The sequence below is a fragment of the Natrarchaeobaculum aegyptiacum genome (assembly GCF_002156705.1).
GTDB classification, from domain to species: domain Archaea; phylum Halobacteriota; class Halobacteria; order Halobacteriales; family Natrialbaceae; genus Natrarchaeobaculum; species Natrarchaeobaculum aegyptiacum.
In genome coordinates, this window is the sequence record NZ_CP019893.1 from 2,033,365 (window position 1) to 2,089,373 (window position 56,009).

Consider the following 56,009-nt stretch of genomic DNA (forward strand, 5'->3'; position numbering starts at 1 on the left):
AGGTCGACCTCGCGTCGGCGGCCGCTGGTTCGATGTCCGAGGAGGACGACGAACCGATCGCGCTGCCTGATCCGAGCGGACTCGGCGTCCGTATCGGCGGCGGTGACGGCGGCGACGGTGCCGAGGTCGACGTCGACGACGGGATAGGGAGCGACGATGGGATGGATTCGGTGACCGACGATGCGGACGGTTCGGGAGCCGACGGCACAGATTCGGACGACGCGGATGACACGGACGCCGCTGACGAGCCAACGATGTTCCAGTTTGACGAGGGAGCCGACGACCGATAGGGCACCGAACCGTCACCTACTTTTTTACCCTCTCCTAAAGCCCGGTAATGGAACTTCTGGAGCGCCGTCGGGCGCTGATCGAGGATCGACTCGTCGACGTCGTCGACGGGATCGAACCCGGGACGCTCAGGTCGGAAGTTCGCCACGCGACGCTGTCGGGGGGAAAGCGGGTCAGGCCGATGGTGACGGTTCTCTCGTGTGAGACCGTCGGCGGGGGTGCCGAGGACGCCGTCGACTTCGGTGTCGGCATCGAGCTCGTCCACACCGCGTCACTCGTCGTCGACGACATCATCGACCGCTCGGCGCTCCGCCGTGGCACCCAGAGCGCCTGGGCCGAGTTCGGCTACGGGCCGGCGATCGTGACGAGTGACGGCCTGCTGGGTGAGGCGTTCGCCCTCTTCTCGGCGGATCCGGACGCTACCCGTGTCGTCGCCGAGGCGATGGTCGAACTCGGAATCGGCGAGGCCACCGAACTCTCTGCGACTCCGACCAACGAAGACGAGTACATGACTCTCGCCCGGCGAAAGACGGGCGCACTCTTCCGGGCGGCGGCCGAACTCGGCGCGATTGCCGCCGACTCCGACGGCGTCACCGTCGAGGCCCTCGGTGAGTACGCAGAACGGGTCGGCATCGCCTTCCAGATCAGAGACGACGTCCTCGACGCCGTCGCCGACGCCGACGACCTCGGAAAACCGACCGGCCACGACGCCGCCCTAGAACGCCCGTCACTCGTTCAGGTGACCGAACTCACCCCCGAGGAGGCCAACGCCCGCGCCCGGGCGGAAGCCGACCGGGCCATCGACGCCCTCGAGCGGGTCGAGGTGGCCGATCCGGAGGCAGAAGCCTACCTGCTCGAGCTGGCGGAGTTCGTGGTCGAGCGCGATCGCTGAGCGGTCGCTGTGTCTATTTCAGGGTTCGCTGACCCGCAACACCGGCTTGATCGTCTCGCCGCTCTCCGAATCCTCGACGGCGGATTCGATCTCCTCGAAGTCGTAGTAGGTGACGAGTTCGTCGAACGGGAACGTGCCCTGGCGGTAGAGGTCGACGAGGTCGGGGATGAACTCCTGTGGATTCGAGTCACCTTCGACGATACCGGTGATCGACCGGCCGTTGAGAATGAGATCGTTGACGTCGTAGCTCGCCCGCGTCCCGAGGGCCGGTGCGCCGATGACCCCGAGGGTGCCGCGCTGGGTGAGTACGTCGACGGCCTGTTCTGCGACTTCTGGGACCCCGGTCGTCTCGAGAGCGTAGTCGACGCCGCCACTGGTCAGATCCGTGATGGTTTCGACGACGTCGTCGACGTTTTCGGGGTTCACCGTCTCTGTCGCACCGAGCTCTGCGGCCTTCTCGAGGCGGTTCTCCTCGAGGTCGATCGAGAGGACCTCCGTACAGCCGACGACGTCGGCGGCCATCACGGCCGAGAGACCGACCGAGCCGGCGCCGAAGACGGCGATCGACGAGCCGGCGGTGGGCGCGAGCGTGTTGATGACGCCGCCGGCGCCGGTCTGGATGCCACAGCCGAGCGGGCCCAGCAACTCGAGGGGGACGTCGTCATCGTTCTCGACGGGAACGACGTTTCGTTCGGTGGCGATGGCGTGGGTGGCGAACGACGACTGGCCGAAGAAGCGGCCGCTGACCCGGTCGCCGTCGGCAGCGAGCGGTGAGGTGCCGTCTTCGGGCCGTGCGCCAGCGAAGTTGTGTTCGAAGAACGACGCGCAGTAGGCGGGATGGCCGGCCTGACAGCTCGGACACTCGTCGTCGTAGTCGAAGCTCAGCACCACGTGGTCGCCGGGTTCGACGGTGGTGACGTTTGCGCCGACGTCCTCGACGACGCCGGAGCCTTCGTGGCCCAGGACGGCCGGCAGCGGCGTCGGATACAACTGATCACGAACGATCAGGTCGGTGTGGCAGACGCCAACGCCGACGATCCGGACGAGTACCTCCGCTGCCCGAGGCTCCTCGAGGTCGACGGTCTCGATGTCGAACGATCCACCCTCTTCGGAAACGACTGCGGCTTCGATTTCCATGGTGGTCCCTACCACAGCAGTCGGTAAGAGGTTGGCCGTTGGTATCACGAAACACGACTGATGCCGACCGCGACGGGTCGACGCGGTCGTCGACGATCCGCGGGACGGAGCAGCCGAACTCAGTCGGCGCGATCGACTCGCGTTGCCTCTGCGTCGGTTTCACCGTCGCCGCCCGACTCGCCATCTACGTACCACGATTCGAGGACGGCGAACGCGAGCGTGCTGACGATGCCGAGGAGGGTGCCGACGGTCAGCGCCGCCGCGAGGTAGCTGATTCCGACCAGACCGAGGAAGAAGGCGCTCACCGCGTGGAGGACGATGGCGATCGAGACCACGTAGAACGGGGCGTTGAGGTAACGCCACTCGAGGTTCCCGGCGATGTACTCGTCGGTGATCTGTCCGAGACTGGTCGTGACGCCCGCTGCGGCGAGCCACTGGATCGAGCCGTAGACGAGCGCCGCGAGCATCGTCGGAATCTCGAGGTCGCCGTGGACCGCCTCCGTCTGTTCCAGGGTATTCATCCCGCTGACGCCACCGAGGACGAACAGGGTGGCGGCGACGACGTATGCCAGCAGCGTCGTTCGACCGGCGTACAGCGACCGGCGCGCCCGTTCGACGGCCACGTCCAGTCGATCGCCGAGACCGAGGCCCCGCGAGATGAGGTAAAGCCCCAGCAGGGCCGACGTGGTACCGAGGACGAACCCCGGCCACTCCATCGCGCTGCCGATCAGCGCGAGCGGGTAGATGAGCAGCAAGATTCCGAGCGGGATGAGCACGGTTCCGCGCGTTTCGGGGTCGTCGAGCACCTGCTTGATCGTGTAGTACATCGACTCGAGGTTCTGGGCCTGCCGGACGACGACCCGGCGGACGCCGTCGATGGGAACCCGCGAGCGGATGACCGGGATGACCGACTCGTCCTGCGCGCCGTCGGTGATCACGAGCGCGGTGACGTCTTCGGCGGTCGCGATGTTCGCGAGAACAGTGTCGACCTCGCGACCGACCTGCCGGTTCGCCTCCACGTCGCTGCCCTCGGTGCCGGTGACGACCGCGACCTCGACGCTCTCGTCGCGTCCCGCGAGGTCGTCGTAGATCGACAGCCCCTGAAAGATCACGTTGACGTCGGAGTCTTCGGGGTCTGCGGTCGCGAGCGCGACGGCCGCCTCTTCGACCGGCTCGCGGCCGATGACCGGCGTCGAGAAGCCGGTCTTTCGCCCGAGGTCGTCGTCGAGGTCGACACACAGCACCAGCAACATCGAGTTCTCGTTGGCCGTCGCGGTACTTCCCTCTTCTGGGGTTGACACGTCTGTGAGCAGCAACCTTCCACCTTCGCTCCGTCACCGTTCGACGGTCAGTTACTCGAGAAAGGTCACGTCCCGAACGTCGAACCGTGCGCCCCCGTCGGCGCTCTCGGCAGCGTCGATCGACCAGCCGTGGGCCTCGACGATCTCCGCGACGATCGCCAGCCCCAGCCCGGTTCCGTCCTCGCGTGTCGTGTACCCGAACTCGAAGATCGACTCGTCGTCCGGGAGGCCGGGACCGTCGTCGGCGACGTACCAGCCTGACGGGGTGTCTGCACCGTCGTTCGATGCCGTTCCCATCAGCCCCACGGATAACGTCAGCCGGCCATCGGTGCCGTCGCTATGGTCTCCCGCGTGCTCGACCGAATTCCGGAAGAGATTCTCGAACAACTCCCGAACGCGCCCTTCGTCGGCGACGATGGTTCCCTCGACGTCGGCCTCGAGACGGGCGTCACCCGTCTCGACGTTCTGCCAGGCGTCCCGGACGAGCGCCCGGAGCGAGACCGCGTTCGTCTCGCCGACCGTATCCCCCTCGCGCGCCAGTGAGAGTAGCTCCTCGATCAACTCGCCCATCCGCTCGTGAGACCGACGGACGGGGTCGAGGTCTGCCGCGTCGGCACAGGACTCGGCGTGTAACTCGAGGTGGCCCTCGGCGACGTTCAGCGGGTTTCGGAGGTCGTGAGAGACGATGCTCGCGAACTGCTCGAGGCGTTCGTTCTGTCGCTCGAGCTGGCGCTGGGAGCGGTGTCGACGCGTGACGTCGCGGATCGCGTGAATCGTGCCCGAAAACTGGCCGTTCTCGAGCGGGAGCAATTCGGTGTGGACGTCGTGAATTCTCGTGTCGCCGTTCGACAGGTAAAACTCGACCTGATAGATCGCTCGCTCGCGGTCGTTCGACGAGGAGAGTAACTGCCTGACGTGTGTTGCGTACCGGTCGATCACGGCCTCGTCGTAGTATCCGCGGTCGACGAGGTCGGGGAACGACGTTCCGCGAAGTTCGTCGGCGTCCTCCTCGTATGACGCGACGAATTCGTCGTTGAACCAGGTGATGACACCGTTTTCGTCGAGGATAAACAGCGCCGTCGGTGCCAGTTCGACCACGCGCTCGTAGCGCTCGAGCGTCCGTTCCCGCATGGTCCGGTCGGTGACGTCCCGGATGACGTTCGCCGAACCGGCGTACGCACCGTCGTCGTCGGTCAGTCTGGCGATGTGGACCTCGCCGATCCGAACGTCCTCGCCACCGTCTTCGTCACTCCGGTCGACGGCAAACTCGATTTTCGTCCGCCGTTTCCCCGTCTCCTGGAGCGCTGCGAGCGCCGCCGCTCCCTCCTCGTAGGCGTCGTCGTCGACGAATTTCCGTAACTCCTCGCCGACCAGGTCCGCCGGGTCCTGATCGACGAACTCTCCCAGCGCTTCGTTTGCGATCAGACACCGGCCATGCTCGTCGAGGACGTACATCGGGTCTCCGGCGGTCTCGACGAGCGTCCGGTACCGCTCGAGGTCTCGCGTGTGTTCCCGACGGGCACGTTCGGCTCGCCGTCGCTCGACTGCGTGTTCGATCCGGTTTGCGAGCACGGCGTACTGTCCGGTACCCGCCCCTTTCCTGAGGTAATCCGTCGCACCGGCCTCGATCGCCTCCCGGGCGACCGCGTCCGGATCCCGACCGGTGAAGAGCACGAACGGCACGTCCGGCTCGCGCGCTCGAACCCCCTCGAGAAATTCGAGGCCGTCCATCCCCGGCATCTCGTAGTCGCTGACGATGCACTCGACGTCACCGACCTCGAGACGCTCGAGCCCGTCGGCCCCAGACCGGGCCGTGATCACGTCGATCGCGTCGCTCGCCCGCTCGAGCATAGTCGCCGTCAACTCGAGGTGATCCGGGTCGTCGTCGACACAGAGTACGGTCGTCCCGGATTGCATTGACCAAACGACAGGGTACAGATCTACATAATTGTTCTTGCTGGAACGACTGTCACTCGATCCGGGTCGGTCCGTTTCGTGCGGCTTTTGTGACCCGGCCGTCTAGAGACGCTCGAATGATCTCTCGGGGCTGTGAGCAGTGCGCGAAAGGTGGGAAGATGGTGCTGTTCGTCTACGGTTACTGCGACCAGCGTGACTGCTTTTACTGCCCCCTCGGTGAGAACCGCAAGAACGTCACCGACGTCTACGCGAACGAACGCCTCGTCGAAGACGACGCAGACGTCCTCGAGGAGGCTCACCGGATGGATGCCCTCGGGACGTCGATCACCGGTGGCGAACCCCAGGAAGCGCTCGACCGCACCTGTCACTACCTTTCACTGCTCAAAGACGAGTTCGGCGAGGACCACCACACCCACCTCTACACGGGGATCACGGGCGGCCGCGAGAACATGCGTCGGCTCTCGGAGGCGGGACTCGACGAGATTCGGTTCCACCCGCCACTCGAGCAGTGGGGCGACCTCCACGGGACCGAGTGGGAAGATATCCTCTATATCGCTCGCGAAGAGGGGCTCACTCCTTCGTTCGAGATCCCCGGCATTCGCCCCGAACCGGAGTTCCTCGAGTTTCTGGACGAGGGTGCCGCCGAGTTCTGCAACGTCAACGAATTCGAGATGTCCCACGGCAACTTCCGCCGGATGCAAGAGCAGGGCTTCGAACTCAAGGAAGGCCACATGAGCGCCGTCGAGGGTGGCCGCGAGGAGATCCTCGAGGTGATGGGCGACCACCCGCGGGTCTACTTCTGCACCTCGGTGTTCAAAGACGCTGCCCAGCACCGCCGCCGTCTCAAGCGGATGGCCCGCAACGTCCGCCGTGACTTCGACGATGTGACCGACGACGGCACCCTCGTCTACGGGAAGACCTACACCGACCCCGCTCGCTTCGAGGAACTCGGCGTCCCCGAGGAGTTCTACACCGTCAAATCGAACCACGTCGAGGTCGCCTGGTGGTTACTCGAGGAGATGATCGAGGAGGGCGACCTCGAGGACGGCGAAATCGTCGAGCAGTATCCGAGTTACGACGGGCAGGTAGTCGAGCGGACGCCGCTGGCGTAATCGTACCCTTCGCCTCTCGCGTTCAGTCGACCTCGGTCGGGTCGACTTCGGGTAACGTGATCAGGTTCTCTCGACCGATTCGGAGCTTCTCGATTTCGCCGTCGTCGTCCATCTTCGAGAGCAACTGGGAGACCTTGGCGTTCGACCAGCCGGTCTCTTTGACGATGTTGGCCTGTTTCATTCGGCCACCGTTTTGCCTGAGCAACCGGTGGACGCGCTCTTCGTCGCTCAACAGCTCGAGGTCGACGTCGTCGTCCAGATCCTCGTCGTATTCGATCCGGGTGCCGGTCGATGCGTCGGCTGCGCTGGAGTGGGCTGGTTCCGCGTCGGGGTCGCGACGGTCGTCCGGTCTACTGGCGGCCCGGTGGTCGTCGGTCCCTGCCTCGTCGCTGGTCGTAGCGGGAGGATTCGACTCTCGATCGAGAATTCCCGGAAGCAGACCGTTCGGGAGGTCGATCCCGCTGCGCTCGCGGACATAGCGCAGGAGGACGTATCCACCAGCGCCGAGAAGGATGCCGACGACACCGGCGGCGATCCACCACGATCCAACCGCCGAGGAGACGCCGGCACTCGGGACGAAGACGATCTCGAGGTCGCCGGGTTCGAACTGGTGGGGCCCGTTCCAGGTGAGGCCCGTCGCGGTGTCCAGCGCGTAGCCCGGCGGGCGTTCGATCTCGAGGCGCTGGCCGTCGACCAGTGCGGGGAACCAGGTCTCCTCGCTGCCGGGGGTCTGGAACGCGTCGCCGAAGTGGATCTGGTCGTCCTCGACGGCGGCGAAGTTCGTCCACGTGAACGAGTACGAAACGACGCCGACCTGCACGTCGTCGTCTTCGGCGTCGTCCTCGAGGTCGTCTGCGGGTGCCTCGAGACGGGGCTGATCCCAGCCGGCGTTCTGGATCGCCATCTCGCGACCCGTCGCTGCCGACGCGAGTTCGACGTTGGCGTCGAAGAGTTCGGGCTCGAAGACGCTCTCGCGTTCGCCCTCGACGACCGCGGTCGCGTACTCGTCGAACAGTCTCTCGTCCTCGTCGTCGGTCACGAGAAACCGGCTCTCGATCGTCCAGTGGGCGTCGCCAGTTTCGTCGACTTCGATCCGGATCACCTGTCGGGGATCGGCCGGCTCGAGCGGTGCCCCGTCGCTCGAGGCGGTCGTTTGCAGGTGGGCGTCCGTCGACTGGCTGGCGAGCGGTGTCGCCGTCGACTCGTGCTGGGGGGAGGTGTGGGTAGTCAGTTCGTACCGCTGATCGGACTCGTGTTCCATGACCGGCTGGGCGGCGATACCGGTCGCGGGTGCTGCAGCCGCCACCGACCCCAGAAGTGACGTGACGAGGAGGGCTGTCAGGGCGAGCGTAACGGTGGAGGGGACCCGCATGCCTACCAACGGGTGGTTCCCCGGGGGAAAAAACACTTTCCATCCGAAAATAAAACGTTATTGACGGTCCTGAAGGGTCTCGACCGTCCAGATTCCGTCGTTTCCATCGACGATCGGGCGGGGAACCACTCCTTGTATCGGGGAAACTGGCGTTACGACCACCTTTTATATCAGGAGGCCGTACGGTGAGTCGATGACCAACGCGACGGCTCCCCTCCTCGCGTTACTGCTCGTCCTGTCGGTCCCGGCGGTGACGCTGGCCGCGGCCGACCCGGGCGGGAGTCACGCCGACGCTGACCCCGTCGCCCTCTCCAGCCCTGGAGATGGGCCTGCCCTCCACCCCTCGCTGACCGAGGCGAGTGAAACGACCAACCGGCTGTCGCTGGTCGAGCCGGTCGAGACGTCCTACGCGTCCCACGGCGCCGACCTCGGATCGACGCTCGCGGGTTCTGATAGTGCGCTCCGGGCCGACCACGCCCAGTTCACGCTCGCCGACCGCGAGTTCGACGAGGCCACCGAGACCGAGCGAGCCGCGATGCTCGAGTCGCTCGAGGCCGACCTCGACGACCGTATCGACGACCTCGAGTCCCGCGAGCGAACGGCGGTTCGCGAACACGCCGAGGGCGAGCGATCGGATGCAGAACTCCTCCAGGTCCTCGTGCAAAACTACCACGAAGCTATCGCGTTACACGACGTCCTCAGGACGCTCGAAGAGCGGAGCGACGAGGTCGCTGACTACTCGATGAGCAGCGGACAACAGCGCGAATACAGCAGGGTGCTCGAGTTCCACCAGTCGTCGATACAGTCCGACCTCGCCATGCGCAGCGCTGCCGTCGACAGTACTGAACCGTTCGACGTAACGATCCACACCTCACAGGACGGCTATCGTCTGTCAACGATCGACGACTCGACGTATCGACTCGAGACGACGCGATTCGACAACTGGGGGTCTGACAGCTCTGATTACTTCGCCAGTATAAATCAGTCTGCCGCAGATTACGCGGCCGACCGCTACCCGTGGGCTGCTAGCTTGACCACTGGTGGTGAGCCGACCCACCAGGTCAGCGCCGGATCCGTCCAGGATGTCAGGTTCGACCTCGACGAACTCTACCTGCAGGCGTACATCGACTCGGGCACTGGCGAGATCCACCGGGAACATCAGGAACTCGACGTCGACGCGCTCCCGACAGCAGAACGCGAATCCTGGACCGGCGACGGCCTCGAACTGGCCATCGAAGCCACACCAGCAGACGGTCCAGTCGAAGTGACCGTCACCGACGCAGACACGGGCGACCCGGTAGCGGCGACGATCACGATCGACGGCCAGGAGGTCGGTGAAACGGACGCAGAGGGAACGCATCTGTTCGTTCCGCCGATCGGTGAGTACGAACTGGCCGCAGAGACCGACGACGGGAGCGTTGGCGCGACGATCGACCTGTAGCGTTTTCGGCAGCCGACTCAGCACCTCACTACCTTGCCGCCGTCACCGACCAGATCTCCTGGGCCAGCTGCGTCGACCACGACGATCGAAACGATTTGGGTGCGAGTTTATCCCTCGAGTGGCGGCCACGTCGGGGTGTGTTCCCCGACTCGATCCTGCGAACGGATTGCTGCCACGCCGAAGCCCCGGATTCGGACGGGCGAGCGATCAGTCCCGTTCTCGGCGTCGTGCTCTTGCTCGCGATCACCGTCTGTCTCGCAGGGGTTCTCGCCGTCGCGCTGACGTCGGTGTCTGTCGGGACGGCACCCGCTACTGCGACGTTCGACCTCGAGGCCGACGGCGAGACGGACGAGATTCGACTCGAACACGTCTCTGGTGACGAGATCGACGTCCGCGACCTGTCGATCGTCGTCGCGGTCGACGGAACCGACCTTACCCATCAGCCGCCGGTTCCCTTCGTCGGGGCCGATGGATTCGACGGCGCGCCGAGCGGGGCGTTCAACGAGGAAGCAGACCCGGTCTGGCGAAGCGGCGAACGGGTCGCGTTCGTGCTCGCGAGTACGAACGATCCTGTCCTCGAGTCCGGCGACCGGGTGAGGGTGTCGCTGGCCGTCGACGGACAGCAGGTGGCGAGACTCGAGACGACGGCGGTGTGAAAACGAGGTTCAGTTCTCGGGTGCGCGAGCGATCGTCGTGATCGCTACTTCGGGTTCGTAGGACGGCCCCTGGAACATGTGTTTGACGTCCTCGAAACCGGCGCGCTTGAACATCCGGTCGGCCTCGTACTCGTCGTAGAAGAGCATGATCGCGTCGGCCAGCGCCTGCGTGACCGGGTTGTCGGGGTAGTTCGGCCCGACGACGAGCACCTGTCCGCCGGGTTTCAGGACGCGGTTGAACTCCCGGAGCGCGAGCACGGGGTTCGGCCAGTACTCGATCGACCCGGACGACCAGACGACGTCGAACGTGTCGGTCGCGAACGGCAGGCGCTCTGCGTCGCCGCGGTGGAAGTGCACCGGCGGTGCCCGCTTACCGAACTTCGCGTAGGCGCGCTCGAGCTGGTGTTCGCTCTGGTCGACGGCGTACACCTCGTCGACGTGCTCGAGGAGTCCCTCGGTCGCGAACCCGGTGCCACAGCCGACGTCGAGGACGGTCATGTCGTCCTCGAGGTCGAGCAGTTCGAGAGCCTCGGTGCGCATCTCCTCGTTCCAGATGAAGGGGTTGATCTCGTCGTACACCTTCGAGAGGTACCTGTAGAACAGCCGTGCCCGGCCCTTGTTCTCGAGAATTCCCATTGGTCGGTGATTTTCGCTCGAGGGGGATATGTCTACTGTTCCGATCGGTTCGTCGGTGGCCAGTGGATCAGCACCCTCTCGTCGGTCTCGATGTCGCGGGGTTCGAATGCCGTGAAATTGGTCCTGAACGCGCTGTGGCCGAAACCGCCTTTCGAGGCTCGATGTCGGCTCCTGCGGGCTCGCGCGGGAGCGATGACTTTCGCAACTACCATATACGCGCTCTCACAACCGTTTGACTGCTTAGAGTATGCCGAGGCCAGAGGTTCTCGAACGAATACAGTCGGCGGAGGAAGAGGCCGACGAGATCGTCGCAGAGGCTGAAGACGACCGCGACGAGCGAATAGCCGAGGCCCGGGAACGTGCCGAGGAGATTCGTTCGGAAGCGGCACAGGAGGCGCGCGATCTCAAAGAACAACGACTCGAGGAGGCGCGCGAGGAGATCGACGCCGAGTGCGAACGCGTCCTCGAGGAGGGCGAGGCCGAGCGAGAAGCGCTCGCCGAGCGCGCCCGGGAGCGGGTCGACGAGGTGACCGATCACGTCGTATCCCTGTTCCAGGAGGACGTCCATGCTCAGACCTGAGCAGATGAGCAAGGTCTCGGTGACCGGTTCCAAGGGCGTCATGCCCACGGTCATCGAGACGATCCACGAGCTGAACCTGGTCCACCTGTCGGACTACGACGGCTCCTGGGACGGATTCGACAACGGAAACCCGATCGAGGGGGCCGAAGACGCCTCCGAGACGCTGGTGACCGTTCGCGCACTCGAGAGTACGCTCGGAATCTCCGAGGAGGAGATGGCTCCCGGTCGACTTCCCGAGGACTGGGAGTCCCGGCTCGAAGAGATTCGCACGCAGATCAACGACCTCGACGACCAGCGCAACGAGGTCCGCGAGCAACTGCGACAGGTCGACGATCGGATCGATCGTGTCGCCCCGTTCGCCGACCTCGGGATCGACCTCGACTTGCTGTCGGGGTACGACTCCGTCGACGTTCTCGTCGGCGAGGGTTCCGTCTCCGAGGTCGAGGACGCACTCGAGGAGGCAGAGAACGTCCGGGCGTTCGACACGTTCACCGGCGGTGACGTCGTGGCCATCGTGGCCGCGCCGGCCGACGGCAAACCGGCGGGAACGATCGACGACGCCCTCGTCGGCGTCGAGTTCTCCCGTCACGAGATCCCCGAGACCGACCGCGGCCCGCGGGCCTACGTTGGCGAACTCGAGGACGAACGCCGCAAGCTCGAGACGCGCATCGACGAGATCGACGCCGAACTCGAGCGACTCAAACACGACGAGGGACCGTTCCTGCGGGCGCTCGAAGAGGAACTGAGTATCGAGGTCCAGCGCGCGGAAGCGCCGTTGCTGTTCGCGACGACCGACCGTGCGTTCATCTCCGAGGGCTGGATCCCGACCGAACAGGTCGCCGACCTCGAGTCTGCCCTTCGGGATGCCGTCGGCGACAGCGTCGAGTTCGAGGAACTCGAGCGCGCCGACTACGACGGGCACGGACACGCCCACGAGCACGGCGACGAGGGTGACGGTGGCCACGGCGAGGACGAAGCCGAGGCACCGACCGAGTCGCCCGCAACGAAACAGCAGGCGGCAACCGACGGCGGGACGACCGCTGCCGGTGGCGCTGGCGGCGCGTCAGGTGCGGTGACGATGGACGACGAGCCACCGGTCAGGCTCGACAACATCACGCCCGCGAAGCCGTTCGAGCTGATGGTGAAGATGGTCAGCCAGCCCAAGTACAGCGAACTCGATCCGACGCTGTTCATCTTCCTCACCTACCCGTTCGCGTTCGGCTTTATGATCGGTGACATCGGCTACGGTATCCTGTACATGCTGATGGGCTGGGGTGCCTGGAAAGTGTTCGATTCCGACGCCGGGAAGGCCCTGGGTACGATCGGTATCTGGGCCGGTGTGTTCACGGTCGTCTTTGGCTATCTGTACGACGACATCTTCGGCGTGCACATGAGCGATATCGGCATCCACCTGCCGCTCGCCGGGACGCTCACCAAGGGCCTGCAAACGACCGAATGGGCAATGCTGTGGATCCTGCTGAGCCTCGTGTTCGGTCTGATCCACCTCAACCTCGGCCTGATCGCCGGATTCGTCAACGAGCTCAGCCACGGGCTCAAGGCCGCCATCTACGAGCGGTTCTCGTGGATCCTCGCGATGAACGGCCTGTTCATCTGGATCTTCACGCACAACGAAGCTGGCTCGGCCGGCCTGCCCATCGACACGACCGCATCGGAGACGAAGCCAGACTTCCTCGTGGGGACGCATCCCGACGCCGTCCTCTACGAGTTCTTCGGTTTCGCTGGCCTCCCCGAGATCGTCGGTGTCGTCGGCCTCGCGATGCTCTTCGTGGGCATCGTGCTCGTCGGCATCGGTGAAGGGGTCGCCGGACTGCTCGAGTCGCCGGCGTGGGCGTTCGGTCACGCGCTCTCGTACCTCCGGATGGTCGCGGTCCTGCTCGCGAAAGGTGGGATGGCGTTCGTGGTCAACCTCCTGGTGTTCGGTGCCTGGGAGACCGAAGAAGGCTACATGAGCTTCTCGTTCTTCCAGCCGCCAGCGGCCCACGACGAAGCCGCCGACATCACCTTCGAGGGGCTCGTCTGGATCGGGCTCGAGGGCAGTGTGCTCGTGATGATCCTCGCCCTGCTGGCTGCACTCCTCGTGTTCGTCCTCGGCCACATCGTGGTCCTCCTGCTGGGGATCACCGCCGCAGGGATCCAGATGCTGCGTCTGGAGTACGTGGAGTTCTTCCAGAAGTTCTACGAGGGCGGCGGCGAAGAGTACGAACCGTTCGGTCAGGAATCTGGGCCACAGCAGGCTCAGCAGGCCGACTGACGCCGCCTTCCTGATTCGACGACAGTCGCCTCGGCGCGTTCTCTCGAGTTTCGTCTCTCACGGTACTGTTCTCGTCGTGACGCTGATTCGTTCCCCGTCTGAAGCACGGGTACTGTCACCACTTATCATTCGACTCGTCACCGGGCGAGGACGGTGTTTTCGCGGGATTGTTTCGAGAGCTTTATAGGGTGTGCAGAGACAGATACGCCTGTTCGGAGCCAATCGAACCTACAGAGGGATTTAATAAATCATGATCGAAGCACTCGAACCCGTCGCCGAGACCGTATTGCAGAATGGAGACGTTACTGAAGCGCCGTTCCTCGAGAACGAGGGCGCTGCTGCCATCGCCGTCGGCCTCTCGGCTATCGCTGCTGGCTACGCAGAGCGTGGTATCGGTGCCGCTGCGATCGGAGCAATCGCTGAAGACGACGACCTCTTCGTCCCGGGCCTCATCATGACGGTCCTGCCCGAGACGCTGGTGATCTTCGCGCTCGTCGTCGTCTTCATCATCTAAGCGACCACCCCCTTCTCTCACCAATGAGTTTGGACACAGTCGTCGAAGACATCAGAGACGAAGCCCACGCGCGTGCGGAGAACATCCGCGACGACGGTGAGTCTCGCGCCGACGAGATCGTCTCGGCCGCCGAAGAGGACGCCGACGAGCTCCTCGAGGACGCCGAGGCCGACGTCGAACGCGAGATCGACCAGTTGCGTGAACAGCGACTCTCCAGTGCGAAACTGGAGGCGAAACAAACACGCCTGGAGGCACGCCGTGACGTCCTCGGCGAGGTCCGCGAACAGGTCGAAGCCGAACTCGCCGGCATCGAGGGCGGCGACCGGGAAGAACTGACCCGGGCGCTGCTCGAGTCCTCGAGCGACGAGTTCGACGAGGGCGACGACGTCCGCGTCTACGGTCGCGCTGACGACGACGAACTGCTCGAGTCGATCCTCGACGACGAGGAGTTCGACGACTACGAGTACGCCGGCGAGTACGACTGTCTCGGCGGCGTCGTCGTCGAGAGCGACCAGTCCCGCGTTCGCGTCAACAACACCTTCGACTCGGTGCTCGAGGACGTCTGGGAGGACAACCTCCGGGAGATCAGCAACCGACTCTTCGAGCAATGATGCGAGGTGCCTCGAACACGGAATACGTCAGTGCTCGCGTTCGAGCACGGCGAGCGGCGCTGTTCGCCGACGAGGATTACCGCAAACTCGTCCGGATGGGACCGAGCGGCATCGCTCGGTTCATGGAAGAGTCGGAGTACGAACGCGAGATCAACGAACTCGGGGCACGCTTTTCGGGAGTCGATCTGATCGAGTACGCGCTGAACCGAAATCTCGCGAAACACTTCGGAGACCTCCTCGAGTGGTCCGAGGGTCGGATCTACGACCTGATCGCCCGATACCTGCGGAAGTTCGACGTCTGGAACGTCAAGACGATCATCCGCGGGATCTACACCGAAACCGATCCCGAGGAAATCCGGACGGACCTGATCCGCGCTGGCGAACTCGAGGACGCGACGCTCGACCAGCTGGTCGAGGTCGACACCATCGAGGACGTCATCGAGGTCCTCGACGGGACGACCTATCACGACCCGCTCGAGGCGGCCTACAGCGAGTACGAGGAGTCGGGCACGCTCGTGCCGCTCGAGAACGCACTCGACCGTGAGTTCTACGAGCACTTGCTCGACGACCTCGGTCGCCCCAACGAGGGGCCAGCGGCCAACTACGTCGAGTTCCTGCAGGCCGAGATCGACTTCCGGAACGCCCGGAACGCGCTACGGCTCGCTCGCAGTGGCGCCGACGTCGACCCGGCGAGCTACTACATCGAGGGTGGCGTGCTGTTCGACGAGGGCGAGCTTCGCAGGCTCGTCACCGATACCGACGAACTCGTCGATCACATCGCCGAGAACAAGCGCTACGGCAAGCGTCTCTCGGACGCCCTCTCGCGGATGCGGGAGGCCGACAGCCTGATCCAGTTCGAACACGCCCTCGACGCAGCCTTGCTCCAGTACGCCGACACGCTCTCGAGCATCTATCCGGTCTCGGTCTCGTCGGTCATCTCGTACATCCTCGCCAAGGAGCGCGAGGTCGAGAACATCCGCGCCATCGCGCGCGGTCGCGAGGTCGGGCTCTCCGAGAGTGAGATCGAAGAGGAGCTGGTGATCCTATGAGCCAGGAAATCGCAGTCGTCGGCAGTCCGGAGTTCACGACCGGCTTTCGCCTCGCTGGCGTCCGCCGGTTCGAGAACGTCCCGGACGACGAGAAAGGCACAGACTTAGACGACGCCGTCACGAACGTTTTAGACGACGAGGACGTCGGCATCGTCGTGATGCACGACGACGACCTCGAGTACCTCTCGCGGAACGTCCGTCAGACCGTCGAAACGAGCGTCGAACCAGTCGTCGTCACCATCGGGAGCGGCACCGGCGGTGGCGGGCTGCGCGACCAGATCAAGCGGGCGATCGGTATCGACCTGATGGAGGAGGACGAACAATAAACCATGAGCCAGGCAGAAGACACACAGACCGTCGACGAAGACGGTGTAATCGAACGCGTGAGCGGTCCTGTCGTGACCGCCGCGGACCTCGACGCCCGGATGAACGACGTCGTCTACGTCGGTGACGAAGGGCTAATGGGCGAGGTCATCGAGATCGAAGGGAACCTGACCACCATTCAGGTATACGAGGAGACCTCGGGCGTCGGCCCCGGCGAACCCGTCGAGAACACGGGCGAGCCACTGAGCGTCGACCTCGGGCCGGGCATGCTGAACGCCATCTACGACGGCGTCCAGCGTCCACTCGACGAACTCGAGGAGAAGATGGACTCGGCGTTCCTCGACCGTGGGGTCGACGCGCCGGGAATCGACTTCGAGAAAGAGTGGGAGTTCGAACCCACCGTCTCGGAGGGTGACGTCGTCGAGCCGGGCGACGTCGTCGGCGAAGTGCCCGAGACCGCGAGTATCACCCACAAGGTGATGGTGCCGCCGGACTACGAGGGCGGCGAAATTTCCTCGATCGAAGAGGGCGAGTTCACCGTCGACGAGGTCGTCGCGGAACTCGACTCCGGCGAGGAGATCACGATGCACCAGGAGTGGCCGGTTCGAAAGGCCCGCCCCGCAGAAGAGAAGGAGACGCCGACGATCCCGCTCGTCTCGGGACAGCGGATCCTCGACGGGCTCTTCCCGATCGCCAAGGGTGGGACGGCCGCGATTCCCGGTCCGTTCGGCTCCGGGAAGACCGTCACCCAGCACCAGCTCGCGAAGTGGGCCGACGCCGACATCGTCGTCTACGTCGGCTGTGGCGAGCGCGGCAACGAGATGACCGAGGTCATCGAGGACTTCCCGGAACTCGAGGACCCGAAGACGGGCAAGCCGCTCATGTCCCGGACGTGTCTCATCGCGAACACGTCCAACATGCCTGTGGCAGCCCGTGAATCCTGCATCTACACCGGCATCACCATCGCGGAGTACTTCCGCGACATGGGCTACGACGTCGCGCTGATGGCCGACTCCACCTCCCGGTGGGCAGAGGCCATGCGTGAAATCTCGAGCCGACTCGAGGAGATGCCCGGTGAGGAGGGGTATCCCGCCTACCTCGCCGCGTCGCTCTCTGAGTTCTACGAGCGTGCCGGCCTGTTCCAGAACATCAACGGCACGCAGGGGTCGGTGTCGGTTATCGGTGCAGTCAGCCCGCCGGGCGGTGACTTCTCCGAGCCGGTCACCCAGAACACCCTGCGGATCGTCAAGACGTTCTGGGCGCTCGACGCCGACCTCGCGGAACGACGGCACTTCCCGTCGATCAACTGGAACGAGTCCTACTCGCTCTATCGCCAGCAGTTAGACCCCTGGTTCCGCGACAACGTCGCCGAGGACTGGCCGGAACGGCGCCAGTGGGCCGTCGACGTGTTAGACGAGGAGGACGAACTGCAAGAAATCGTCCAGCTCGTCGGCAAGGACGCCCTGCCGGAGGACCAGCAGCTGACCCTCGAGGTCGCTCGCTACCTCCGTGAAGCGTGGCTCCAGCAGAACGCGTTCCACGACGTCGACACCTACTGCGAACCGGAGAAGACCTACCGGATGCTCGGTGCGATCAAGACGTTCAACGACGAAGCGTTCGAGGCGCTCGAGGCGGGCGTCCCGGTCGAGGAGATCGCAGACGTCGACGCCGCACCGCGGCTCAACCGCATGGGCACCGCCGAGGAGTACGACGAGTTCATCAACGAACTCGAATCGGACCTCGAAGAACAGATTCGGAGTCTGTACTGAACCATGAAAGAGTACCAAACCATCACGGAAGTCAGCGGCCCGCTGGTGTTCGCCGAGGTCGACGAACCCGTCGGATACGACGAGATCGTCGAGATCGAGACGCCGGCCGGCGAGACCCTGCGCGGGCAGGTGCTCGAGTCGAGCGACGGGCTCGTCTCGATCCAGGTCTTCGAGGGGACGGGCGGTATCGACCGCAACGCCTCCGTTCGGTTCCTGGGCGAGACGATGAAGATGCCGGTCACCGAGGACCTGCTCGGGCGCGTGCTCGACGGCTCCGGCCGACCGATCGACGGCGGACCGGAGATCGTCCCCGACGACCGCATCGACATCGTCGGCGAAGCGATCAACCCCTACTCGCGAGAGTACCCCGAGGAGTTCATCCAGACTGGCGTGAGTACCATCGACGGCATGAACACGCTGGTTCGCGGTCAGAAGCTGCCGATCTTCTCGGCGTCGGGACTTCCCCACAACGATCTCGCTCTGCAGATCGCCCGTCAGGCGACGGTGCCGGAAGAAGAAGGCGGCGACGACGAGGACGGCTCTGAGTTCGCAGTCATCTTCGGTGCGATGGGGATCACGCAGGAAGAGGCAAACGAGTTCATGGAGGACTTCGAACGGACGGGCGCACTCGAGCGCTCGGTCGTCTTCATGAACCTCGCGGACGACCCCGCAGTCGAGCGGACGGTCACGCCGCGACTCGCCCTGACCACCGCGGAGTACCTCGCCTTCGAGAAGGATTACCACGTGCTGGTCATCCTGACCGACATCACGAACTACTGTGAGGCACTGCGTGAGATCGGTGCTGCACGTGAGGAGGTTCCGGGTCGGCGTGGCTACCCCGGATACATGTACACCGACCTGGCCCAGCTCTACGAGCGGGCGGGTCGTATCGAGGGCCGTGAGGGCTCTGTCACTCAGATTCCGATCCTCACGATGCCCGGTGACGACGACACCCACCCGATCCCCGACCTGACGGGGTACATCACGGAAGGCCAGATCGTGATGGACCGCGACCTGAACAGTCAGGGGATCGAGCCGCCGATCAACGTCTTGCCGAGCCTCTCGCGGCTCATGGACGACGGGATCGGCGAGGGCCTGACCCGTGCAGACCACGCGGACGTCTCCGACCAGATGTACGCCGCGTATGCAGAGGGTGAGGACCTGCGCGACCTCGTGAACATCGTCGGCCGCGAAGCGCTCAGCGAGCGGGACAACAAGTTCCTCGACTTCGCCGACCGCTTCGAGGCCGAGTTCGCCCAGCAGGGGTACGACACCAACCGATCGATCGAGGAAACCCTCGAGATCGGCTGGGACCTGCTCAGCATGCTCCCCAAGGAGGAACTCAACCGCGTCGACGAGGACCTCATCGAGGAGCACTACCGCGAAGACGCCGCCGAGGAAGCGGCCGTTCAGGCCGACTGATCCGGCTGTTTCCGCGCGATCTACTCTTTCGATTTTCACGTCCCTGAGAGCGTTCTGTCGTCGCCTCCAGTGACTTCACACTCGAGAGGTCGTCCAACCTCGAGTTCGAGTCCCGTCAGTGCCGATCGATCAGTGGGTCTGGTCGAAGTGGATATACAACGCATCACTTTCCGGCTCGGGTCGAATCTCGACTCGTTCGTTTTCCGGCTGCCGGTATCACTGTTGAGATCTGGATCGGCCGTCGCGACTCGAGTGTCGAGTTCCGAACCCAGTTTCACGCCAGCCGATCAGACTGTCAGCTCGAGTAGGGTAGAAAAACCGCCATACGGCGGGTCAGTGAGCTGTTGGTGTGCTGACCCAACGTGGTCGCAATCGAAACTAACTTAATTATCGTTAATGTCCTTTAATATGTATGCACAAACCACTGCTCGTGACCGACTTTCTCGACCGGGCGCGACGGCACTACGCCGACGAGGAGGCGGTCGTTGCAACGACCGGGGAACGGTTTACCTACGCTGAACTTGGCGAGCGTGCCGATCGATTCTCGGCCGCCCTCGAGCAGCGAGGTATCGAGAAGGGCGACCGGGTCGCGGTGCTCGATCCGAACACTCACTACCACCTCGAGGCAGCCTACGGGATCATGCAGCTGGGGGCGATTCACGCGCCGCTTAACTATCGGCTAACCCCCGACGACTACGTCTATCTGCTCAACGATGCCGGCGTGAAGGCGATCTACGCAGACTACGAGTATGCAGACAAGATCGAGGAAGTTCGTGATGAGGTCCCAACCGAGACGTTCATCACGAACGATCCCGACGCCGTTTCCGGCGACTGGGAAGATTTCGAGGAGGTGCTGGCCGACAGCGACCCCGACGCGTACGAGCGCCCCGAGATGAGCGAAGACGAGATCATCACGATCAATTACACCTCGGGGACGACGGGTGACCCGAAAGGCGTCTGTCGAACGCACCGAACCGAGGCGCTCCACGCTCAACTCGTGACGATCCACCACGAGATCAGCGACGACGACGTCTACCTCTGGACGTTGCCGATGTTCCACGTCAACGGCTGGGGCCACATCTACGCGATCACCGGTATGGGTGCCAAACACGTCTGTACCCGCGGTGTCGACGTCGAGCAGATTTACGGGGCGATCAACGAGGAAGACGTCTCGTTCCTCTGCTGTGCGCCGACAGTCCTCAGCATGCTCGGTGATTACCGCGACGAAAACGACGTCTCCACGACGGGCGACAACCCGATGCGCGTCACTGCCGCGGGTGCCGCCCCGCCGGAAGCCGTCATCCAGATGGTCGAGGAGGACTTCGGCTGGCACTTCCGCCAGCTCTACGGCGCGACCGAAACCGGTCCACTCATCAGCACTTCGGCGACCCGTCGCCTGATCGACGAGGATAGTCAGGACCGGTTCTCGCTCAAGAAACGCCAGGGCATCTCGCCGCTGGCAACCGAGGTCGACGTCGTCGACGAGGAGGGCAACTCCGTTCCGTGGGACGACGAGACGATCGGCGAAATCGTCGTCCGCGGCAACCAGGTCATGGACAGCTACTGGGAGAAACCCGACGAAACCGAGGAGGCCTTCAGCGGCCGCCGCGACGGCTGGTACCACACCGGTGACCTCGCCGTCGTCAACGAGGTCGGCATGGTCTCCATCCAGGACCGCGATAAGGACATCATCATCTCCGGCGGGGAGAACATCTCGAGCATCGAACTCGAGGACACGCTGTTCGAGCACGAGGCGGTCTCGGAGGTGGCGGTCATTCCGGCCCCGAGCGAGGAGTGGGGGGAGACGCCGAAGGCCTTCATCGTGCCCCAGAACGGTGATCCGGACGAGCCGGGCGTGACGGTCGACGAACTCGTCGAGTTCTCCCGAGAGAACCTCGCGAACTACAAGACTGTCAGACGAATCGAGTTCGTCGACGAGTTACCGACGACGGCGACCGGCAAGGTCCAGAAGTTCGAACTCCGCGAGGAAGAGTGGGAAGACGAAGACCAGATGGTTGGGCAGGGCTGAATCCCCTCTCGTCGGTTCGCACGTCCTGTTTGCACGTCTCACGCGGAGGATTGACGCGCTATGCGTACGCCCCGTCGCTGCCTGAAGACGGCAGTCTGTGCTATCGGCCACTGTCAGGCTGCGTTCGGTTTTCGGTTTCGCCCGTATCGTCCTCGACCGGCACACTGATACGGTCTGCTGTAGCTCATTCCCGGAGCAACCGCGACCCGTCCTGCGATTGTTCCGGTACATCGGTACAGTAAACCGTATGACGTGGTGTGGCTCCTCTGGCCGCTACCAGTTTGGTCAGGCTGTGATGCTGTCTCCTTCGAATCGTCGAAACCCAAGTGACGTGTCTGTCACCGACCTAAACCGTCCAATTGTCGTGTGGTAATCGAAATGAACTTACCTCTCGTTGGCGCTACGGTGATACATATGCACAAGTCACTGCTCGTGACCGACTTTCTCGACCGGGCGCGGAGACACTACGCCGACGAGGAAGCGATCGTCGCGACGACCGGTGAACGATACACGTACGAAGAGTTCGGTGACCGAGCCGACCGTTTCTCTGCAGCGTTACAGAAGCGTGGTATCGAGAAGGGCGACCGGGTCGCGGTGCTCGATCCGAACACCCACTACCACCTCGAGGCGGCGTACGGATCGATGCAACTCGGGGCGATTCACACGCCGCTGAACTATCGGTTGACGTCGGACGACTTCGCGTACATTCTCGAGGATGCGGGGGTCGATGCGATTTACGCCGATTACGAGTACGCCGGGAAGATCGAAGCGGTTCGCGACGACGTGCCGACGGAGACGTTCATCACGAACGACGTCGACGAGGTCGACGGTGACTGGGAGGCGTTCGACGACGTGCTCGAGGAGGCGGGTACGGAGTACGAGCGCCCGGAGATGGCCGAAGACGACATTATTACGATCAACTACACCTCGGGGACGACGGGTGACCCGAAAGGCGTCTGTCGAACGCACCGCGCCGAGACGATCCACGCCTACAGCACGAGCGTCCATCAGGAGATCAGCGACGACGACGTCTACCTCTGGACGTTGCCGATGTTCCACGTCAACGGCTGGGGCCACATCTACGCGATCACCGGCATGGGGGCCAAGCACGTCTGCACTCGCGGCGTCGACGCCGCTGGCATCTTCGAGGCGGTCCGAACCGAGGACGTCTCGTACATGTGTGGCGCTCCCACGGTGTTGAACATGCTGATCGACTACTACGAGGAGAACGACCCCGAGACCACCGGCACGAACGACGTTCGGATCGCGACTGCAGGAAGCGCGCCGCCGGAAGCGACCATCCGAACGGTCGAAGACGAGTTCGGGTGGTACCTCAAACACGTCTACGGTGCGACCGAGACTGGCCCGCTCATTACGACCTCAGACGCCCGTCGGCACTTCGACGACGACAGTCGCGACCGGTTCGCGATCAAGAAACGACAGGGGCTCTCGTTCCTCGGCACCGAGGTCCGCGTCGTCGACGAGGACGGCAACGACGTCCCGCGGGACAACTCGACGATCGGCGAGATCGTCGTCCGCGGCAACTCGGTCATGGAGAAGTACTGGAACAAACCGGAAGAGACCGAGGAGGCCTTCTCCGACCGGATCGAGGGCTACTACCACATGGGAGACCTCGCCGTCGTCGACGAGAACGGCATGATCTCCATTCAGGACCGCAAGAAAGACATCATCATTTCCGGCGGCGAGAACATCTCGAGCATCGAACTCGAGGACACGCTGTTCGAGCACGAGGCGGTCTCGGAGGTGGCGGTCATTCCGGCCCCGAGCGAGGAGTGGGGGGAGACGCCGAAGGCCTTCATCGTGCCCCAGAACGGCGATCCGGACGATCCGGGCGTGACGGTCGACGAACTCGTCGACTTCACCCGCGACAACCTCGCGAGCTACAAGGCGGTCAAGCGCGTCGAGTTCGTCGACGAGTTGCCGACGACGGCGACCGGCAAGGTCCAGAAGTACGAACTCCGCGAGGAAGAGTGGGAAGACGAAGACCAGATGGTCGGCCAGGGCTAGCCGGTCGCTGCCACGTTTACCAGCGCGCCAGTCGGCCGGGAGCGTGCCACCGCGCGAACTGCGTGGTGGCGTGTGACCCAGCAGAAGAGCACGCTCTTCCGAGCATCCGAACACTCCTGTCCTTCCTGTGGCTTCACGGCGGACAGAGACTGGAACGCGACCTACAACATCTTGGTGCGCGGACTGAAGCAAGTAGGGACGGGCTGTCCCGAATCAACGTCCTCAGAATCGCACAGCGATTCTGATGGGCTGTGAAAATCGCTCAGCGATTTTCGAACGCCTGCGGAGACTGCGCTCCCTGCGGGGACCGATTCGGTTCCTGCAAAGCGCGTTCGTGAGATAACATCTCACGGGCTGTCAGACGTAGTCTGACAACGTCGTGGAAACAGGAAGCCCCATCTGCTCACGGGCGCAAAGCGTCCGTTCGCGTGGTCCGTGAGACCTTCGGTCTCACGCTACCCTCGAGGAGCGAGCGGCGCAAGCCGTGAGCGAGTAGGGTGGGGAGGAAGTCACTGTTGCTTTCTCAACATGGCACGTGGATTGATCAAATCGATCTTGAGAGAATACTGGTCAGGTCTCGTAGTCGGGGCACTGCCTCTCGAGTGGCGACTCCTTTTCGGAAGCGATCACGAAGCGCTCGAGCGTCGATGCCGTTTCGTCGGGGTCGTCGAGGACCGACCTCGAACAGCGTAGCGAGCGGTGGCCGTGCCGGTCGATGACGAGTTGCGTCGACTCGAGTCGGACGTCGGTGACGTCGTCCCAGGCGACGAACTGCTGTCCGATCGGCCCTGGTGCGACGAGGCCGGTTTCGTACACCTCGAGGGTCGGTGTTCCCCAGTTGCTGTCGGATCCGGGGGTGGCCGAGTACCGCGAGCCGTACACCTTTTTCCCGGGCTCTCGCGGGCGAACTTTCTCGAGCAGCGACTTCTCACCGGTGGCTTCTGATCGAGCGGCGAGGCCGGATAAGACGAGGACGACGCCGACGATCATCGCGACGAGTGCGACGCTTCCGGACGCCTGAATCAACCACGGCCCGATTTCGGTCCCTGCGAGGCCACCACCGATGAACGTCCCCACGGCGAGGACGATCGACGCGATTCCAAGCCCGACGGATGCGCGAGCGTGTACTGGATCGAGCCACGGAATCGTCGCCACCGGCTCGTCGGGGGTGACGGCTCGAGCGTAGCGCGTTCGAGCCATCGCGGCGAACGAGAGTGCCGCGACGCCGCTCGCGACCGCGCCGAACCCCGTTCCGACGGCCGCGATCGTCTCGATGGCAGGAACTGCGACTACGACGGCAGTGCCGACGCCGAGGCCCAGCGGTGGGACAAAGAGGAGTGCCAGTGATCGGCGTCGACGCCCGAGTCTGGCCGCGGGCCCGTCGATGCGACGTGCGAGGATGGAACCGACGACGACGCCGACCGTCGCTACCGTCGAAACGATGCCCACGGTGGTCGCGACCGACCCGCCGAGCGCGAGGCTGACGCTGATCGCGACCGCCACGAAACAGACGGCGACGTACGCGCCGACGGCAGCGACGACGCCGACGTCGGGGGATTCGAGCGTGTCCGGGAGGGGATGGACCGTCGGTGCCACGAGTGGCCGATACTACGTCGGCTGTCGTCATATACGTTCACTCGCTGTCAGCTCCGTAGAGTGCGTGACGGCGACGAAGACTCGTGGAAGTACACGGTGGGTGCGTGTGAACGTCACTCGGCTGGAGAGACCGACGCGGAGGAAACTGTAAACAGTTATCCGACTGGGGGCGCAAACTCCCCTCAAGATGGCCAAGGACGTCAAGCCCACCCGCAAGAACCTCATGGAGATCGAGGATCGGATCGAACTCTCCGAGCGGGGGCACGGGACCTTAGAAAAGAAACGGGACGGGCTGATCATGGAGTTCATGGACATCCTGGACAAGGCCCAGGACGTCCGTGGCGACCTCGCCGACGATTACGAGCAAGCCCAGAAGAAGATCAACATGGCTCGCGCCATGGAAGGTGACGTCGCCGTTCGCGGTGCCGCGGCGGCCCTGCAGGAACATCCCGAGATCACCACCGAGTCGAAAAATATCATGGGCGTCGTCGTCCCACAGATCGAATCCTCGCGCGTCTCGAAGAGCCTGGACGAGCGTGGCTACGGGATTATGGGCACCTCCGCTCGTATCGACGAAGCCGCAGAGGCCTACGAGGACCTCCTCGAGAGCATTATCCTCGCCGCCGAGGTCGAGACGGCGATGAAGAAGATGCTGCGCGAAATCGAGACTACCAAGCGCCGCGTCAACGCCCTCGAGTTCAAACTCCTGCCGGAACTCTACGAGAACCAGGAGTACATCGAGCAGAAACTCGAAGAACAGGAACGCGAGGAGACCTTCCGCCTGAAGAAGATCAAAGAGAAGAAAGAAGCCGAGGAGAAAGCAGAACGCGAAGCTGCAGACGCCGACGACGAGGTCGGGAGCGCCGACGAACCGGCCGCCGCAGCGGGTGCGGTAACTCAGGACTGAACTGGGCTCGCGTTCGCCCTCGCGTTCGATCGTTCATACGCTCTGATGGCCACTTCGTGTCCAGAATGCGGAACCGCCGCATCACCGATCGTCTTTTCGGTCCCGTCAGCCGCCCGTCTACATCTCGAGGCCGACACTGCCGCGTTCTGCCCTCACTGTCTGCACCTCAGGTGCTCGCGTGACGGCGCTCGCGAAGCGTTCGCGGACGCTGTCGAAGACGACGCAGAACCTGATTTCTCCCGCGTTAGCGACGGCTTTCCCGATCACGACGAGGCGGCGATTCCCCTCGCACTCGCACTCGGGCTCTGTTCGTCGCTCGCGACGAACCGGCAGGCGATCGACGCTCTCCTTCGGGAGGTCGAACGCGCCGGCACGGACCCCTTGCTCGCGATCGACCGGCTCCTCGCAGATCCGGACGTCGAGCCGGCGATCGACCTCGAGCGGCGGGCTCACCAGCTCGAGCAGTTGCTGTACTGAGCCGATAGCGCCCGTCCCGCCGTCTCCGGTCGCAACTGACGTGGCCACCCACACGCACTTGCTCGACGGCGTCGAACGTGGTTTCGTGACATCCTCCCCGTCGTAAACAGTAGACGCCGAACCTAATTTGTGCCGTTGCTGGTAGGGATGCTATGGTCGAAACGACCGAAGCAAAACAGGTCTGTCGCGCCGCTTCTACCGTCGTGTATCCAGCGCTCGACTTTGGCATCAAGCCCTGTGGGAGCTACACGAGAGAGGACTTCGAGAAGCTCCTCTCTCGTGTCGCCTTCGAACAGGAATTTGCCAACACAGCTGGGAAAACGTGCCAACTCGATGACGGCGAGCCCGTCGACGTCACGTCGACGGCTCGCAACGGACTCGCAAAATCGTTCCTCTACCACCTCCGGAACATGGAGGCGGACGCCATCGACGGCCAGTTCGATGGCGTCCGCGACGACCTCTTCGAGATCATCCGGAAACGACGGCTGTTACCCGAGTATGTCGATGTTGCGATCGATCTCCACGAGTGGCGGTTTTACGGCGATGCAGACACTGACTACGTCTTGATTACCTATCCCGACCAGGGGACCAATCGAACGTACTGTTTTGCGACCATCTGTATCGTCGCACCGGGAACACGATTTACACTCGACGTGCTGGCGCTGGAGGCGAACGGCTTTCGCGAAAAGCGCGAAGCCGTTCGCTCGCTGCTCGAAACCGCACGAGAGCACGTCTCGATCAGCCACGTCTACCTCGACAGAGGGTTCTACCAGGTCCACGTCGTTGCGGAACTCGAGCAGCACGATGTCGACTATATCGTCCGTGCACGTCCGAGTAAGGGGATGAAAGCCCGTCTCAGCGCCGGCGCTGAGACGGTTGTCGACGACTATCTCATGCAGCGAAAACGTAAGCCGACCGCTTCGGTTGCAGTGACTGTGTTTGCTGTGCCCCATCGGTCAAGCGAAGACGAGCACGTCTGGTTCGTTACGAATCTCGATCTTGAACCTGAGGCAGCGAGAGCGTACGCGGCGGCGTTCCGCCGCCGCTGGGGAATTGAAACCTCCTATCGCCAAATCGGAGACTTTCTCCCGAGAACGTCGTCGCCGACGTTCTCGGTGCGACTGTTCTACTTTCTGTTCGCAGTTGCGCTGTACAATCTCTGGGTTCTGGCGAACGTTCTCGTCACAGAGGGAACGATTCCTGGGAACCCACCGATCTCGACGAAGATTTTCCGTGAATTCGTGCTCGTGACTGACTACGGCTAGACCACTCTCTGCACCGACCGAGAAGATCGGTCAAGAAAAAGCAAAGTGAGTGACAACGCTTCGGAGCGCCGCTGTACGGCGCTCCTTCGCTTCCTTGATCGTGCCGCTCCAGCTATCGTACGCTAGTGCCACCAACTACGGTAACGAATCAAAGAGTTTCAGGAAGTTTGGTCCGTTGTTTCGGCAACTACTGTGAAGGCCGGGATTCCCTCCTCGAAGGAAGATGGGAAATGACACCGACGAGACCGACACCGGCGACGCCGATCCGGACGGAACCCGGGTGTGGCTCGTCGAGCGAACGTACTCCGACGACGAGCAGAACCTGATCATCCTCGTCTACGCGACCCCTGACGGACGCCAGTACTTCAGGAAAGAGCGCGCACTGCCGTCGCTCGAGGCAGCGCGCGAGACGACCGCCGCAGTGACCGCGGCTCCGGAGAACCTCGGATCGGTCGACGACCCCGACCTGCGAGAGCGCTACGCGACCGAGGCAACGCGAATGGCAGCCGAACACGAACCTGACGACGTCCTCTGAGGTCGTCCCGCTGCCGTCGGCGGGTCAGCCACGACCCGAGTGGCGGTTCGGTTCGACACCGTCGACACTAGCCTGTGCCGAGCGCTCGCTCACGATGGCTCACTTACTTTCCAGTTGGCCTGATCCCGTCGCCGAGAGCCTGTTTCATCTGGAGGGCAGCGCTGGCGGCGAGTCCGCGGGCGACTTCGGTGCGTTCGTCGTCGCTGATCAGTTCGGTGCCGTCGCTTTCGCCGTCGGCCACGTCGTCGACGTTCGGCGTGAAGCCGGCGCTGACCGCGTGTCCGACCGGCGGCCGGACGGCGACGGTGACCCGTGGCCCGGAGATGCCGGTCGAGACGTCGGCGTCGACGACGTACTCGTCGGGCAGGAACTCCCGGGTGCGGTTGGCGATCCGGGAGACGTCGCGGTGAAGCAGTCGTTTCTGGGTCGCAGAGAGGGTTGGAACGTCCGCCGCGGTTCGCTGACCCGCGTTCGTCTGCCCGGGAAGTCCGGCGTACGGCGTATTTCCATTCATGAGAAGGCGTACCCCGGATTTGGGTACCGGTGAGTATAAACGATTCGACTCGAGGCACTCGTTACCACGGAACGCGCTTGCTCGAGGAGTGTCGCCTGCAGGGTGGTGCCCCGTCCGATCACCGGTCGTCGGCTGCAGCGAGCGGCACTGTGAACGAGACCGTCGTTCCCTCACCTGGTTCGGATTCGACCCACATCCTGCCGCCGTGGCGCTCGACGATCCGTCGGCACATCGCCAGCCCGATGCCGATTCCGGCGTGCTCGTCGTGCCCGTGTAACCGCTGGAATACCTCGAAAATCCGTTCCTGATCGACCTCGGCGATTCCGATTCCTTCGTCGCGTACCGAGATGACCGCGTCAGGTCCAGCGTTCTCGGCGGCCTCATCGCGTCGTTTCGAGGCGCGTGGCGCGTCGCGTCGCTCGGCACTGACGTGGACGCGTGGCGGTTCGTCCCCGCTGTAAGTGATGGCGTTTTCGAGCAGGTTCTGAAAGACGCGATGGAGCTGTCGTTCGTCGCCGACGACGACCGGTAACGAGTCGGCGGTGATCTCGGCGTCGTGTTCGGCGATCGAAACCTCGAGACTCTGCTGTACGTCCTCGAGTACCGTCTCGAGGTCGACCGGTTCGAACGGGTCGCCTTGGGTCTCGATTCGGGAGTACTCGAGCAATCCGTCGATCATCTCACGCATTCGGTCGGCGCCGTCGACGGCGTAGGCGAGGAACTCTCGCCCGTCCTCGTCGAGGTCGTCGGCGTATCGGCTCTCGATAAGCTGCAGGTAACTCGAGACCATCCGTAACGGCTCCTGGAGGTCGTGTGAGGCTGCGTAGGCGAACTGCTCGAGGCGTTCGTTCGATTCTTTCAGGTCGTCGATGTACTCCCGTCGGTCGAAGTGGAACTTCAGCAGCGTCGCGAGCGTCTCGATCAATCGCTGTTCTTCCTCGAGGAACGTCCCCGTCTCCAGACGCTCGTCAGCCGCCAGAGAAGCGACCTCGATGGCGATCGGAGTCCCGTTGACCGTGCGCTGGCGGGCAGTGATCTGTCGGTCACGCGACTCGAACGCTGCGGTCTTCGCGACGGTCTCGCCGACTGTCACCTGAACCGCGGTCTCCGCTGGCTCGAGGAAAAACTGTGGAAGGGAGTCTGCAAATTCCTGGACGAGCTGGGACACCGGCCGATCGTCTCCCTCGAGTAAGTTCGTCGACAGCTGGACGGCCTCGAGTTCCTTCTCTCGCTCCCTGAGGTCTCGTTTGCGTCGCTCTAACAGTTGCTTGAGTTCGGTGACGTCTGTCGCCGTCTCGACGACCTGCTCGGGCGTCCCGTCCTCGTCGGTGATCGCCCGCGCGTTGATCGAGAGCCACCTGTGGCGTCCGTCCGACCGTTTCAGCAGCACTTCCTGGTCGACCACGGGGTCGCCGGTCTCGAAGACCCGGGACACGGGCCGTTCGTCGACCGGCAGCCGATTGCCATCGGCATCGTACAGATCCCGTTTGTCCGCGACGTAGGGCCGTTCACCGTCGGAGAGATCGAGAAGCTCCGTCATCCGTTCGTTCGCACGAAGGGTCGAGCCGTCGGCGTCGATGACGGCGATGCCGACGGGACTCGTCTCGAGGAGTTTGTCGGTGAGTTCGTATTCGCGCCGGAGTTCGCGCTCCTGTTCTTTGCGCGCGGTGATGTCGTAGTAGAGTTCGACACGTCCACCGGCGTACCTGCCGGCTTCGATCGGCTTGCTGCGGTGCTCGAGCCACCGTTCGGCCCGGTCGGGGCCGGCCGTGAGCTGACACTCGAACTGTTCGACGTACGTGTTGTCGTCGTAGGTGGCGAGTACCGTCTCGGCGAACGACTCGGGGTCGGCGAATCGCTCGCTGATCGACTCCTCGACGAGCATTCGCTTGTCCCGCCCGACCACCTCGGCCCGATCGATACCGAAGTACTCCTCGATGGTCTCGTCGATCCAGACCACGTCGAACGTCTCGTCGAGGACGAACATTCCGGCATCGGCCTGGTCGATGACGGTCGAGATCGGCCCCGGGTCCTCCCACGCCGTCGGGAAGCTCCCTGACGACTGGACGCGGTCCGGGTCTTCGACCCACCGGGCGACGCCGACGCTTCCCTCGAACGCGCCGTCTTTCTCGAGCAGGCTGAACCCAACGTTCGCGTGGACGCAGTCGCCGCTCGCGGTTTCGATCGAAAGCGTGTTCGTCGTCTCTGGGTCGGTGTCGGTCTCGCGACGCCGATCGATTTCACGCTCGAGGCGGTCGGCGTCCGACTCCGTCAGCAGCACCGACACGTGCTCGCCGAGCAGGTCGTCTCGAGCGTACCCCGTCGTCTCGACGACGGCGTCGTTGACGGCCACGAATCGACTCTCCTCGTCGAGCTGGTAGATCCCGTCGTCGACCGCGTTCAGCGCCGCCAGACACTGCGACAGCGCCTGGGGGTCTGCATCGTCGACGGTGCTCGAAAACGGCGTACTCGAGCCCCGCCCCTGATCACGCATGACTCTGAGGTGGGTGCTCGAGACAGTAAACCATCACGCCGGCAATGCCTACGGCGCTACAGGATCGGTTCGCTGTCGCCGTAGACCGCGAGCGCCAGCGCGGTCGTGTAGGTGCCGGCGTCGGCGTCGCTGCTCTCGACGACGACGTTCGGCTCGTCGAACTCCCAGTCGCGCAGTTCCTGTCCGGCGGCCAGCCCCTCGAGAACGGCTCGCTCGACGTTTTCGGGATCGGTCTCGCCCGAGGTTTCGTAGAACAGCCCCGGCCCACCGTCGACGGACTGGGACCACGCGAGTGCAGCGCTGACGCGTCCGGGACCGACGGTCGTCGCTCGGGACTCGACTACTGTCAGGCGCTCACCGGCCGGCCCGAGATCGGGCGCGGTGCCGACGGCCTCGACGTCGACATCGGCGGGGATCACCGACGATACCGAGACGAGGTTGTAGTTCTCGACGCCAGCGTCGGCGAGGGCGGCGTCGTAGGAGGACATGGCGGTCGGCCCCGTGGCCGATCCCCAGACGACTCGAATCAGGCTCATAGTCGCGTTCGGGGATCGACGGCGTAAGGCGTTGCGGTTTGCGGGAACTGGGGGCGATCGAACGATGCTCGAGTCACTAGACGTCGTCCGACTGGCGTCGGCGGTGGGTCGACGAGCCAGTGGCCACGGCACGCCCACGAGAACGAATCGAGACGGGACGAGAACAGACGTTCGCTACTGATAGAAGTAGCCTGCCGAGGCGACGACGTCGCTCGAGTCGTCGTTTTCGATCTTCTCGAAGGCGTCGACGAAGTCCGCCTGGGTAACCTCCTCGCGGTCGTTTCGGATGGCGAACATGCCCGCCTCGGTGGCCAGACTCTCGATTTCGGCACCGGAGTAGCCCTCGGTGTCGGCAGCCAGCGACTCGAAGTCGACGTCGTCGTCGACGTTCATCTCGCGGGTGTGGATCTCGAGGATCTGCTCGCGGCCCTCCTGGTTGGGTTCTGGGACCTCGATGAGGCGGTCGAACCGGCCGGGGCGCAAGATTGCGCGGTCGAGCATGTCGAATCGGTTGGTCGCGGCGATGATGCGAATCTCGCCGCGGGCCTCGAAGCCGTCCATCTCCGCGAGCAGTTGCATCATGGTGCGCTGAACCTCGGCGTCGCCGGAGGTCTTCGACTCCGTTCGGGTGGTCGCGATGGCGTCGATTTCGTCGATGAAGATGATTGCGGGTTCGCGCTCGCGGGCGAGTTCGAACAGGTCCCGGACGAGACGCGAGCCCTCGCCGATGAACTTGCGGACGAGTTCGGAGCCAGCCATCTTGATGAAGGTGGCGTCGGTCCTGTTGGCGACGGCTTTCGCGAGCATCGTCTTGCCCGTCCCCGGCGGGCCGTACAGCAGGACACCGCTTGGCGGTTCGATTCCGACTTCGGCGAAGACTTCCGGTTCGGCGAGTGGCTGTTCGACGGCCTCGCGGACCTCCCGGATCTGCTCGTCGATACCGCCGATGTCCTCGTACTCGACGGCCGGCCGTTCGGTGATCTCCATCGACTGGGCGCGCGCGTCGGTCTCGGCGTCGAGGATGCGCTGGATGGCGAAGGAGTCGTCGACGGCGACCCTGTCGCCCGCGTCGATCCGCTCGACGAGCTGTGGCGTCGCCTCCGTGAGCACTTCCTGGTTGTTCCCGTGTTGTTTGACGACGATCTCGCCGTCGCCGAGGACGTCCTCGACGGTCGCCACGTACAGCGACGAGCTCTTGAGGGTCTCGTTCTCGCGCTCTGCGCGTTCGACCTGCTCGCGGAGCGTCTGGTTGCGCTCGCTCGCGTTCTCGAGTTGGGTCTCGAGCTGGTCGTTGATCGTCACGAGGTCCTCGAAGTGGTCGCGCAGCGCCTCGAGCCGTTCGCCGGGTGGGAGATCGGGGTCGATATCGCGGTGAGGTCGGTCGGGAAGAGACGGGCTTCGAGACATCCTGTCGTACGGCGATAGGACGCCGACCGTAAATGTGCCTTTGGGTCCCGGTTGGATTTCGTCGGACTGGGCCGGTTTTCAGGAACGAACCAACAGCAACTCCTGTCCCGTCGACCGAGTACGAACGATGTTTACGCGGCGGCAACTGCTCGGGATGACTCTCGCTGGCGTCGGCGCTGCCGGGACCGTCGTCGGCGTCGATCGATCGGTCCTGCAGGGAACGGTGTACGAAAAGTGGGTCCGCGGCTACGACCCGGACGGCTCCGAACTGGTCCACTCGGTCGTCCTCGACAGCCTCGAGACGCCGTACGTCGTCGACTCGATCGACGACCTCGACCTGTTCGACGGCCGGAGCGGTCGTCGGCCCGTGATCACCGACGACGCCCACGTGCGCCTCCTCGAGCGGTACGAATCCGTCGAGTACGGGATCGACGTCTGTTCCGGTGACGCACGTCGTGAGTGCCACGGCGGCGCGATCGACAGGGACGGCTTCAACGCCGTCCAGATCGCAGACGAGGTGACCGTCGCACAGGTTCGCAACCGGGTTCGCCTCCTTCGAACCGCCGACTGACAACTCGAGCACCGTCACGAACTCCTCGCGTCTGGCTGTCAGTGTCGAGGTGTGTCCGCACCGCCCGAGCGCCTGCGACGCTCGAGCGGTCTCACGCTGTGTTCAGGGCTCGAAACACGGATCGGTCGCGGAGGTGGCCTCCCATGGTTCCGGGCAGTCATCGGTGTCGCCGATGTCGCCGATGTCGAGGTCATCCGTAGTGTCCTCGACGCATTCGGTCCGTCGGATTGGCCCGGTATGGGCACCGCTTCCGAGGGGTCCGCCGGGAATTTCTGCACACTTGCACGTCTCGCCGGGACCGCACTCGCTCTCTTCGGCACTGGTACACGAACACTCACTCGCCTGTGCCGATGCGGAGGAAGAAGCTGCGCCCGCACCGGCGAGCGCTGCCGCTCCGGTTGCGACCGTTCGAAGCATTCGTCGCCTGTTCACCGATCGCGAATCGCCGCCTTCGTTTCGAGACATTGCACTCGAATTTCTACTATTTATGACTTAATTTTTGACACTAGTTATTGAGGCCACACTCGGGTATGAGGCTTTGGCGCGCTTACCGCTGAGACGTCCAGTGACCACGATAGCATACGCGCCCGGTCGCTGGTCGTCGCTGATCTCCATCTCGACCCGCCAACTGCACCTACGCGTCGACGTCACCGACGGGGTGCTCGAAGAGTCGTTCGTCCGTGTCCGTGCAGGTGACGGCGACGACCTCGTAGGACTGACAACAGGATTCGACCGTCTCCTGACCGAGGGCGACCTCGCCACCCGTCGTCGGACACGTCTCGAGGAACAACCGCAGGCCGTTGAGCAACGCCCCCTGTTGTTCGACGGCGAGGGACGCCCACTCGTCGTCCCAGTTCTCGAGTACGCGTGCGGCGGCCACGTCGGCGACGAGGGCTGCCTGCGACGGCCACTGACCGATGGGCTGGTCGTCCGTTCGGAGGACGCGACCGTCGCCGTGGCGCTCGATCTCGAACGTGGCGTCGTCGTCCAGACCGATCGCCGCTACCGCGTCGTCGGCGTCGAGGGCGTCGGCGTCGATCCGGTCGATCTCCTCGACCCACGCCGATTCGAACGACCCGGTGAGACAGAGGTCGTCGACGTCCTCGCAGGGCTCGACGATCTCACGCTCGAGGAAGTATTCCTCGGGCACGATGCGATCGGCCGGGTCCTCCGGTGCCCGTTCTGGGTCGGCCTGATTCGCCACGGTCGATTCGCCCGGGGCAGCGGCCGACGACGGCGGTCCGTGGTGGATCGAGTCGACGCCAGCGAATCCGCTGGCGGTCGCCGGTTCCGGTTCCTTCCCGAACAGCCGGAGGACGGCAGGTGGAAGGTATCGCTTCGTCAGCGTCGGGGTGCCGGGGACGAGATACCCGCGCAGGTAGATCACCACCCCGGCGATGCCGAGCGTGACAGCAGCGGCGAGCTTCGATTTTCGAGCGACCAGTGCGCCGAGGACCGCCGCGATACCGACGTTGACGACGGTACAGGCCTCACACCGGTTCTCTCCAGTGTACTCGGGCTGGTGGAGCGTATCGAACAGTCTCTCTTTCATTCTGCTAGGAATGGTACGACAATAACCATCAGTATTACGGTGGGGGTACCGGCCGCTCCGTCCGCGACCTCGAACTGGTGGCGACGAGCGTCGGTGGCGTCGCCGTCTACTCCATCAACGCCTCGAACTCCTCGAGTCGCTGCCCGTAGGTCTCGAGGGCGCGCTCGACCGGTTCGGACGTGCTCATCTCGACGCCAGCGATTTCGAGCAACTCGAGAGGGTACTCCCGGGAGCCCTGTCGCAGGAACGAGCGGTAGTCTGCGGCAGCCGACTCGCCCTCCTCGAGGATGCGGTCGACGATGGCGAGAGCGGCGGAGATGCCGGTGGCGTACTGGTAGACGTAGAACGCCCGGTAGAAGTGGGGGATACGCATCCACTCGCGGGCGATCCGGTCGTCGACGACGGCTGGCTCGTAGTAGTCGGCCTTGAGTCCCCGGTAGAGGTCGTCGAGTCGATCCGCGGTGAGGGGTTCACCCTCCTCCTCGAGGCGGTGGGCCTCGTGTTCGAACTCCGCGAAGAGCGTCTGGCGGTAGAGCGTCGAGCGTACGCGTTCGAGGAACTCGTTCAGGACGTGTTTGCGGAACTCGGGGTCCTCGACGGTTTCGAGCAGGTGGGTCGTCAGCAGCGCCTCGTTGACGGTACTCGCGACCTCGGCGACGAAGATTTCGTAGCTCGAGTAGATGTACGGCTGTTCGTCTTTGGTCAACTCCGAGTGCATCGAGTGGCCGAGTTCGTGGGCCAGCGTGTACATCGAGGAGACGTCGTCCTGGTAGTTCATCAGGATAAAGGGCTGGGTGTCGTACGTTCCGCCGGAGTACGCACCCGACTGCTTGCCCTCGTTCTCGTAGACGTCGACCCAGCGCGACTCGAGCCCCTCCGCGACGCGGGACTGGTACTCCTCGCCGAGTGGCTCGAGGGCGTCGACGACGTACTCGGTCGCCTGATCGTACTCGAGGTCCGGCCCCTCGTCGCCGGTCAGGGGCATGTAGAGGTCCCACATCTGCAGGTCGTCGACGCCGAGAGCCTCGCGTTTGAGTTCGGCGTGGTGGTGGAGTTTGTCGACGTTGTCGTGGACGGTCTCGACGAGCGTGTCGTAGACGGAGACGGGGACGTTCGGGCCGTCGAGGGCGGCTTCGCGGGCGGTCTCGTAGTTGCGCGCCTGGGCGAGTTTGACGTCGGCTTTGACGCTGTTCTTGTAAGCGGTCGCGACGGCGTTGCGGACTGCCTGCCACTCGTCGAAGTAGCCCTCGTACACCCGGCGGCGGAAGTCGCGGTCGGGTCGTTTGAGCAGGTTCGTGAAGTTGCTCTGGGTGATCTCGACGGGGTCGCCGTCACCGTTTTCGACGGTGGGGAACTCCATGTCCGCGTTCGAGAGCATCGTGTAGACCTCCCCCGCCGCGCCGGTGACCTCTCCTAACTCGGCGAGCAGTTCCTCGACCTCCGCCGACCGGGTGTGGGGTTTCAGCCGCAGGACGTCGTCGACGTAGTGGTCGTACGTCTCGAGCGCCGGTTCTGTCTCGACCATCTCGGTGAACTCCTCGGCGGTCAACTCCTGGAGTTCGGGTTCGATGAACGAGGCCGCAGACTGGGCGTCCGAGGCCAGCGACTGGGCGCGAGCGGTCAGCGCCTGATAGTGCTGGTCGGTGGTGTCTTCGTCCCGGCGCATCCGGGCGTAGGCGGCGACCACCGACACCTCGCGCATGATCTCGTCGCGTAACTCCAGTACCGACAGCAGCGTCTCGGCGTCGTCGGTGACCTGTCCCTCGAAACTCGAGAGGTCGTCGACGCGCTCAGAGACCTCCTCGTAGGCCGCCTCCCAGTCCTCGTCGCTCGCGAAGATACTCTCGAGGTCCCACGTGTACTCGTCGTCGACCTCGGAGCGGTCGGGAACGGAACTCATTGTCACCGGATTGGGAACGAGGCTGGTAAAGCGTGTCGAAGGCCCCCACGACGTGACGACGACGGTCACCAGTCGACTGCCCGGGCGACCATCGCGTCCTTCGATGGTCCCGAAAATAGTACCGAATCGACGACGGTCAGACCGTCTGGGGACGGGCCTCCCGTCGCGTCACCTCGCCGTCGCTCGAGACGGTGAACTCGTCGAGCTGGGCGTTGAGCTCCGTCGCGGTGTTCGATAGCGCACTCGCGGCGTCCGAAATTTCGGAGATCGTCGCCGTCTGTTCCTCCGCGGCAGCGGCGACGCTCGTGGTTTCCTGGAGCGTCTGCTCGCTCTGTTCTGTCGCCTGGTCGACCATGGTGACGACCTGCTGGCTCGTCCGGGCCTGTTCGTCGGTCGCGTCGTTGATCGACTGGACGCCGTCGTTGGCCTCCTGGACCTGGTCTGCGATCTCCTCGAGTGCCGAGAGACTGTCCTCGATCGTCTTCGCGCCCTCGACGACACCCCGTTGCATCCGTCGGATCTCCTCGACGGCCTCCTGGGCGGACTGCTGGACGTCTCCGACCATCTCGTCGACCTCGCGGGTCGCGTCACCGGTCTCTTCGGACAGGGACTTGACCTCGCTGGCGACGACAGCGAACCGACCACCTTCGGCCCCGGCGCGTGCGGCCTCGATCGAGGCGTTGACCGCGAGCAGGTTCGTCTCTTCGGCGATCTCGTCGATGACGTCGACGACCTCGCTGACCTCGGCCAGTTCCGCGTCGAGCGCTTCGATTCGGTCGACGATCGTGGCCGACCGATCCTCGATGCGCTCGAGTTCCTCGACGGCGTCCCCTGCCGTTTCACGACCAGCACGGGCCCGGTCGGCCGCCTGTGCGGAGACGTCTGCGACGCCGTCGGCCGTCGAGGCGATCTCTTCGATCGTCGCCGAGAGATCGCTCATCTCCCCGAGGACGTCCTCGAAGCGATCGTTTTGCTCGTCGGTGGCGATCGAAATCTCTTCGGCGGAGGTGCTGACCTCCGCGCTGGCCTGTTCCATCTCGGCGACGCTGGTCGAAACCTCCTCGCCGACCTCGTCGACTTCGTCGGCCAGCGACTGGACGCGCTGGATGGCATCTTCGACGTCGTCTAACATCGCGTTCAGCGCGTCGGCGATTTCTTCCATCGCCTCGTTGTCGCTCTCGACACTGACCCGGTCGGTGAAGTCCCCCTCCGCGCACTCGCGCAGAACTGTCCGGATTCGGTCGGCGTCGGCCTCGAGCGCCGCGTTTCGCCGTTCGACCTCTTCGCGCTGTCGCTCGATGCGTTCGCGACTCTCCTCCAGTTCGTCGATTCGCTTCTGGAGGCCGACCTGCATCGACTCGAGGGAGTCGCCGAAGTCGCCGGGGACGGATTCAGAGAGGACGTCTGCCTCGAAGTCCTCGCGGGCGAGTGCGTCGGCCTGGTCGGCGACCGTCGTCAGGTAGTCGTGCATGGTCTGGAACGAGCGGGTGAGATCGCCCGTCTCGTCGATCTGGTCCGTTTCTGCGGGCGGATTTTCGAGGGTCCCGCTCGCGATCTCTTCGGCGGTCGACTGCAACGCCGCCAGCGGTTCGACGATGTCCCTGCGGGCGATCAGGATGGTGTTGACGAACGCGACGACGGCGAGCAGGAACACGACGGCTGTCAGGACGATCTGTCCGGTCGGGAAGACGGCGAACGCTTCGCTCGGCCCCAGAAAAACCAGCGGGAGCGCGAACACCGCGAGCGTCGCGAGAAACTGGAGCAAGACTGCCGCCGTCATCTTCCGCTCGACGCTCTCGGTGATCCCCAGATGGTCCATCGTCCTCCAGAGGACCGATTCGTACCGTTCGAGGGCCCCGGCGGATTCCTCCCCACCCGCCTCGAGCTGTGCTGCAGAACTGGTCGACATACCGTGTTACACGATGCGGCCGTCACTTAAAATCGCGGTGAATTACCAGAGCTGGATAACTACCTGTTCGCTGAACGGTGGTGTCGAACTCCCGGGAGATGGGTTCCAGAGGCCACTCTATCTTGTTTCTCTGGTTCACGTGATGATAATATGTCTGCGATGTTGGAAGAATACGTCTGGGATACCTGCCGGCGCGTTCTGGGCTGGCTTCGACGCGTCGCGGCAATCGATCGCCGCACTCGAGCCAGGGGGCCGTCTCACTCGAGTCGGACGTTGTCCGTGAAGACGACGACCGATCCCGCCTCGAGCGGGTCGTCGGCCGAGCCGTCTCCATCGAGCCGAGCGAGGAATGCCTCGAGTTCGGCGGGAGAGAGTTGATCGACGTGTCGAACGGTGGCACCCGGCGGAATCGACTCGAGTCGGCGGGTCGTTGCTGGTTCGCAGTCGTACTCGCCCGCCGTTCGTTCGCGCGTTGCCATGTGTATAGTTACCATGTGGCACAACCCACTTAGGTGTATCGTTCGGTCCCGATCGCTGGGCAGGGGCTACTGATCCGGCGTGGGCTGGCCGTGAGACGCCAGATTGATAGCGCGAGCGTTCGTCGGTGCGAAGTGACGATGTCTGCCGTCCCCGTTACGTCCGGGAGTCTCCCAGTCGGCGGTCTCGAGTCCGTCGTCGGTGGGTCCGTGACCCCGGCTGTCCTGTCTTCCCCTGCCCTCGACGCCCTCGCGTGGGTCGCCATCGCGGGTTTCTTCGTCGCAGTCGTCGCCCAGTGGCGCGATCAGGCCGACCTCGCGCGCCTGCTGGCGGCGGGTTCGTGGGTCGTCTTCGGAGTCTTCTGGCTCACGATGGTGCCGTACTACTATTACGACGCCCAGAGCCCCCTCCAGACGATCCTCGCACTCGCCGCGCTTCCGCTGTGTGCCTACACCGGCTACCTGCTCTACGGCGGCCGGGAGTCGCTGCTGTTGCTCTCGAAGGCGGTCGCTCTCATGGGGCTGATCTACTTGCCCGCCGAGACGATCCCGTTCGTCCGACAGTGGCTCATCGAGACCACGGCGATGCAGGCCCACCTCGTGATGGACCTGATCGCCGAGAGCCCCGGCCTCAGTGAGGGTGCCAACGGCTACCAGAGCCGGTTCGACTTCGATCCCGACGAGACCGCCACCGGTCGAACGACCTACATCGTACTCGCGTGTACCGGCATCGGGAGCATGGCTATCTTCGGTGGCCTGATCGCGGCCGTCTCCGCACCGCTGAAACGAAAACTCGGCGCGTTCGCACTCGCAATCGGAGTCATCTGGTTTCTGAACCTCCTGCGCAACGTCTTCATCGCGCTTGCCTCACCACACGGCTGGTTCCAGTTCGACTGGCTCGTCAGCTTCATGACCACCTACATGGGGGCCCAGCCCGACCGCGTCTCCTTCCTCGTCGCCCACAACTACATCGCCCAGAGTCTCTCGGTCGTCGCCCTCGTGGGAATTACCTTCCTCGTCGTCCGGATCCTGCCGGAGATCCTCGCCCCGCTCGAGGAGGTCCTCTTCATCATCTCCGGCACCGAGTACGACCTCTTCGAGGCCCTCGGCAAGGAAGACGCCAGACCCGACGACTGGCGGTGACTCACCCCTGATCGACCCAGAGCCGTGACCGACGCCACACCCGCCGTCGACCTTCCGTTCATCCTCGCCCCGCGAGCCGTCTACATTCCCGCAGCCGACGCGCTCGTCCTCGCCGACGTCCACCTCGGTCGCGGCGTCGCCTCGAGCGTCGACGCTCCCCTCGACGACGCCGGCGACGTCCGGAATCGACTCGAGCCCCTGCTCGAGCGCTTCGAGCCGGGAACGGTCGTGATCGCGGGCGACCTGCTCCACGCCTTCGACCGCCTCCCGTACGGCGTCGAACGCGACCTCGCCGCCCTCGAATCGCACGTCGACGCGGCGGGTGCGGACCTCGTCGTCACGCCCGGGAACCACGACGGGATGCTCGAGTCGGTCTTCGACGGCGAGACGACCTCGGCCTACCGGCTGAGAGACGGCGAGACGGTCGTCTGCCACGGTCACGAGCGCCCCACTCTCGAGGCCGAGCGGTACGTGGTCGGTCACGATCACCCGGCGCTCTCGGTCGACGGTCGCAAGCGGCCGTGTTTCCTCTACGGCCCCGCTGCCTACGAGGGTGCGGACGTGCTCGTCCTGCCTGCCTTCACCCGGCTAGCATCGGGTGCGACGGTCAACGGCATGCGCGCCCGAGACTTCCAGTCGCCGCTGGTATCCGACGTCGACCGGTTCCACCCGGCGCTCTGGGATTCCGGGAGCGAGCAGGCGCTGTGGTTTCCGCCGCTCGGCGAGTGTCGGCATCTTCTCTAACAGGAGGTGATGTTCGTCCACTCGTGCTACCGGTCTGCAACGACGACGTACGATTCCATCGGCGAGACGATTCCGTCGTCGTCACGATACGTGGCTAACGCATCCTCGACCTCCCGAACCAGTTCGTCTCGAACCCCGCTTTCGAGGGCTGTGATTGGTTCGGCAAGCGGCGAACTCGCAGCCTCGCGGCGAACGAACTCCTCGACCGACGGATAGCGAACGGACCCGATCTCGACGGTGACCGAGACGTCGTCGAATCCTGCATCCTGAACGAGTGTTCGCAGGTCACTGCCATCCCAGTCGGGAAACGGAGAGCGCATCATCTTTCCGGCCTCGTCACCGACGTGATCCGCCAGTGCGTCGGCCAACGCCACGTACGCAGGCTGAAACTCGAGCGGTCGCCAGACACTCGAGGTCATCCGTCCACCTGGAACGAGAACCCGATGCATCTGCCGGACTGCCGCGACAGGATCGTCGACGAACTGGAGGGCCTGTTGGCAGCAGACGACGTCGAACCGCTCGTCGGAGAACGGGAGGTCGGTCGCATCGCCCCGTCGCCACTCGACCGACGGGTGACTGTCGGCGGTGGTCGCTGCCGCAACTGCGAGCATCCCCTCGTTGACGTCGACTCCCACGACGGACCCACTCTCGCTCACCCGGGACGCAACACGTCGTGCCACGATGCCGGTCCCGCAGGCAACGTCCAGCACTCGGTCGCCCTCTCGGACGTCACTGGTCTCGATCAGTCGGTCAGCCCACGGCGCGAACATGGGCGGGACGAGATACTGTTCGTAGGCTTCGGATGCACTCTGTTCGACCTGCCAGCCGGCCGATTGGTGTGGGGAATTGGTCATGGGCGTCCACCACGAGGCGCTACGGCCGGAGTGGGAGTATAACTGCCTGGTGAAATAATTCACACCGTGAAAGCGTGATCGCCGAGGCTACTTCGAGTCGGATCGCATCGATCGTCGAATCGAATCGACTGAGTGCCGGTCAGCCGCGTCCGTCGCGTCCGTCGGGTCAGCCGCGTCAGTGAGCGCTCGAGCCTCGTCTCGGAACCGTTCGTAGTGGGAGTCTGCCCACGTCCGCATCTCGTCGCTTCGAGTGTCGACGAGCGACTGTAACGTCCCCGTTTCCGGATCGTAGCAGCAGATGCTGACAGCCTCGTCGAACAGGCAGATTCCACATCGCTCGTCGAGCGGAAGACCGTCGTGGAGCAAGACGGTGTAGTTGGAGCGTCTCACCGCATCCAGGACGGTTTCTTCGTCCCACCTGAGGAGGCTCTCGAGGACGGTGGGCGGATAGATGTACTCACACTCCAGGCCATCCCGAACGTGGTCGAAGAAGGGTTCCAGATTCCCCGACTTGAGCAGTGCCATGCCGAACCCCCGCATCGTGCTCGTCGTCGCGAAGAGTTCCGTGAGCCGTTCGACGGGTTCGTAGGGATATCCCGGTCCTGGCTGGGAGACTACCACGTCGGTGAACAGTGCACTGTCGAACCCCTCGAGTTCGTGGGGCAGCCACGACCAGACCTCGCGGAGTCGGCGTTGAGCCGCCATGGCGTTCCGGAACTCCCCAAACTGGGTGGCGACGAATTCGCCGAGGCTGGTTAGGCGGTAGACGTTCCCGTCTCGTTCGATCCAGTGGCGCTCCCGGAAGTCGGTGAGGATTCGTCCCATGGTCGGGGACGACGCTCCCGTTGCGACGCACAGATCCCGCCTGTCACTCGGACCGGTGGCCAGTGCCTCGAGCACCCCGACGCGGTGGCCCGAACTGACGAGGAACTCGATGTCGTCGAGTGTCGCACCCATGATCGTGGTATGTGTCGACACACAATAATCGTATAGGCAGTGCTCTCGACGAGCAACTGCGCTGTACAACACTGTCTCGGTACTGAGATGATGCAAGGTGTTTCCCGAACGGGATTCCCCTGCAACACTCGAAGTACCGACCACTGGTGCGTTAGAAGAGAACCCCGCCCAGCGGCACCGATTTCCCCGGTTCGACGAGCACCGGATATCCATCTTCGTCCGGAACACCGACGGTCAATGCCTCGGACTCGAATCCGGCGATGCGGACGGACCCGAGATTCGTCGCACACAGCACCTGTCGCCCCTCGAGGTCGGCCGGCTCGTAGTGGTGGGCGTACTGGCCAGCCGACTGGATTTCCCGACCGCCGAGGTCGATCCAGAGTTTGGTCAGCTTCGGCTTCTCGGCTTCGGGAAACGGTTCGGCGGCGACGACCTCCCCGACTTCGATTTCCACGTCGAACGGACTCTCGACCATGCCCATCCGCTCGAGTCCCGTCGGCAAAAAGACGGCGCTGACTACCTGTCGACGCCGTGGTTGACCGCACCCGGACCCTGCCCGACCTCGTAGTGGTGTTCGACCGCCCGTGCGAGAAAGTCCGTCGCTCCCTCGACTGCCGCCTCGAGGTCCTCTTCGCGGGCCAGTCGGGCAGCGATGGCAGCCGCGAGCGAACAGCCCGAACCGTGGGTCGCCTCGGTGTCGACGCGCTCGTGGTCGAACGTCGTTACCCCTTCACCAGTGACGAGGTGATCGCGGACCGTCTCGCCGGGGACGTGGCCGCCCTTGACGAGCGCGGCGTCGGTCCCGAACTCGAGTAGCGTCTCGCCGGCCTCGCGTGCGCTCTCGTCGTCCTCGACGGCAATGCCCGTCAGGACCTCGGCCTCGTCGGTGTTCGGCGTGACCAGACGGGCTTCGCCGCAGAGGTCTTCGTAGGCGCGTTCGGCGTCCTCGTCGAGCAGTCGGTCGCCGGTCGTCGCGACCATCACGGGGTCGACCACGACCGGGAAGTCGAACGCGCTCGCTCGCTCGGCGACGAGTTCGACGACCTCGGTGGTCGCGAGCATCCCGGTCTTGGCCGCACCGACGTCGAAGTCGCCGACGACGGCGTCGATCTGTGCGGCAACTTCCTCGACCGGGAGCACGAACGACGATTCGACGCCGCGGGTGTGCTGGGCCGTGACGGCGGTGATCGCCGACGTGCCGAAGACCTCGTGGGTCGCGAACGTCGCGAGGTCGGCCTGAACGCCGGCCCCGCCGCCGGAGTCGCTTCCGGCGATCGTGAGCGCGACTGGCCGCTGTTCCGGTGTGGGTTCTCTCATACCGTGTTCTATCGGTCGGTTGTACAAAGCGGTGATGGTGTCCGAACGGGATCGGATCGAACGGGCGAGGTCGGCGAGCAGTATGTCGAGAGTGAACACGGAACGTACAAGTTCGCAGGCGTCGACCGTGGGGCCGTGACCGAACTCGAGCCCGATATCGAACGCGTACCTGGAACCGACGACATCTATCGCGTCGACGGCCGCCTGATGGGCCAGCCCGAACAGCTCGCGGTCTACGTCCTCGATACGCCGGAGCCAGCCGTCGTCGACACCGGAGCGGCCGATACGACCCCGGCTGCCGTCCTCGCGGCACTCGAGGAACTCGGCATCGACCGCGAGGACGTCGCCCACCTGATCCCGACGCACGTCCACCTCGACCACGCCGGCGGGACGGGGGAACTCGCCGGGGACTGTCCGAACGCGACCGTCCACTGCCACGAGCGCGGCATCGACTTCCTCACCGATCCCGACCTCCTCGAGAAGCTCAAGGAAAGCGTCGAACGAGCCATCGGCATGCCCGAGCCCTACGGCGACCCGGATCCCGTCCCGCCTGAACGTGCCCGGTCGATCACCGACGGCACCACGATCGATCTCGGCGACCGGACGCTCGAGGCCATCGACGCGCCGGGCCACGCACCCCATCAGGCCTGTCTGTTCGACCCCTCGACGGACGTCCTGTTCACCGCCGACGCGGTCGGCATGTGGTACGACGAGGAGATCTACCCGGCGACCCTGCCGCCGAACTTCGACCTCGAGGACTGCCTCGACACCCTCGAGCGACTGACGGAACGCGAGCCCGAGGTCGCCTGCTTTCCCCACTTCGGCGTCGCGCCCGACGCGATGGCCTGCCTCGAGCGCTACGAGCAGCGCCTCCCCGCGTTCGTCGACGCGGTCGCCACGGCCGCCGAGACGACCGACGATCCGGTCCAGATCGCCAACGAGCTCCGCGAGGAGTGGGGCAGCATGGGCCTCGAGGGCGACGTCGCCGGCGTTCTCCTCTACCTGTCGGACGACTGACCGGGGCTTCGCTCACCCGCGTGGAGGGCACCGGGACGGTACCAGAACTGGTTTCGTCCACTCGCCACCGAAACTCTTGTTGATTTCTCGAAAGAACGAGGGTCGTCGAGCCGAACCTAGGTGTAGATGGCCTACTCGAGCAGTACGGGAGAGGAAACAGCACTCGAGTTCTCGCTCCGGGAACTGACGGGGGCGCTAGGGGATTCGGTTACAGTACTCCCGTTACTGATCGCCCTCGCGGCCACGACGAGCGTCTCGCTTCCCCACGTGCTGGTCGGCTTCGGCGTCTTTCAGATCGTCTGGGGGCTGTTTTACGGGTTGCCGCTGTCGGTCGAGCCGATGAAGGCGCTGGTCGGTCTCGCCATCGTCGGCTCGCTCTCGTATCCAGAACTGGCCGCGGCCGGACTCCTCGCTGGTGTCGTCCTCCTCGTCGTCGGCCGACTCGGATTCGTCGGACTCCTCGAGGCCGTCGTCGGCGAACCCGTCGTTCGTGGCGTCCAGTTCGCCGTCGCCTTGCTCTTGCTCGAGGCCGCCCTCGGACTCTCGCTCGAGACGCCCGTGGTCGCACTCGCTGGGCTCGCCCTCGTCGGCCTGTTCGCGCTCGCGGGCGCACACCGCTCGAGCGTCCTCGTCGTGCTCGCCCTCGGTGGCGTCGCCGCCGTGGCCACCGCGGGCGTTCCGGCACCCCGGCTTCCCGAACCCGCGCTCTTCCCCGCTGGGACGCCGACGATGACGGGGGCCGCACTCGAGGGGACCGTCGCCCAGCTCGGGATGACGATCGGCAACGCGGCCATCGCCACCGCGTTGCTCTGTGGCGACCTCTACGATCGGGACGTCTCCGCGGACAGGCTCTCCCAGAGCATGGGCGTCACCTGCCTCGCAGCGATCCCCGCCGGCGGCGTCCCGATGTGTCACGGCAGCGGCGGTCTCGCGGGCAAGTACGCCTTTGGCGCCCGGACCGCCGGCGCGAACGTCCTCCTCGGAATCGGTTACCTCGCGCTCGCGTTCGTGGCCGCCGGCGCGCTGCTCGCTGCCTTCCCGGTGGCGCTGCTCGGCGTCTTGCTCGTCGTGGTTGCCCTCGAGCTCGGACGGGCCGCGTTCGCGCCCGTCGGCGTCGGTGACGTACAGTCGCTCGCGCTGGTGGTCGGCGTCGGCGTCGTCGGCCTGCTGGTCAACGTCGGCGTCGCGTTCGTCCTCGGGGCGGTCGTCTACTGGGTGCTCTCTCGGCCGGCCTGATTCGTTCTGGTCTCGCTGGACGAACTGTCTCTTGACCCTATGCGAGACCACACGGCTTTCCCGTTGCACCGTCAACTATCGACCGATGACGACGAGCTGGAGCACTCTCTTCGACCGCGCCGCCGAGTACGACGTCACGCTCGAGCAGGTCCAATCGGCGGACGTGCCCGACGTCGACGGTCGTGGGCGTGGTGACGACGACGCCGAGACCGACGACGAAGACGCGGGTCCCCAGCCGGGGAACGGTCCCGACGACGACCACCCGGACCCTGCACGCGTCGTCGCCGACCCACGGGTACTGGCCGCGGACCTCCTCGTGGATGGCGACGCTCGCGCCGCGCTCGCCCACGTCCGCCAGCACTCGTGGATCGACCTCGTCGCGAGTGACCAGCTCCTCGAGCAAACCGAAATGCTCGTTTCCGACCTCACTGACGCCGATTCCGAGCTGGCGGCTGCCCACCGGGACCGGCTCGCGGCCGAGCGAGTCCGGGTCGACCAGCCCGCAGGTGACCACCCGGCGCTTGCGTCGGCCTACCGGGGGAACGCGGCCCACCTCCTCTCGTACGACGAGCGGCTGGCGTCGGCGAAAGCCGGACTCACGCTCCAGCCCCGCGTCTCGGTGAGTGTTCGCCCGCCGGACGCCTTCGCTCGCCTGTTCGACCCCGAGAGTCTTTACGAGGCCGTCGAAGGTGGTGAGTATCCCGGTCCAGACCGGACGCAACGTTCCTGAGGACCCACAGCAGCCACCCGGTAGCTCGACCTCGTTCTCCTTCACGAATTTTTATCAGGATGCCGTCCTGTCGATATTGTATGCAGAGACGATCGCTGCTACTCGGCGGTAGCAGTGTGACGATCGCAGCGCTCGCCGGGTGCACGCTCCCGGGAGAGAACGGACAGGATGGCGACGAGGCTACCGGCGACGGAGACGATCCGGAGTTCAATTTCGACTTTTTCGTCGACACGATCGACGAGGACCTCGGCGTCGAAGACTCTAGTTTCGGCACTGACTCTGCCAGCATCGAGTTCTACTCGAGCGGCGACCCGGAACAGGACGTTCAGGCCGTCGCCACTTCCTACGCCGCGGCCGTCATGGGCGGGGTCGAGGCCGACCTCGAGGCCGTGGCGCTGTCGCCCGACGATCCGGACGAGGCGGTCCACTCGTTCGTGATCGAAGCCGACCTCGTGGAGTCGTTCAACGATGGCGAGATTTCCGAGGCGGAGTACTTCGAGACGATCGGCGAAACCGCCGAGTAGGCCGGACGTCGTCGGTTATCCTCGAAAAATGTGCCGTCGTTTCAGCGACTGCTACTCGGCGTCGGCCAGCCATTCGGCGAACGTCGCGAGCGCCCGCCCCCGGTGTGAGATCGCGTTCTTCTCCTCGGTGCTCATCTCGGCCATCGTCTGGCCGTTGTACTCGAAGATCGGATCGTAGCCGAACCCACCCTCACCGCGCGGAGCGACGATCGTTCCACCCACGCTGCCGTCGAAGGTCTCGACTCGCTCGCCGTCGGCGTAGGCCAGCACCGTCCGGAAGTGTGCCCGGCGATTGTCCTCGGCCTCGACGAGCCGCCAGAGCCGCTCGACGCCGACCGTGTCCTCGACGTAGGCCGAGTACGGCCCCGGAAAGCCACCGAGTGCGTCGACGAACAGTCCCGCGTCGTCGACCAGCACCGGATCCGCGCCCTCGAGTGCCTCGTATGCCTCCTGTGCGCCGTGGCCAGCGATCTCTTCGAGCGAGTCGCTCTGAACCTCGGTGTAGTCGTATGCGACCTGTTCGACGTCGGCGACGCCCTCGAGGTAGGCGTCGGCCTCGCGGGCTTTACCCTCGTTGCCGGTGACGAATCGAATGCCCATGGGCGAGGCGGGGGCTGCCGGGGGAATATAGCCGTCGGTTGTGCTCGCGCCGCTGCGCCGTGGACGGTGAGTATTTCTCGAGAGCGCGGCGAGTTGCAACTGCGGTAGTGGGTGACTGGGACAGTTCAGGAGAGGAGTTACTCGTCGTCGACGATCACTTCGACGGGTTCGTCCTCGTCGGCCTCGTCGGCCGCGGCGGCGCTTCGTTCCTGCTGGTACAGCAGCGCGCCGGCGACGAGCACGACGAGCCACGACCGCCAGTTCGCGAGGTTGAGCGTGTAACCGACGCCGAAGGGCTTCTCGACGAGCATCCCTTCGCCCGGTTGCCAGTACGACGAGAGCATACGGCTGAGACTTGGTCGCTCGAAGTTGTACGGTACGCCGAGGATCTCTCCGGATGTCGGCTTGTCTGCCATGCGCAATGATACGTTCTCCCCCGATAAGAGTATTGTGTGCTCGTCTCGCTCGGTGGAACGATCGCTGCGAATCCCGTTTCGCACGTCTCGAGTCGTCCGGTGATCCGTCGATCGGACAGTCTCGACCCCGGTCCCCGGTCTGCGGTCCCACGGGTCGGGGAAACAGCTTTCAGGGAGTCTGGAAACACGTCTTCTATGGAACGGAACGTGGGTGGACTCGATCGCATCGCTCGCGGCGCACTCGGCGTCGTGCTGGTCGTCGCCGCACTCAGTTCCTACCGCAGTCGAAAGCGCAATCGGGCCGCCATCGCCGGAATCGCAGGGATCGGATTGCTGGTCAACGCCGTCACCTGTTTCTGTGGCGCTAACTACGCACTCGGAATCGACACGACGTCGGACTCGACGGTCGAGGGCGCGGCGCTCGAGGAGACTCACTCCTGATATCTGCCACGCCCTTCGATCGTCCGGAGGCGCTCTAGCACCCGTTCGTCGCCCACGTGGCGGTACCCTTCACGGACCGCCTCGCGCAGCGGGTCGGGGTCTGCGGCCGTGCCGACGAGGCTCTGGTCGAAGACGTGCAGGTCCATCGCGTAGTCCTCGACGTGGTCGGTGTGGTAGCCGAGACCGAAGTCGATGAGGTACGTCCGATCCGAATCCCGCTCGCGGCCGTCGGCCGCTCGCCCGGTCTGGGACGCGTCGCGTCCCGCACACCCGACCCGCACGTTTCTGGTCGTCGGATCGCCGTGGACGAACCCCGCCCGGTGCAGTCTTGCGAGGTGTCGCCCCACCTCCCGGACCCGTTCGGACGAGAGGTCGTCCCGGAGATCCGACTCGCCGACGTGGGCGAACTCGAGTCGCGCCTCGGCTGGATCGACGTCTCGCAGGACGGGCGTCGGGACGCCCTCGCGGCGGGCGAGGCTGGTCAGGCGGGCCTCGAGCGTGGTTCGCTCCCGGCGCAGGCGGTCGTCGAGGGCGGGGTGGCGGTAGCTCTTTTCGACCCGGCGTTTGGTCACCCGGCCAGCCTCGGGTTCGAGGTCGACGATCGCCTCTGCACCCTGTACGGTAGCGTCTTCGCCGTCGTCTGCGACTGCAGCCGGGTTCACCATCCCCTCGCGCTGCTCGGGCGGCCCACGCCAGGTTACGTCGACCTGATCGGGACGGAAGTTCGGATCGACGCGGGACTCCTCGAGTGCCAGCGTATCGCCGGCCTCGTACATCCGTGCGCCGAGGACGGCGATCATGCCGGCGTTATCGCGCAGGAAACGCGGATCGGGGGCGTGAAAGTCGGCCCCGCGCTGGTCGCACATCTCGGCGAGCATCTCCCGAAGGCGGGCGTTTTGCCCGACGCCGCCGCCGAGGACGAGTTCGTCGCTGCCGGTCAGCGACAGCGCTCGTTCCGAGACCTCGGTCAGCATGCCGAAGACGTTCTCCTGCAACGAGAAGCAGACGTCCTCGACGGGCGTCCCGTCGTCTACGGCCTGCTTGGCGGCGCTCATGATTCCCGAAAACGAGAAGTCCATCCCCTTGACGACGTAGGGCAGGTCGACGTACTCGCCGTCTTTCGCGGCCGCCTCGACTTTCGGACCGCCGGGGTGGGACCAGCCGACGTGGCGGGTGAATTTGTCGATGGCGTTGCCGACGCCGGTGTCCATCGTCTCGCCGAGCACACGATACCGGCCGTTCCGGTAGGCCAGCAGGTGGGCGTTCGCGCCGCTGGCGTTCAGACAGACCGGATCGTCGAAGCCGGCGGTGTGGCGGCCGATCTCGAGGTGGGCGACCATGTGGTTGACGCCGACGAGCGGGACGGAAAGCGACTGGGCGAGCGCGCGTGCGGCCGTCCCGACGATCCGGAGGCAGGGGCCGAGGCCGGGGCCGCGAGAGAAGGCGACGGCGTCAACAGGCGCAGCCTGTTTGTCCGACGAGCAGCGCTCGTCGACGTCCACCGGTGGTTCACCCGCACCCCCGTCGTGGGTCTCGACGGCGTGTGCGAGCGCACGCTCGACGACCTGCGGGATCGCCTCGTGCATGTGCTCGGCGGCCTCGCGGGGGTGAATGCCGCCGCTGTCGGGCTCGTAGGCGTCGGTTTCGATGACGACGGAATCGACGCCGTCCGCGGCGTCGTAGACCGCTGCGCTGGCTGCCCAGGCAGTGCCTTCGATACCGAGAATGCGGGTGTCGGATTGTCCGGTCGTTCCGGAGTGGTCACTCACGAGTCGTCCTCGAGTCGGTGGGATCTACTCCCACTCGGTGTAGCCACACTTCCCGCAGTGAGAGCGGTCGCCGTGGTCGGCGAGGAACGCGTCGGCACAGCGGGGGCACTGTTCGCGGTCGGTGCTGCCGTCGTCGTTGTAGAGTTCGTAGTGTGCCATTTAGGCTTCCTCCGCTTCGGGTTCGGCTTCGGCCTCTGCGTCGGCCTCCGGTTCTTCGCCGACGCCGATCTTGTTGCGCTCGAGCATGTGGTCCTGCTCGACGTCGCGGGCGAAGTCGGCGGTCTCGTAGACCTTTGCCTCGCCGACGGTCTTTCGCATCCCGAACTTGGTCTCGAGTTTGCGCACGACGACCTCGTCTGCGTTCTTGTTGAGCGTCGCGGCGAGGCTGTCCCGAACCTGCAGGCGTTCGGGCGTAGCGTCGTCGTGAGTCAGTTCGAAGGTCACGTCGGTCCGATGCAACATGGGGTTCTCCTCCTCGGAGACGATGTCGATGTCCATGGTCAGTTACCCTACTATGCCCCTGTCGCGACTAAAAGGATTTCGAAGCATCTACCCGCGAATCCTGCCAGCGGCGTCGCCAACTCGACCGTCCCCGCGCCCGTCGTTCCGTTCCGGTCTCCGTCGGTCATATAGAAAGATACTCACGTCATTCTGACGAGCATTCGACCGATGCCCTCCAGACGGAGCGTCCTCGCAGCCGGGAGCCTCGCCGCCTCCGCGCTCGCTGGATGCACTCGAGCGGCTGACGGCCCGACCTCGAGCGCCGACGCTCGAGTGGCCGCCGACGCCGCGGACTGGCCCATGGCCCGGTACGACCCCGCCGGAACCGGACACGCGGCGTCGACCGCCGGCCCCAGAGACGACGTACAGGTGGCGTGGGAACGCGATCCCGGTGAGCGGGTTCGCTCGGAGTCACCGCCGATCCTGCTCGGGGACACCCTCTACGTGGTCGGCCGCCGATCGTTGATCGCACTCGGGCGCGACACTGGCGACGTCCGATTCACCCGGAACGGCTCGTACCAGTCGACGCCGGCCCGAGTGGTGGCGAGTGCATACCGAACCCCGACACTGGCCGTCGCCAGCACAGCCGGCCTCTACGGACTGAGCGCCGACGGCGGCTTCGAACTCCTGGGGCTCGAGTTCGGGAGCGAACGTTGGTATGGCCCCGGTTCGGAACCCGACGTCTTCCGGATCGGGCCGCCGGCGGAACCTGCACCCGTGGCCGCAGACGGAACGGTGTACGCTGTCGATCCCGGAACCGACCGGCTGCTCGCGCTCGACGGGAGCAGCGGCAGCCTCGAGTGGAAACGGACGATCGGCGACGGACGCTCGATCGGAACGAACCGGCCGGCGGTCCGCGACGGAACCGTCTACGTCTCGAGCCGTCCCGGTGATCTCGTCGCGGTCGACGCCGAAACGGGTGACCGAGACTGGGACGTCAGACCCGACGCTCACGAGGGCAGTTCCCTGCGATACCGAAACTTCCGTCCGCCCACGGCGACGGCCGCCGGACTCGTCGTCCCGGACAGGGAAGGGGTGACGTTGTTCGATCCGGCCAACGGCGACGTGCTGTGGGAGTACACCCACGACGGCAACCTGACCGGCGGGACCGCCGCCGTCGCCGACGGGACGGTCTTCGTGCCAGACGGTCGGGACTCGTTGCACGCGATCGACCTCGAGAGCGGTGACGAGATCTGGACGGTCGACTACGGGTACCCGGTCCGGCCGATCGTCTCCGACGGCGTCGTCTACCTCGGTTATCGCTCTCTCCCAGAATTGATCGCGCTCGACGCAGAAACGGGCGAGCGGCGCTGGTCGTTCGAGGGCGAGTCCGGTTTCTCACAGCCGATCGTCGCCGACGGCGTCCTGTACGCGACCGGGTGGGACGGTGTCGTCGCCCTCGAGGAGGCATCCCAATGACGGATCGACCACCACGCGTGTTCGACCCGCGAGACGACCCTGCGAGCGACGACGCCGATCACTGGGATCCGCTCACGGTCGCGCTCGTTCGAATCCGTCGGGACCCCAGACTGATCGTCCCGTTTCTCCTCGCCGGCGTCTTCCTCACGCTCGTCGATTACCTTCGACTAGAGGACCCGATCCCCACGGTCGAACGCGCGGTCCCGTGGTCGAACGGCGTTTCGATCGACCTCGCGTACGCCGGCTTCCCGACCGGCGTCCCGCAGACGACGACCCACCTCGAGTCGCTCGTCGGCCTCCACCCGGAGTATCTCGCGTGGGGACTCGCGCTGTACCTGTTCCCGCTGCTCGCAGTGGCCGCGGCGGGGGCGGTTACGATCGCCCGCGCGATGGACCAGCCCGTCCGACTCGAGGCCGTTGGCGCCGTCTTCGGGTTCGTGCTCGCGGCGGACCTCCTCCATCGGCTGCTCGGCTCGATCGAGCTGCTTCAGGGGATGGGGCTGGTGGGGGTTCCACTGCTCGTCGGTTACCTCCTCGTGACGGTCCGGCTGTTCGCCGTTCCGGGCTTGCTCGTCGCCGGACGCTCGTTCGTCGAGGCGATCCGCGAGAGCGCGCGACGAACCCGGGGCCGCGGCTGGACGATCGTCGGCGTAATCTTCGTCGTCGGACTCTCGAGCTGGTTCCTCGCGAGTGTCGCCGCCGGGACGTTCGTGACCACCGCCCTCGTCGCGCCGCTGCACGCCGTTGCCATCGTCTCACTGCTCGAGTGGGATACAGCGGACGGCTGACCGGCAGGCCGGCTCGCTCGAACTCGATTCGATCGTCAGGCGTGATGACAAGAATTACGGGAGTCGCTTCTGTGGTCGGTGTCGATGCCCTCCAGACGTCGATTCCTCGCCGGCGGTGGCCTCGCGCTCGCCGGTATCGCCGGCGGCTCGGCCGCGCTCGGCCGCTCGAGCGACTCACCGTCCTCGGCGACGAATGCGGTTGTCGAGGCGAACGCCGGTCCAGGCCCAGACCCGGACCCGGACGCAACCGCGACCGTGACCGTAGATACGATCGACTGGCCCATGGTCCGATACGATCCCGCGGGAACCAGTCACAACCCGGACGCGTCGGGGCCGAGAGACGACGTTCGCGTCCGCTGGGAGCGCGAGATCGACCCCGGATCCTACGACTGGCACTCGCCTATCCTCGTCGGCGACACGCTGTTTGCGACCGGGCGCGACTCGATCGTCGCGCTGGATCGGGAGACCGGCGCGGTTCGATTCACACGCTCGGGAACGTTTCGGTCTGCCCCGGCTCGAGCGTCGGCGAGTGCCTACCGGACCGACACGCTCGTGGTCAGTCACCCCGGCGGCATTCGCGGGTTGAACGCCGCCGGGGGCTACGACCTGTTCGGCCTCGAGTTCGGTCTCGAGCGCTGGCACGGCGCCGGGAACGGGACCGGCACGCCCGCTCGATCCTCGCCGACGACGCGGCCGCCCGTGACCGACGGCGAGACGGTGTACGCGATCGCCCCCACCGCCCACCGAGCGGTGGCCCTCGACGCAAGCAGCGGCGACCTCCGCTGGGAGTTCTCGATCGGCGACCTCCCGCTCGGGACGCCCTACCGCCCCGTCCTGTGGGACGACACCGTCTACGTCGTTGGGTACCCGACGACGGTCGCGGCCATCGACGCGGAAACGGGCGAAAGACGCTGGGCCGTCGGCCTCGAGCAGATCGACCTGCTCGCGCCGACAGCGGCCGCCGAGGGGATTCTCGTCCCCGGAAATCGGCAGGTCTCGTTGCTCGATCACGACGACGGCGACGTGCTGTGGGAGTACACCCACGGCGGCAACGCAGACGACGGAACCGTCGCCGTCGCCGACGGAACTGCGTTCTGTACCGACGGCACGGGGACACTGCACGCGATCGACCTCGCGGACGGGACCGAACGCTGGACTGCAGACACCGAGTACAGCTTCCAGACGAGCCCAGCGGTCGCCGACGGCGTCGTTTACCTCGCTGACTTCTGGTGGGACGAGTTGCTGGCGTTCGACGCCGAGACCGGCGACCGGCGGTTCGTCTACGACGACGGGGCCGGTTTCTCCCAGCCGATCTTCGGTGATGGCGTCTGCTACGTCGTCGAATCCCAGCGGATTCTCGCCCTCGAGGAGGCCGCGTGAGCATGGTGGGAAGTTCGCCCCCCGGCGACGACGTCACCGACGACGATCGTATTCCGCTCGCTCGAGACTCCCCACACCCGCTCGTGGCGGCGCTCGAGACGATCCGTCGCGATCCAGTCCTGCTCGTCCCGTTTTTCGTCGTCGGACTCGCACTCGCCGCGCTCGACTGGCTGCGCCGGGCTGATCCGCTTCCGACTCCCGAGCACGTCGTGTTCGACGGGAGCCACCTCGACCTGCACGTCACGTACGTCGGCTATCCAACTGGGGTTTCACAGACGACCGTCCCCCTCGAGTCGCTGGTCGCCCTCCATCCGCACCTGCTGGGGTGGGGGCTCGCCAGCTACGTCCTCCCGCTGCTCGCGGTCACCGTCGCCGGAGTGGTCACGATGGCTCGACCGATGGGCCGAGAGCCGCAACTCCGGATGGTCGTCTCGCTGTTCGGATTCGTCCTCGTCGTCGACCTGACCGATCGGCTGCTGGGTTCGGTCGACGCCCTGCAGGGGATGGGACTGTGGGGGCTCCCGTTGCTCGCACTGCTGCTCTTCGTCATGGTTCGGCTCTTCGCCGTGCCGGGACTGCTCGTCGCCGGTCGTGGACTGCCGGCTGCGATCGGGGAGAGCAACCGCCTGACGGCGGGGCGCGGGTGGCAACTCGCGGGACTCGTGCTCGCGTTCGGACTCGGCG

The 56,009-nt window shown here is 64.9% G+C and carries 54 protein-coding genes and 2 pseudogenes (2 of these 56 only partly in view); 32 read left to right on the forward strand and 24 right to left on the reverse strand.

Going from position 1 to position 56,009, the window contains the following annotated elements:
- Together B1756_RS09985 and B1756_RS09990 are read left to right on the forward strand one after the other, a co-directional pair.
- On the forward strand, positions 1 to 290 hold the 3' portion of the coding sequence (locus tag B1756_RS09985) for a methyl-accepting chemotaxis protein (RefSeq protein ID WP_086888402.1). The gene continues 2,266 nt to the left of window position 1, outside the view; the window shows 290 of its 2,556 coding nt (coding positions 2,267-2,556); the start codon falls outside the window, past its left edge; the stop codon is at positions 288 to 290.
- 47 nt (positions 291 to 337) lie between these two features.
- The gene (locus B1756_RS09990) at positions 338 to 1,180 is read left to right on the forward strand and encodes a polyprenyl synthetase family protein (protein WP_086888403.1); all 843 of its coding nucleotides are present in this window, start codon (positions 338 to 340) and stop codon (positions 1,178 to 1,180) included.
- An 18-nt stretch (positions 1,181 to 1,198) separates the two neighbouring features.
- Here B1756_RS09990 and B1756_RS09995 read toward each other — a convergent pair whose 3' ends face one another.
- The 3 genes from B1756_RS09995 to B1756_RS10005 all read right to left on the reverse strand — a co-directional run bounded on the left by B1756_RS09995 (position 1,199) and on the right by B1756_RS10005 (position 5,535).
- The gene (locus B1756_RS09995) at positions 1,199 to 2,317 is read right to left on the reverse strand and encodes an NAD(P)-dependent alcohol dehydrogenase (RefSeq protein ID WP_086888404.1); all 1,119 of its coding nucleotides are present in this window, start codon (positions 2,315 to 2,317) and stop codon (positions 1,199 to 1,201) included.
- Positions 2,318 to 2,436: 119 nt separating this feature from the next.
- Entirely contained in the window at positions 2,437 to 3,570 is a 1,134-nt protein-coding gene (locus B1756_RS10000) for a DUF373 family protein (RefSeq protein WP_086890133.1), read from the reverse strand.
- Between the two features lie 99 nt (positions 3,571 to 3,669).
- Positions 3,670 to 5,535, reverse strand: coding sequence for a PAS domain-containing protein (locus B1756_RS10005; protein ID WP_086888405.1), 1,866 nt, complete (start codon positions 5,533 to 5,535; stop codon positions 3,670 to 3,672).
- Positions 5,536 to 5,651: 116 nt separating this feature from the next.
- Here B1756_RS10005 and B1756_RS10010 point away from each other — a divergent pair, with 116 nt between their 5' ends.
- Positions 5,652 to 6,647, forward strand: coding sequence for a radical SAM protein (locus B1756_RS10010; RefSeq protein ID WP_086888406.1), 996 nt, complete (start codon positions 5,652 to 5,654; stop codon positions 6,645 to 6,647).
- Positions 6,648 to 6,669: 22 nt separating this feature from the next.
- Here B1756_RS10010 and B1756_RS10015 read toward each other — a convergent pair whose 3' ends face one another.
- Positions 6,670 to 8,019 carry a helix-turn-helix transcriptional regulator gene (locus B1756_RS10015; protein ID WP_186336445.1) on the reverse strand — a complete coding sequence of 450 codons (1,350 nt, stop codon included), beginning with the start codon at positions 8,017 to 8,019 and terminating at the stop codon, positions 6,670 to 6,672.
- A 193-nt stretch (positions 8,020 to 8,212) separates the two neighbouring features.
- Here B1756_RS10015 and B1756_RS10020 point away from each other — a divergent pair, with 193 nt between their 5' ends.
- Positions 8,213 to 9,460 (forward strand): DUF7096 domain-containing protein, encoded by a 1,248-nt coding sequence (locus tag B1756_RS10020; RefSeq protein WP_086888407.1) that lies wholly within the window; start codon positions 8,213 to 8,215, stop codon positions 9,458 to 9,460.
- Between the two features lie 137 nt (positions 9,461 to 9,597).
- The gene (locus B1756_RS10025; RefSeq protein ID WP_228434318.1) at positions 9,598 to 10,116 is read left to right on the forward strand and encodes a type IV pilin domain-containing protein; all 519 of its coding nucleotides are present in this window, start codon (positions 9,598 to 9,600) and stop codon (positions 10,114 to 10,116) included.
- Between the two features lie 9 nt (positions 10,117 to 10,125).
- On the opposite strand, the gene B1756_RS10030 is transcribed toward B1756_RS10025, so the two are convergent.
- Entirely contained in the window at positions 10,126 to 10,752 is a 627-nt protein-coding gene (locus B1756_RS10030; protein WP_086888408.1) for a methyltransferase domain-containing protein, read from the reverse strand.
- A gap of 247 nt (positions 10,753 to 10,999) precedes the next feature.
- On the opposite strand from B1756_RS10030, the gene ahaH reads away from it, so the two are divergent.
- The 11 genes and pseudogenes from ahaH to B1756_RS10090 all read left to right on the forward strand — a co-directional run.
- Positions 11,000 to 11,332: an ATP synthase archaeal subunit H gene (gene ahaH, locus B1756_RS10035; protein WP_086888409.1), complete on the forward strand. Its 333-nt coding sequence runs from the start codon at positions 11,000 to 11,002 to the stop codon at positions 11,330 to 11,332.
- Positions 11,319 to 13,604 (forward strand): V-type ATP synthase subunit I, encoded by a 2,286-nt coding sequence (locus B1756_RS10040; protein WP_228434320.1) that lies wholly within the window; start codon positions 11,319 to 11,321, stop codon positions 13,602 to 13,604. The genes ahaH and B1756_RS10040 overlap by 14 nt, the downstream gene beginning before the upstream one ends.
- Positions 13,605 to 13,854: 250 nt before the next feature.
- Positions 13,855 to 14,118, forward strand: a complete 264-nt coding sequence (locus B1756_RS10045) for a hypothetical protein (protein WP_086888411.1) — start codon at positions 13,855 to 13,857, stop codon at positions 14,116 to 14,118.
- 23 nt (positions 14,119 to 14,141) lie between these two features.
- The gene (locus tag B1756_RS10050; RefSeq protein ID WP_086888412.1) at positions 14,142 to 14,729 is read left to right on the forward strand and encodes a V-type ATP synthase subunit E; all 588 of its coding nucleotides are present in this window, start codon (positions 14,142 to 14,144) and stop codon (positions 14,727 to 14,729) included.
- Positions 14,726 to 15,778 (forward strand): V-type ATP synthase subunit C, encoded by a 1,053-nt coding sequence (locus tag B1756_RS10055; RefSeq protein WP_086888413.1) that lies wholly within the window; start codon positions 14,726 to 14,728, stop codon positions 15,776 to 15,778. Before B1756_RS10050 ends, B1756_RS10055 begins: the two co-directional genes overlap by 4 nt.
- Positions 15,775 to 16,104 carry a V-type ATP synthase subunit F gene (locus B1756_RS10060; protein ID WP_086888414.1) on the forward strand — a complete coding sequence of 110 codons (330 nt, stop codon included), beginning with the start codon at positions 15,775 to 15,777 and terminating at the stop codon, positions 16,102 to 16,104. Before B1756_RS10055 ends, B1756_RS10060 begins: the two co-directional genes overlap by 4 nt.
- A 3-nt stretch (positions 16,105 to 16,107) precedes the next feature.
- Positions 16,108 to 17,871, forward strand: a complete 1,764-nt coding sequence (locus B1756_RS10065; protein WP_086888415.1) for an ATP synthase subunit A — start codon at positions 16,108 to 16,110, stop codon at positions 17,869 to 17,871.
- A 3-nt stretch (positions 17,872 to 17,874) separates the two neighbouring features.
- Entirely contained in the window at positions 17,875 to 19,293 is a 1,419-nt protein-coding gene (locus B1756_RS10070; RefSeq protein ID WP_086888416.1) for an ATP synthase subunit B, read from the forward strand.
- Between the two features lie 412 nt (positions 19,294 to 19,705).
- The gene (locus B1756_RS10080; RefSeq protein ID WP_086888418.1) at positions 19,706 to 21,322 is read left to right on the forward strand and encodes a long-chain-fatty-acid--CoA ligase; all 1,617 of its coding nucleotides are present in this window, start codon (positions 19,706 to 19,708) and stop codon (positions 21,320 to 21,322) included.
- Positions 21,323 to 21,736: 414 nt separating this feature from the next.
- Complete coding sequence (locus B1756_RS10085) at positions 21,737 to 23,350, forward strand: long-chain-fatty-acid--CoA ligase (protein ID WP_086888419.1); 1,614 nt, start codon at positions 21,737 to 21,739, stop codon at positions 23,348 to 23,350.
- A gap of 108 nt (positions 23,351 to 23,458) precedes the next feature.
- Positions 23,459 to 23,789, forward strand: a pseudogene (locus B1756_RS10090) (RNA-guided endonuclease TnpB family protein); the annotation flags it as partial.
- 131 nt (positions 23,790 to 23,920) lie between these two features.
- Here B1756_RS10090 and B1756_RS10095 read toward each other — a convergent pair.
- Positions 23,921 to 24,946 (reverse strand): PH domain-containing protein, encoded by a 1,026-nt coding sequence (locus tag B1756_RS10095; RefSeq protein ID WP_086888420.1) that lies wholly within the window; start codon positions 24,944 to 24,946, stop codon positions 23,921 to 23,923.
- 187 nt (positions 24,947 to 25,133) lie between these two features.
- Here B1756_RS10095 and B1756_RS10100 point away from each other — a divergent pair, with 187 nt between their 5' ends.
- The 4 genes from B1756_RS10100 (at position 25,134) to B1756_RS10115 (ending at position 28,130) form a co-directional block, all read left to right on the forward strand.
- Positions 25,134 to 25,853 carry a V-type ATP synthase subunit D gene (locus tag B1756_RS10100; protein WP_086888421.1) on the forward strand — a complete coding sequence of 240 codons (720 nt, stop codon included), beginning with the start codon at positions 25,134 to 25,136 and terminating at the stop codon, positions 25,851 to 25,853.
- Between the two features lie 45 nt (positions 25,854 to 25,898).
- Positions 25,899 to 26,330 (forward strand): DUF6276 family protein, encoded by a 432-nt coding sequence (locus B1756_RS10105; RefSeq protein ID WP_086888422.1) that lies wholly within the window; start codon positions 25,899 to 25,901, stop codon positions 26,328 to 26,330.
- 152 nt (positions 26,331 to 26,482) lie between these two features.
- A complete protein-coding gene (locus B1756_RS10110; protein ID WP_086888423.1) occupies positions 26,483 to 27,595 on the forward strand; it encodes a transposase in 1,113 nt (370 codons plus the stop codon).
- 223 nt (positions 27,596 to 27,818) lie between these two features.
- A complete protein-coding gene (locus B1756_RS10115) occupies positions 27,819 to 28,130 on the forward strand; it encodes a DUF7967 family protein (RefSeq protein ID WP_086888424.1) in 312 nt (103 codons plus the stop codon).
- A gap of 103 nt (positions 28,131 to 28,233) precedes the next feature.
- On the opposite strand, the gene B1756_RS10120 is transcribed toward B1756_RS10115, so the two are convergent.
- The 4 genes from B1756_RS10120 to pan2 all read right to left on the reverse strand — a co-directional run bounded on the left by B1756_RS10120 (position 28,234) and on the right by pan2 (position 33,081).
- Positions 28,234 to 28,644, reverse strand: coding sequence for a DUF5811 family protein (locus B1756_RS10120; protein WP_086888425.1), 411 nt, complete (start codon positions 28,642 to 28,644; stop codon positions 28,234 to 28,236).
- A 118-nt stretch (positions 28,645 to 28,762) separates the two neighbouring features.
- Positions 28,763 to 31,138 carry a PAS domain-containing sensor histidine kinase gene (locus B1756_RS10125; protein ID WP_086888426.1) on the reverse strand — a complete coding sequence of 792 codons (2,376 nt, stop codon included), beginning with the start codon at positions 31,136 to 31,138 and terminating at the stop codon, positions 28,763 to 28,765.
- Between the two features lie 56 nt (positions 31,139 to 31,194).
- Positions 31,195 to 31,674 carry a pyruvoyl-dependent arginine decarboxylase gene (locus tag B1756_RS10130; protein ID WP_086888427.1) on the reverse strand — a complete coding sequence of 160 codons (480 nt, stop codon included), beginning with the start codon at positions 31,672 to 31,674 and terminating at the stop codon, positions 31,195 to 31,197.
- A 174-nt stretch (positions 31,675 to 31,848) separates the two neighbouring features.
- Positions 31,849 to 33,081, reverse strand: coding sequence for a proteasome-activating nucleotidase Pan2 (gene pan2, locus B1756_RS10135; RefSeq protein ID WP_086888428.1), 1,233 nt, complete (start codon positions 33,079 to 33,081; stop codon positions 31,849 to 31,851).
- A gap of 127 nt (positions 33,082 to 33,208) precedes the next feature.
- Here pan2 and B1756_RS10140 point away from each other — a divergent pair, with 127 nt between their 5' ends.
- Positions 33,209 to 33,652: a hypothetical protein gene (locus tag B1756_RS10140; protein WP_086888429.1), complete on the forward strand. Its 444-nt coding sequence runs from the start codon at positions 33,209 to 33,211 to the stop codon at positions 33,650 to 33,652.
- 102 nt (positions 33,653 to 33,754) lie between these two features.
- On the opposite strand, the gene B1756_RS10145 is transcribed toward B1756_RS10140, so the two are convergent.
- The 5 genes from B1756_RS10145 to B1756_RS10165 all read right to left on the reverse strand — a co-directional run bounded on the left by B1756_RS10145 (position 33,755) and on the right by B1756_RS10165 (position 39,492).
- Complete coding sequence (locus B1756_RS10145; protein WP_152031298.1) at positions 33,755 to 34,117, reverse strand: hypothetical protein; 363 nt, start codon at positions 34,115 to 34,117, stop codon at positions 33,755 to 33,757.
- Positions 34,118 to 34,286: 169 nt separating this feature from the next.
- On the reverse strand, positions 34,287 to 35,204 hold the full coding sequence (locus tag B1756_RS10150) for a DUF8054 domain-containing protein (protein WP_086888431.1): 918 nt from the start codon (positions 35,202 to 35,204) through the stop codon (positions 34,287 to 34,289).
- Between the two features lie 106 nt (positions 35,205 to 35,310).
- Entirely contained in the window at positions 35,311 to 37,104 is a 1,794-nt protein-coding gene (gene pepF, locus B1756_RS10155) for an oligoendopeptidase F (RefSeq protein WP_086888432.1), read from the reverse strand.
- 136 nt (positions 37,105 to 37,240) lie between these two features.
- Entirely contained in the window at positions 37,241 to 39,013 is a 1,773-nt protein-coding gene (locus B1756_RS10160) for a methyl-accepting chemotaxis protein (RefSeq protein ID WP_086888433.1), read from the reverse strand.
- A 257-nt stretch (positions 39,014 to 39,270) separates the two neighbouring features.
- Positions 39,271 to 39,492, reverse strand: coding sequence for a DUF7979 domain-containing protein (locus tag B1756_RS10165; protein ID WP_086888434.1), 222 nt, complete (start codon positions 39,490 to 39,492; stop codon positions 39,271 to 39,273).
- 138 nt (positions 39,493 to 39,630) lie between these two features.
- On the opposite strand from B1756_RS10165, the gene artA reads away from it, so the two are divergent.
- Positions 39,631 to 40,632, forward strand: a complete 1,002-nt coding sequence (artA, locus tag B1756_RS10170; RefSeq protein ID WP_086888435.1) for an archaeosortase A — start codon at positions 39,631 to 39,633, stop codon at positions 40,630 to 40,632.
- A 24-nt stretch (positions 40,633 to 40,656) separates the two neighbouring features.
- Positions 40,657 to 41,376, forward strand: a complete 720-nt coding sequence (locus tag B1756_RS10175) for a metallophosphoesterase (protein WP_086888436.1) — start codon at positions 40,657 to 40,659, stop codon at positions 41,374 to 41,376.
- 26 nt (positions 41,377 to 41,402) lie between these two features.
- Here the strand turns inward: B1756_RS10175 and B1756_RS10180 are convergent, their stop codons facing one another.
- The 4 genes and pseudogenes from B1756_RS10180 to thiD all read right to left on the reverse strand — a co-directional run.
- The gene (locus B1756_RS10180) at positions 41,403 to 42,230 is read right to left on the reverse strand and encodes a class I SAM-dependent methyltransferase (RefSeq protein ID WP_086888437.1); all 828 of its coding nucleotides are present in this window, start codon (positions 42,228 to 42,230) and stop codon (positions 41,403 to 41,405) included.
- Between the two features lie 87 nt (positions 42,231 to 42,317).
- A complete protein-coding gene (locus B1756_RS10185) occupies positions 42,318 to 43,187 on the reverse strand; it encodes a helix-turn-helix transcriptional regulator (protein WP_228434321.1) in 870 nt (289 codons plus the stop codon).
- A gap of 151 nt (positions 43,188 to 43,338) precedes the next feature.
- Positions 43,339 to 43,662, reverse strand: a complete 324-nt coding sequence (locus tag B1756_RS10190; RefSeq protein ID WP_086888438.1) for a tRNA-binding protein — start codon at positions 43,660 to 43,662, stop codon at positions 43,339 to 43,341.
- A gap of 47 nt (positions 43,663 to 43,709) precedes the next feature.
- Positions 43,710 to 44,504 (reverse strand): annotated as a pseudogene (gene thiD / locus B1756_RS10195) (bifunctional hydroxymethylpyrimidine kinase/phosphomethylpyrimidine kinase); the annotation flags it as partial.
- A gap of 135 nt (positions 44,505 to 44,639) precedes the next feature.
- Here thiD and B1756_RS10200 point away from each other — a divergent pair.
- From B1756_RS10200 to B1756_RS10215, 4 genes are all read left to right on the forward strand, one after another.
- Positions 44,640 to 45,521 carry an MBL fold metallo-hydrolase gene (locus tag B1756_RS10200; RefSeq protein ID WP_152031299.1) on the forward strand — a complete coding sequence of 294 codons (882 nt, stop codon included), beginning with the start codon at positions 44,640 to 44,642 and terminating at the stop codon, positions 45,519 to 45,521.
- A gap of 126 nt (positions 45,522 to 45,647) precedes the next feature.
- A complete protein-coding gene (locus B1756_RS10205) occupies positions 45,648 to 46,757 on the forward strand; it encodes a putative sulfate/molybdate transporter (RefSeq protein WP_086888441.1) in 1,110 nt (369 codons plus the stop codon).
- Positions 46,758 to 46,920: 163 nt separating this feature from the next.
- Positions 46,921 to 47,487, forward strand: coding sequence for a DUF7384 family protein (locus tag B1756_RS10210; protein WP_422656512.1), 567 nt, complete (start codon positions 46,921 to 46,923; stop codon positions 47,485 to 47,487).
- 80 nt (positions 47,488 to 47,567) lie between these two features.
- Positions 47,568 to 48,011, forward strand: coding sequence for a DUF8159 domain-containing protein (locus B1756_RS10215; protein ID WP_086888442.1), 444 nt, complete (start codon positions 47,568 to 47,570; stop codon positions 48,009 to 48,011).
- A gap of 51 nt (positions 48,012 to 48,062) precedes the next feature.
- Here the strand turns inward: B1756_RS10215 and B1756_RS10220 are convergent, their stop codons facing one another.
- On the reverse strand, positions 48,063 to 48,611 hold the full coding sequence (locus B1756_RS10220; protein ID WP_086888443.1) for an XTP/dITP diphosphatase: 549 nt from the start codon (positions 48,609 to 48,611) through the stop codon (positions 48,063 to 48,065).
- A 137-nt stretch (positions 48,612 to 48,748) separates the two neighbouring features.
- The gene (locus tag B1756_RS10225) at positions 48,749 to 49,027 is read right to left on the reverse strand and encodes a DUF5808 domain-containing protein (RefSeq protein ID WP_086888444.1); all 279 of its coding nucleotides are present in this window, start codon (positions 49,025 to 49,027) and stop codon (positions 48,749 to 48,751) included.
- Between the two features lie 195 nt (positions 49,028 to 49,222).
- On the opposite strand from B1756_RS10225, the gene B1756_RS10230 reads away from it, so the two are divergent.
- Positions 49,223 to 49,468, forward strand: coding sequence for a YgaP family membrane protein (locus tag B1756_RS10230; RefSeq protein WP_086888445.1), 246 nt, complete (start codon positions 49,223 to 49,225; stop codon positions 49,466 to 49,468).
- Here the strand turns inward: B1756_RS10230 and B1756_RS10235 are convergent.
- From B1756_RS10235 to B1756_RS10245, 3 genes are read right to left on the reverse strand one after another with little or no spacing between them, the layout of a single operon-like run.
- Complete coding sequence (locus B1756_RS10235) at positions 49,459 to 51,237, reverse strand: bifunctional N(6)-L-threonylcarbamoyladenine synthase/serine/threonine protein kinase (protein ID WP_086888446.1); 1,779 nt, start codon at positions 51,235 to 51,237, stop codon at positions 49,459 to 49,461. The two genes, B1756_RS10230 and B1756_RS10235, sit on opposite strands and share 10 nt — an antisense overlap.
- A 24-nt stretch (positions 51,238 to 51,261) precedes the next feature.
- Positions 51,262 to 51,396: a 30S ribosomal protein S27ae gene (locus B1756_RS10240; protein WP_086888447.1), complete on the reverse strand. Its 135-nt coding sequence runs from the start codon at positions 51,394 to 51,396 to the stop codon at positions 51,262 to 51,264.
- Entirely contained in the window at positions 51,397 to 51,735 is a 339-nt protein-coding gene (locus B1756_RS10245; RefSeq protein ID WP_086888448.1) for a 30S ribosomal protein S24e, read from the reverse strand.
- Positions 51,736 to 51,906: 171 nt separating this feature from the next.
- Between B1756_RS10245 and B1756_RS10250 the strand changes: the two genes are divergently transcribed.
- The 4 genes from B1756_RS10250 to B1756_RS10265 all read left to right on the forward strand — a co-directional run.
- Positions 51,907 to 53,157, forward strand: coding sequence for a PQQ-binding-like beta-propeller repeat protein (locus B1756_RS10250; RefSeq protein WP_086888449.1), 1,251 nt, complete (start codon positions 51,907 to 51,909; stop codon positions 53,155 to 53,157).
- Positions 53,154 to 53,945, forward strand: coding sequence for a hypothetical protein (locus tag B1756_RS10255; protein ID WP_228434323.1), 792 nt, complete (start codon positions 53,154 to 53,156; stop codon positions 53,943 to 53,945). Before B1756_RS10250 ends, B1756_RS10255 begins: the two co-directional genes overlap by 4 nt.
- A gap of 84 nt (positions 53,946 to 54,029) precedes the next feature.
- On the forward strand, positions 54,030 to 55,325 hold the full coding sequence (locus B1756_RS10260) for an outer membrane protein assembly factor BamB family protein (protein ID WP_086888450.1): 1,296 nt from the start codon (positions 54,030 to 54,032) through the stop codon (positions 55,323 to 55,325).
- Positions 55,326 to 55,327: 2 nt separating this feature from the next.
- Positions 55,328 to 56,009: the 5' portion of a hypothetical protein gene (locus B1756_RS10265; protein WP_186336446.1), read on the forward strand. It continues 185 nt past the right edge of the window; the window shows 682 of its 867 coding nt (coding positions 1-682); the start codon lies at positions 55,328 to 55,330; its stop codon lies off the right edge, out of view.

Excerpts from the sequence above, each read along its gene's own strand:
- B1756_RS10125 (WP_086888426.1), bottom strand. The coding sequence starts at position 31,138 with ATGCGTGATCAGGGGCGGGGCTCGAGTACGCCGTTTTCGAGCACCGTC.
- B1756_RS10220 (WP_086888443.1), bottom strand. The coding sequence starts at position 48,611 with ATGGGCATTCGATTCGTCACCGGCAACGAGGGTAAAGCCCGCGAGGCC.
- B1756_RS10020 (WP_086888407.1), top strand. The coding sequence starts at position 8,213 with ATGACCAACGCGACGGCTCCCCTCCTCGCGTTACTGCTCGTCCTGTCG.
- B1756_RS10245 (WP_086888448.1), bottom strand. The coding sequence starts at position 51,735 with ATGGACATCGACATCGTCTCCGAGGAGGAGAACCCCATGTTGCATCGG.
- B1756_RS10065 (WP_086888415.1), top strand. The coding sequence starts at position 16,108 with ATGAGCCAGGCAGAAGACACACAGACCGTCGACGAAGACGGTGTAATC.
- artA (WP_086888435.1), top strand. The coding sequence starts at position 39,631 with ATGTCTGCCGTCCCCGTTACGTCCGGGAGTCTCCCAGTCGGCGGTCTC.
- B1756_RS10110 (WP_086888423.1), top strand. The coding sequence starts at position 26,483 with ATGGTCGAAACGACCGAAGCAAAACAGGTCTGTCGCGCCGCTTCTACC.
- B1756_RS10085 (WP_086888419.1), top strand. The coding sequence starts at position 21,737 with ATGCACAAGTCACTGCTCGTGACCGACTTTCTCGACCGGGCGCGGAGA.
- ahaH (WP_086888409.1), top strand. The coding sequence starts at position 11,000 with ATGCCGAGGCCAGAGGTTCTCGAACGAATACAGTCGGCGGAGGAAGAG.
- B1756_RS10130 (WP_086888427.1), bottom strand. The coding sequence starts at position 31,674 with ATGAGCCTGATTCGAGTCGTCTGGGGATCGGCCACGGGGCCGACCGCC.
- B1756_RS10120 (WP_086888425.1), bottom strand. The coding sequence starts at position 28,644 with ATGAATGGAAATACGCCGTACGCCGGACTTCCCGGGCAGACGAACGCG.
- B1756_RS09990 (WP_086888403.1), top strand. The coding sequence starts at position 338 with ATGGAACTTCTGGAGCGCCGTCGGGCGCTGATCGAGGATCGACTCGTC.
- B1756_RS10240 (WP_086888447.1), bottom strand. The coding sequence starts at position 51,396 with ATGGCACACTACGAACTCTACAACGACGACGGCAGCACCGACCGCGAA.
- B1756_RS10030 (WP_086888408.1), bottom strand. The coding sequence starts at position 10,752 with ATGGGAATTCTCGAGAACAAGGGCCGGGCACGGCTGTTCTACAGGTAC.
- B1756_RS10185 (WP_228434321.1), bottom strand. The coding sequence starts at position 43,187 with ATGGGTGCGACACTCGACGACATCGAGTTCCTCGTCAGTTCGGGCCAC.
- B1756_RS10000 (WP_086890133.1), bottom strand. The coding sequence starts at position 3,570 with ATGTTGCTGGTGCTGTGTGTCGACCTCGACGACGACCTCGGGCGAAAG.
- B1756_RS10160 (WP_086888433.1), bottom strand. The coding sequence starts at position 39,013 with ATGTCGACCAGTTCTGCAGCACAGCTCGAGGCGGGTGGGGAGGAATCC.
- B1756_RS10180 (WP_086888437.1), bottom strand. The coding sequence starts at position 42,230 with ATGACCAATTCCCCACACCAATCGGCCGGCTGGCAGGTCGAACAGAGT.
- B1756_RS10050 (WP_086888412.1), top strand. The coding sequence starts at position 14,142 with ATGAGTTTGGACACAGTCGTCGAAGACATCAGAGACGAAGCCCACGCG.
- B1756_RS10260 (WP_086888450.1), top strand. The coding sequence starts at position 54,030 with ATGCCCTCCAGACGTCGATTCCTCGCCGGCGGTGGCCTCGCGCTCGCC.
- B1756_RS10205 (WP_086888441.1), top strand. The coding sequence starts at position 45,648 with ATGGCCTACTCGAGCAGTACGGGAGAGGAAACAGCACTCGAGTTCTCG.
- pepF (WP_086888432.1), bottom strand. The coding sequence starts at position 37,104 with ATGAGTTCCGTTCCCGACCGCTCCGAGGTCGACGACGAGTACACGTGG.
- B1756_RS09995 (WP_086888404.1), bottom strand. The coding sequence starts at position 2,317 with ATGGAAATCGAAGCCGCAGTCGTTTCCGAAGAGGGTGGATCGTTCGAC.
- B1756_RS10070 (WP_086888416.1), top strand. The coding sequence starts at position 17,875 with ATGAAAGAGTACCAAACCATCACGGAAGTCAGCGGCCCGCTGGTGTTC.
- B1756_RS10005 (WP_086888405.1), bottom strand. The coding sequence starts at position 5,535 with ATGCAATCCGGGACGACCGTACTCTGTGTCGACGACGACCCGGATCAC.
- B1756_RS10040 (WP_228434320.1), top strand. The coding sequence starts at position 11,319 with ATGCTCAGACCTGAGCAGATGAGCAAGGTCTCGGTGACCGGTTCCAAG.
- B1756_RS10055 (WP_086888413.1), top strand. The coding sequence starts at position 14,726 with ATGATGCGAGGTGCCTCGAACACGGAATACGTCAGTGCTCGCGTTCGA.
- B1756_RS10115 (WP_086888424.1), top strand. The coding sequence starts at position 27,819 with ATGGGAAATGACACCGACGAGACCGACACCGGCGACGCCGATCCGGAC.
- B1756_RS10145 (WP_152031298.1), bottom strand. The coding sequence starts at position 34,117 with ATGTCTCGAAACGAAGGCGGCGATTCGCGATCGGTGAACAGGCGACGA.
- B1756_RS10150 (WP_086888431.1), bottom strand. The coding sequence starts at position 35,204 with ATGAAAGAGAGACTGTTCGATACGCTCCACCAGCCCGAGTACACTGGA.
- B1756_RS10010 (WP_086888406.1), top strand. The coding sequence starts at position 5,652 with ATGATCTCTCGGGGCTGTGAGCAGTGCGCGAAAGGTGGGAAGATGGTG.
- B1756_RS10215 (WP_086888442.1), top strand. The coding sequence starts at position 47,568 with ATGCAGAGACGATCGCTGCTACTCGGCGGTAGCAGTGTGACGATCGCA.
- B1756_RS10045 (WP_086888411.1), top strand. The coding sequence starts at position 13,855 with ATGATCGAAGCACTCGAACCCGTCGCCGAGACCGTATTGCAGAATGGA.
- B1756_RS10105 (WP_086888422.1), top strand. The coding sequence starts at position 25,899 with ATGGCCACTTCGTGTCCAGAATGCGGAACCGCCGCATCACCGATCGTC.
- B1756_RS10250 (WP_086888449.1), top strand. The coding sequence starts at position 51,907 with ATGCCCTCCAGACGGAGCGTCCTCGCAGCCGGGAGCCTCGCCGCCTCC.
- B1756_RS10060 (WP_086888414.1), top strand. The coding sequence starts at position 15,775 with ATGAGCCAGGAAATCGCAGTCGTCGGCAGTCCGGAGTTCACGACCGGC.
- B1756_RS10230 (WP_086888445.1), top strand. The coding sequence starts at position 49,223 with ATGGAACGGAACGTGGGTGGACTCGATCGCATCGCTCGCGGCGCACTC.
- pan2 (WP_086888428.1), bottom strand. The coding sequence starts at position 33,081 with ATGTCTCGAAGCCCGTCTCTTCCCGACCGACCTCACCGCGATATCGAC.
- B1756_RS10100 (WP_086888421.1), top strand. The coding sequence starts at position 25,134 with ATGGCCAAGGACGTCAAGCCCACCCGCAAGAACCTCATGGAGATCGAG.
- B1756_RS10015 (WP_186336445.1), bottom strand. The coding sequence starts at position 8,019 with ATGCGGGTCCCCTCCACCGTTACGCTCGCCCTGACAGCCCTCCTCGTC.
- B1756_RS10080 (WP_086888418.1), top strand. The coding sequence starts at position 19,706 with ATGCACAAACCACTGCTCGTGACCGACTTTCTCGACCGGGCGCGACGG.
- B1756_RS10225 (WP_086888444.1), bottom strand. The coding sequence starts at position 49,027 with ATGGCAGACAAGCCGACATCCGGAGAGATCCTCGGCGTACCGTACAAC.
- B1756_RS10190 (WP_086888438.1), bottom strand. The coding sequence starts at position 43,662 with ATGGTCGAGAGTCCGTTCGACGTGGAAATCGAAGTCGGGGAGGTCGTC.
- B1756_RS10255 (WP_228434323.1), top strand. The coding sequence starts at position 53,154 with ATGACGGATCGACCACCACGCGTGTTCGACCCGCGAGACGACCCTGCG.
- B1756_RS10165 (WP_086888434.1), bottom strand. The coding sequence starts at position 39,492 with ATGGCAACGCGCGAACGAACGGCGGGCGAGTACGACTGCGAACCAGCA.
- B1756_RS10140 (WP_086888429.1), top strand. The coding sequence starts at position 33,209 with ATGTTTACGCGGCGGCAACTGCTCGGGATGACTCTCGCTGGCGTCGGC.